This window comes from Pseudomonas sp. B16(2017) (assembly GCF_002113205.1).
Taxonomy (GTDB): Bacteria; Pseudomonadota; Gammaproteobacteria; order Pseudomonadales; family Pseudomonadaceae; genus Aquipseudomonas; species Aquipseudomonas pharyngis.
In genome coordinates this window covers 343,720-400,808 of sequence record NZ_NEKA01000002.1, presented here as the reverse complement: position 1 = coordinate 400,808, position 57,089 = coordinate 343,720, and the positions used below count along the sequence as shown (strand labels likewise).

The window sequence follows — 57,089 nt, the reverse complement described above, 5'->3', positions numbered from 1 at the left end:
TGGCGGTGTCGCTCGCGGCCTCCTGGCAGATCGCTTTCGGCCCTTACGTGGCGGATTACTCGCGTTACCTGCCAAGCAAGGTGTCTTCGGTGAAAACCTTCTTCGCCGCAGGCGCCGGTTCGGTAATCGGTGCGCAGGTGGCGATGATCCTCGGTGTGTTCGCGGCCGCTTCGGCCAACGGGCAATTCGCCGGTCATGAAGTCGCCTACATCGTCGGTCTGGGCGGGACCGGTGCCACCGCCGCGCTGCTGTATTTCAGCATCGCGTTCGGCAAGGTCACCATCTCCACCCTGAACTCCTACGGCAGCTTCATGTGCATCGCGACCATCATCAGCGGCTTCCGTGGTCACCTGATGGTTACCCGGATGCAGCGTCTGGTGTTCGTGCTGGGGATCGTCGGCGCGGCGACCCTGATCGCGCTGCTCGGCCAGCACTCGTTCCTCGGTGCGTTCAAGTCCTTCATCCTGTTCCTGCTGGCGTTCTTCACGCCGTGGAGCGCGATCAATCTGGTGGACTACTACTGCATTACCCGCGAGCGCTACGACGTACCGGCGCTGGCGGATCCGAACGGTCGCTACGGCCGCTGGAACATCCTCGGTATCAGCGTTTACGTGTTCGGGGTGCTGGTGCAACTGCCGTTCATTTCCACCAAGTTCTATACCGGTCCATTGGTAGCGGCCCTGGGGGATGTGGATATTTCCTGGATCATCGGTCTCGTGCTGCCCGCAGCGCTGTATTACGTCTGCGCGAAAAAATGGCACGGCACCGTACCCGATCAACTGATTCTGCCCGTCGAGCAGGACAGCGTTGTACAACCTAAAACAAGCGGGGCCGGTCGCGCTGCGGCGCAGGCCTGATTTGGACGTGGACAGGGCTGGATGCCTCTTGACTGCCGTAAGCCAATTCATGATTAGGAGCGTCACAACAATGAAATCGAACAAGACCCTGCTGACCACATTGCTTTCCATGGGCCTGCTGGCCAGCGCCGGCGCGACCCAGGCCGCCGGCTGGTGCGAGTCCGGCAAACCGGTGAAATTCGCCGGCCTGAACTGGGAAAGCGGCATGCTGCTGACCGACCTTCTGCAAGTGGTGCTGGAAAAAGGTTACGACTGCAAGACCGACAGCCTGCCGGGCAACTCCATCACCATGGAAAACGCCCTGAGCAGCAACGACATCCAGATCTTCGCCGAAGAATGGGTTGGCCGCAGCGAGGTCTGGAACAAAGCCGAGAAGGCCGGCAAGGTCGTCGGTGTCGGCGCGCCGGTGGTCGGTGCGGTGGAAGGCTGGTACGTGCCGCGCTACGTGATCGAAGGCGATGCCAAGCGCAAGATCGAAGCGAAGGCACCGGACCTGAAAAACATCGCCGATCTGGGCAAATACGCCGCCGTCTTCAAGGACGCCGAAGAACCGTCCAAGGGCCGCTTCTACAACTGCCCGGCCGGCTGGACCTGCGAGCTGGACAACAGCGAAATGCTGAAAAGCTACGGCCTGGAAAACAGCTACACCAACTTCCGCCCGGGCACTGGTCCGGCGTTGGATGCGGCCGTGCTGTCGAGCTACAAACGTGGCGAGCCGATCCTGTTCTACTACTGGACGCCAACCCCGCTGATGGGCCAGATCGACGCAGTCAAACTGGAAGAGAAACCGGGCGTCGACAAGACCGTGACCATCAAGGTCGGTCTGTCCAAGACCTTCCACGAACAAGCGCCGGAGCTGGTGGCCGTGCTGGAAAAGGTCAACCTGCCGATCGACCTGCTGAACCAGAACCTGGGCCGCATGGCGAAGGAACGTATCGAGTCGCCAAAACTGGCGAAAATCTTCCTCAAGGAACATCCTGAGGTCTGGCATGCGTGGGTCAGTGAAGACGCTGCCAAGAAAATCGACGCGGCGCTGTAGGTCGAATTCCTCCCGGCCAACCGAGAGGCTGGCCGGGGTGTTCGCCGCAATCGCTTGATTGAGTTTCCTGATTGAGAGCCGCTTATGTTTCCCGAAAGCTTTACCTTTTCCATCGCCGACTGGGTCAACGGTTGGGTCGATGCGCTGGTCACCAACTATGGCGATGTGTTCCGCCACATCTCCGACACCCTGCTGTGGGCCATCGTCAATCTTGAAGGCCTGCTGCGCGCCGCACCGTGGTGGTTGATGCTGGCCATCGTCGGCGTCGTGGCCTGGCACGCAACGCGCAAAGTCGTGACCACCGCCGTGATCGTCGGTCTGTTGTTCCTGGTCGGCGCCGTCGGTCTGTGGGACAAGTTGATGCAGACCCTCGCGCTGATGATGGTGGCGACGGTCATTTCGGTGCTGATCGGCGTACCGCTGGGGATTCTCTCGGCGCGCAGCAATCGCCTGCGTTCGGTGCTGATGCCGCTGCTCGACATCATGCAGACCATGCCGAGCTTCGTGTACCTGATTCCGGTGCTGATGCTGTTCGGCCTGGGCAAGGTGCCGGCGATTTTCGCCACCGTGATCTACGCCGCGCCGCCGCTGATCCGCCTGACCGATCTGGGCATCCGCCAGGTCGACGGCGAAGTGATGGAAGCCATCAACGCCTTCGGCGCCAACCGCCGGCAGCAACTGTTCGGCGTGCAACTGCCGCTGGCCCTGCCGAGCATCATGGCCGGGATCAACCAGACCACCATGATGGCCCTGTCGATGGTGGTAATCGCCTCGATGATCGGCGCCCGTGGCCTGGGTGAAGATGTGCTGGTGGGCATTCAGACCCTCAACGTCGGACGCGGTCTCGAGGCCGGTCTGGCGATCGTGATTCTCGCAGTGGTCATCGACCGCATTACCCAGGCGTATGGTCGGCCACGGCATGAGGTGAGCAAATGAGCAACGCAACCGTGAGCAAGATCGAAGTCAAAAACGTCTTCAAGATTTTCGGCAACCGCGCCAAGGACGCTCTGGCGATGGTCGGCCAGGGCAAGACCAAGGATCAGGTGCTGAACGAAACCGGTTGCGTGGTCGGGGTCAACGACTTGTCCCTGAGCATCGGCACCGGCGAGATCTTCGTGATCATGGGCCTGTCCGGCTCCGGCAAATCGACCCTGGTGCGTCACTTCAACCGCCTGATCGACCCGACCAGCGGCGCGATCCTGGTGGACGGCGTGGACATCCTGCAATACGACATGGAAGCCCTGCGCGAATTTCGCCGGCACAAGATCAGCATGGTGTTCCAGAGCTTCGGTCTGCTGCCGCACAAGACCGTGCTCGACAACGTCGCCTACGGCCTGAAAGTGCGCGGCGAGAGCAAGCAGCTGTGCGCCGAACGCGCGCTGCACTGGATCAACACCGTGGGCCTCAAGGGCTACGAAAACAAATACCCGCACCAGCTCTCCGGCGGCATGCGCCAACGTGTGGGCCTGGCCCGCGCCTTGGCAGCGGACACCGACATCATCCTGATGGACGAAGCGTTCAGCGCGCTGGATCCGCTGATCCGCGCCGAGATGCAGGACCAGTTGCTGGAGCTGCAAAAGACCCTGCACAAGACCATCGTCTTCATCACCCACGACCTCGACGAGGCCGTGCGCATCGGCAACCGCATCGCGATCCTCAAGGACGGCCGCCTGATCCAGGTCGGCACGCCGAAAGAGATCCTGCATTCGCCGGCGGACGAGTATGTCGACCGCTTCGTGCAGCGGCGGGCGGCGGTGGTTTAAACAGATTTGTGTTGGCTGGGCCGGCCCCGAAATCGTCGGCAAAGCTGCATCAATGTTCGGATGAGGTTTTAGATGTCCCAGGCTGAAAAAATCGTTATCGCCGACGCTCCGATGCGTTGGCAGGATGTGGTCGCAGTCGCTCGTCATGGCGCGCAGCTCGAGCTGTCGGCCCAGACCTGGGCGCGCATTGAAAACGCGCAGGGCATCGTCCAGCGCATCGTCGCCAGCGGTGAGCGCGCCTATGGCGTGAACACCGGGCTCGGTGCGCTGTGCAACGTCTCGCTGAAAGACGAACAGCTCAGCCAGCTGTCGCGCAACACCTTGCTCAGCCATGCCTGCGGCGTCGGTCCGGTGCTGGCCGATGAGCAGACCCGCGCCATCCTGTGCGCTGCGATCCGCAACTACAGCCACGGCAAATCCGGCATTCATCGCCGGGTGGTCGAAGCGCTGCTGGCGCTGCTCAATCGCGGTATCACCCCACAAGTGCCGTCCCAGGGTTCGGTGGGTTACCTGACCCACATGGCGCACATCGGCATCGCGCTGTTGGGCGTGGGCAATGTCAGCTATCGCGGGCAGATCGTGTCTGCACAGCAGGCGCTGGCCGAAGAGGGCCTGCAACCGGTGCAGCTCGGGGCGAAGGACGGTCTGTGCCTGGTCAACGGTACGCCGTGCATGACCGGCCTCGGTTGCCTGGCGATTGCCGACGCCACGCGTCTGGTGCAATGGGCCGATGTGATTGGCGCCATGAGTTTCGAAGCCCAGCGCGGCCAGATCGCCGCGTTCGATGCCGAGATCATTGCGCTCAAACCGCATCCGGGCATGCAGCAGGTCGGCGTCAATCTGCGCGCCTTGCTCGATGGCAGCGAAGTGATTGCGTCGAGCAAAGGCATTCGCACCCAGGATGCCTTGAGCATCCGCTCGATCCCGCAGGTGCACGGCGCCGCCCGCGATCAACTGGAACACGCGATCAAACAGATCGAAACCGAACTCAACGGCTGCACCGACAACCCTTTGCTGCTGGGCACGCCGGACGATTTCCGGGTGATGTCCCAGGCCAACCCGCACGGGCAATCAGTGGCGCTGGCGGCGGATCTGCTGGCCATTGCAATGGCCGAAATCGGCTCGATTGCCGAGCGGCGTCTGGATCGCCTGATCAACCCGCACGTCAGCGGCCTGCCGGCGTTTCTGGTGGCCAATCCGGGGGTGAACTCCGGGATGATGATCGTGCAATACGTCGCCGCGTCGCTGTGCGCGGAAAACCGCCAGTTGGCGCAACCGGCGGTGCTCGACAATTACGTCACTTCGGGCCTGCAGGAAGATCACTTGAGCATGGGCACCAACGCCGCGCTGAAGCTGCACCGCGCGCTGGAAAACTGCACGCAGATCCTCGCCATCGAGTACCTGCTGGCGGCCCAGGCGTTTGAATTTCTCAAGGAACAGCGCTTCGGCGCGGGCACCGATACCGCCTGGCGACTGCTGCGCGAAAAAGTCCCGGCCTACGATCAGGACCGCTGGCTGGCGCCGGATATCGCCGCTGCCGCAAGCGTTCTGAAAGATACGGATCTGCTGCACAACGCATTACCGAATTTGCACTGAAAACTACCCACGCCAGCGTGCCAAGGCGCGGCTCCCCAAAAGGGCAGACGCGACGGACAACGGACATCTCCGGAGCGTCTGGCGAGTTAACAATAAACTCTCAAAAGGAGCACAAAATGACTGCGCTGAACCTGATCCCCGGCCAACTGAGCCTGGCCCAACTGCGTGACATTTATCAGAACCCGGTCAAGCTGACCCTCGACAACAGCGCCAGCGCGCAGATCGAAGCCAGCGTGGCCTGCGTCGAGCAGATCCTCGCGGAAAACCGCACCGCCTACGGCATCAACACCGGTTTCGGCCTGCTGGCCTCGACCCGCATCGCCAGCGAAGACCTGGAAAACCTCCAGCGCTCGCTGGTGCTGTCCCACGCCGCCGGTGTCGGCCAGCCGATCAGCGATGAGCTGGTGCGCCTGATCATGGTGCTCAAGGTCAACAGCCTCAGCCGTGGTTTCTCTGGCATCCGTCGCGTGGTGATCGATGCGCTGATCGCGCTGATCAACGCCGAGGTCTATCCGCACATTCCGTTGAAAGGCTCGGTGGGTGCCTCCGGCGACCTGGCACCGCTGGCGCACATGTCGCTGGTGCTGCTGGGCGAGGGCAAGGCGCGCTACAAGGGCGAGTGGATGGAAGCGACCGAAGCGCTGAAAGTCGCCGGTCTGACGCCGCTGACCCTGGCGGCGAAAGAAGGTCTGGCGCTGCTCAACGGTACTCAGGTTTCCACCGCATTCGCGCTGCGCGGCCTGTTCGAAGGTGAAGACCTGTTCGCCGGCGCGCTGGCGCTGGGCGGTCTGACGGTGGAGGCGGTGCTCGGTTCGCGTTCGCCGTTCGACGCACGCATCCACGCTGCCCGTGGCCAGAAAGGCCAGATCGACGCCGCTGCCGCTTACCGCGATCTGCTGGGCGAGCGCAGCGAAGTCTCCGACTCGCACCAGAACTGCGAGAAGGTGCAGGATCCGTACTCGCTGCGTTGCCAGCCGCAAGTCATGGGCGCGTGCCTGACCCAGTTCCGCCAGGCCGCCGAAGTGCTGGCCATCGAAGCCAACGCCGTGTCTGACAACCCGCTGGTGTTCGCGGCCGAAGGCGACGTGATTTCCGGCGGCAACTTCCACGCCGAGCCCGTCGCCATGGCCGCTGACAACATGGCGCTGGCCATTGCCGAAATCGGTTCCCTGAGCGAGCGCCGCATCTCGTTGATGATGGACAAGCACATGTCGCAGCTGCCGCCGTTCCTCGTCGCCAACGGAGGCGTGAACTCCGGCTTCATGATCGCCCAGGTGACCGCTGCGGCCCTGGCCAGCGAAAACAAGGCGCTGTCCCATCCGCATTCGGTGGACAGTCTGCCGACTTCTGCCAACCAGGAAGACCACGTGTCGATGGCCCCGGCTGCCGGCAAGCGCCTGTGGGAAATGGCCGAGAACACGCGCGGGATTCTTGCGGTGGAATGGCTGGCGGCGGTGCAGGGCCTGGACCTGCGCAACGGCCTGAAGACCTCGACCAAACTGGAGCAGGCTCGCGGGATTCTGCGTCGCGAAGTGCCGTTCTACGAGAAGGACCGCTTCTTTGCGCCGGACATCAATGCGGCGACCGAACTGCTGGCTTCGCGGGTGCTGACTGAGCTGGTTCCGGCGAAACTGCTGCCGAGCCTTTAACCACCACTGATCGTTCCCACGCAGAGCGTGGGAACGATCGCAAGACGAGGACTTGGGATGAAAACCCTCTGGCAACACTGCCACGTCGCAACCATGGCGCAAGGCATCTACTCGATCATCGAGGATGCGGCCATCGTGACGTCCGGTGCACTCATCGAGTGGATCGGCCCGCGCAGCCAATTGCCGTCAGGCGAATACCCGGCGGTCAATGACCTGCAAGGCGCGTGGGTCACTCCCGGCCTGATCGACTGCCACACCCACACCGTGTTCGGCGGCAACCGCAGCGGCGAGTTCGAGAAGCGCCTGCAAGGCGTCAGCTATGCCGAAATCGCAGCGGCCGGCGGCGGCATCGCCAGCACTGTGCGGGCCACGCGCGAAGCCTCGGAAGACGAGCTGTTCGCCAGCGCCGTCAAACGCTTGAAAAGCCTGATGCGCGACGGCGTGACCACAATCGAAATGAAGTCCGGCTACGGCCTCGATCTGGCCAGCGAGCGCAAGATTTTGCGGGTCATCCGTCGCCTCGCCGCCGAGCTGCCGATCAGCGTGCGCAGCACCTGCCTGGCCGCCCATGCCTTGCCGCCGGAATACCAGGATCGCGCCGACGATTACATCGATCACATCTGCGCCGAGATGCTGCCCGCGCTGGCCGCCGAAGGCCTGGTCGATGCGGTGGATGCGTTCTGCGAATACCTGGCGTTCTCCCCGGAACAAGTCGAGCGGGTGTTCATCGCCGCGCAAAAACTCGGTCTGCCGGTGAAGCTGCACGCCGAGCAATTGTCGTCGCTGCACGGCTCCAGCCTCGCTGCGCGCTACCACGCACTTTCCGCCGATCACCTGGAGTTCATGGACGAAGCCGACGCCATCGCCATGGCCGAGTCCGACACCGTCGCGGTGTTGTTGCCGGGCGCGTTCTACTTCCTGCGCGAAACCCAGTTGCCGCCGATGGACGCCCTGCGCAAACACAAGGTGAAAATCGCCATCGCCAGCGACCTCAACCCCGGCACCTCGCCGGCGCTGTCGTTGCGCCTGATGCTGAACATGGCCTGCACCTGTTTCCGCATGACCCCGGAGGAAGCCCTGGCCGGCGCCACGATTCACGCGGCGCAAGCCTTGGGCATGGCCGAGACCCACGGTTCGCTGGAAGTCGGCAAGGTCGCCGATTTTGTCGCCTGGCAGATCGACCGCCCTGCGGATCTGGCGTACTGGCTGGGTGGTGAACTGGACAAACGCGTCGTGCGTCACGGCGTTGAATCAAGTCTGTAGGAGAGCGGTTGTGGATAAGGTTCTGAACTTCAAACAAGGTCGCGTGCCGCTGCTGATCAGCATGCCCCACGCCGGTGTGCGCCTGACCCCGGCGGTCGAGGCCGGGTTGATCCCGGACGCGAAAAGCCTGCCGGACACCGACTGGCACATTCCGCAGCTCTACGATTTCGCCGCCGAACTGGGCGCCAGCACCCTGGCGGCCGAGTACTCGCGATTTGTCATCGACCTGAACCGGCCGTCCGACGACAAACCGCTGTACGCCGGCGCCACCACCGGGCTGTACCCGGCGACGCTGTTCGATGGCATTCCGTTGTTCAAGGACGGGCAGGAGCCGTCGAAAGAAGAGCGTGCGACCTATCTGGAGCAGATCTGGACGCCGTATCACCGCACCTTGCGGGAAGAGCTGGCGCGGCTAAAAGCCGAGTTCGGTTACGCACTGCTGTTCGATGCGCATTCGATCCGCTCGATCATCCCGCACCTGTTCGATGGCAAGCTGCCGGACTTCAATCTCGGCACTTTCAACGGCGCCAGTTGCGATCCGCAGTTGGCCACGCAACTGGAAGCGATCTGCGCCCGCCATGGCGATTACAGCCATGTGCTGAACGGACGCTTCAAGGGCGGCCACATCACCCGTCACTACGGCAACCCGGCGGAAAACATCCACGCCGTGCAACTGGAGCTGGGCCAGTGCACCTACATGGAAGAGTTCGAACCGTTCCGCTACCGCGCCGATCTGGCGGAGCCGACGCGGGTGGTGCTGAAGGAATTGCTGCAAGGGCTGCTTGCCTGGGGCAAATCCCGCTATACCGCATAACTTTGTGGGAGCAAGCCCGCTCCCACAAGGGTTTTGGGTTTTCACGGGTTCCGCGTTCCAACGGGGTCGCCACCGTGCAAATCCCGGTCGCCACAGTTCGCTTTTCCCGCTCGTCTGCTGCGTAATGTTTCGGCCACGGTGCAAGAAGACACCGATCCGAACAATAACCCGCTGCCGCACGAGACGATCCCACATGAAAAGACTGTTCACTCGTTGTGCGTTAATCCTGACCGGCAGTGCGCTGCTCAGCGCCGGTGCCATGGCTTCCGATGATGCTTCCTGCAAAACCGTGCGCATGGGCGTGGTCAACTGGACCGACGTGATCGCCACCAGCGGCATGGCCGACGTGCTGCTCAACGGCCTCGGCTACGAAAGCAAGCAGACCAGCGCGGTGCAGCAAATCATCTTCGCCGGCATCCGCGACAAGCGTCTGGATATCTTCCTCGGCTACTGGAAACCGGCGATGGACAAGAACATCGCGCCATTCCTCGCCGCCAATCAGGTCAAGGTCATGGACAGGCCCAGCCTGGCCGACGCCCAGGCGACGTTGGCAGTGCCGGATTACGTAGCGGCGGCGGGGCTGAAAACCTTCGGCGACATCGCGAAATTCAAGGATCAACTCGGCGCCAAGATCTACGGCATCGAGCCCGGCAGCGGCGCCAACACCACGATCAAGACGATGATCGAAACCAATCATTTCGGCCTGAAGGATTTCAAGATCATCGAATCCGGTGAGGCCGGCATGCTCGCCGCCGTGCAGCGGGCGGTGAACCGCAAAGAGTTCGTGGTGTTCGTCGGCTGGACCCCGCACCCGATGAACATCAACATGAAAATCACCTACCTGACCGGCAGTGAAGACGTCTACGGCCCGAACGAAGGCGCCGCCACCGTTTCCACCGTCACCGCGCCGGACTACGCCGAGCGCTGCCCGAACGTCCATCGACTGCTGGAAAACCTGACCTTCACCGCCGCCCAGGAAAGCCAGTTGATGGTGCCGATCATGGAGCGCAAGACCCCTCAGGAAGTGGCGAAGAGCTGGCTGCGTGAGCATCCCGAAGACCTGCAACGCTGGCTGGCGGGTGTCAGCAGTTTCGATGGCAAGGACGGCGTGGCCACGGTTCAGGCCAGCCTGAAAAACTGATGGGCACTTATCCACTTTCACCGGCGATGGCGGCGTTCGTTGCCAGAACCGAAAGCTTCGCCAGCGATGACAGCAGCCTCGGCGGATTGCGCAAATCCTATGACGACATGTGCCGCGCCTTCACGCCCGAACGGCCGGCGGGTCTGGAGGTGGTGGATTTCCAGTTGAGCGGGGTGGCGGTGCGTTCGTATCGCCCGCCCGTCCGGCCATCGGCCAGTGGCTGGCCGTGCGTGTTGTACCTGCACGGCGGCGGTTGGGTGGTCGGCGGGCTGGATTCCCATGACTTCATCTGCTGCGAGCTGGCCATGGCGCTTGGGGCAATGGTGGTGGCGGTGGATTACCGGCTGGCGCCGGAACATCCGTTCCCCGCCGGTTTCGAGGATTGCCTGAGCGTCTGGCGCGCGTTGCGCAGTGGGCCCTTCTGGTTCGACCCCGGACGGATGCTGGTGGCGGGCGACAGCGCCGGCGGCAATCTGGCGGCGGCGCTGTGCCTGGCACTGCGCGATGCCGGCGAGCCGCTGCCGGGTGCGCAGGTCTTGATCTATCCGGGGCTGGGAGGCGACGAGCAGTTAGCGTCACGCAGCGAATGTGCCGATGCGCCGTTGCTCGCCAGCAGCGATCTCGACTGTTATCACGCCTTGTACCTGCGCGGCACCGCCAAGCCGAACGCCTATGCGATGCCGTTGCTGGCCGGGGACTTCAGCGGTTTGCCCCCGGCCTGGATCGCCGTGGCGCAGTTCGACCCGCTGCGTGACGACGGTGTGCGCTGCGCCGAGCGGCTGAACGCGGCGGGCGTCGACGCGGCGCTGTATTACGGCGAAGGGCTGGTTCATGGCTGCCTGCGGGCGCGACATCAGGTCGCCGAGGTCGATCGTCTCTTTGAGAACCTGCTGGGGTTCATGGCTGACAAAATGTGACAGCGTACGGGCATGCTCATTGACGTAAATCGGGTTTATGATGCCGGACGGCAGAATAATAGAAGTCCCCCCAGGGATGACCTCGACCCCTTACGGAGCGCGCAATGCAGACTTTGTTTCCGCAGATCAAACCTCACGCACGGCACGATCTGGCCGTCGATGACACCCATACGCTGTACGTCGACGAAAGCGGTTCACCGGAAGGTTTGCCGGTGGTGTTCATCCACGGAGGTCCCGGCGCCGGATGCGACGCCCAGAGTCGCCGCTATTTTGATCCGAACCTGTATCGCATTGTCACCTTCGATCAGCGCGGCTGTGGTCGTTCCACGCCTCACGCCAGCCTGGAAAACAACACCACCTGGGATCTGGTCGAAGACCTCGAGCGCATCCGTAAACATCTGGGCATCGACAAATGGGTGCTGTTCGGCGGTTCCTGGGGTTCGACCCTGGCGCTGGCCTACGCGCAGACCCACCCGGAGCGCGTGCACGGTCTGATCCTGCGCGGGATCTTTCTCTGCCGTCCGCAGGAAATCGAATGGTTCTACCAGGCCGGCGCCAGCCGTCTGTTTCCCGACTACTGGCAGGACTACCTCGCGCCGATTCCGCTGGACGAGCGCGACGACCTGCTCAGCGCTTTCCACAAACGCCTGACCGGCAACGACCAGATCGCCCAGATGCACGCAGCCAAGGCCTGGTCGACCTGGGAAGGGCGCACCGCGACCCTGCGTCCGAATCCGCTGGTGGTCGACCGTTTCTCCGAGCCGCAGCGCGCCTTGTCGATCGCGCGGATCGAATGCCACTACTTCACCAACAATGCCTTCCTTGAGCCAAACCAGCTGATCCGCGACATGGGCAAGATCGCCCATCTGCCGGGCGTGATCATCCACGGCCGCTACGACGTGATCTGCCCGCTCGACAACGCCTGGGAACTGCATCAGGCCTGGCCGAACAGCGAGCTGCAGGTGATCCGCGATGCCGGCCACGCCGCGTCCGAACCGGGTATCACTGATGCGCTGGTACGCGCCGCCAGCAAAATGGCCCGGCGCCTGCTCGACCTGCCGCCCGAAGAAGCATGAAGGGGCTGTTGCAGCGCGTGAAAGGCGCGCGGGTCGAAGTGGCGGGCGAGGTGGTTGGCAGTGTCGATCAGGGTTTGCTGGTGCTGGTGGCGGTAGAACCCGACGACACGCCGGCCAGCGCCGACAAACTTCTGCATAAGCTGCTTAACTATCGAGTGTTCAGTGACGCCGAGGGCAAGATGAATCTGTCCCTGGCGGATGTGGGCGGCGGGTTGCTGCTGGTCTCTCAGTTCACCCTCGCTGCCGACACCAAAAGCGGGTTGCGCCCGAGTTTCTCGACCGCCGCCCCTCCGGCGCTGGGCGAAGAATTATTCGACTATCTATTAAGCAAAGCGAAACAGATGCATGGCACAGTGGCATCAGGTAGATTCGGCGCGGATATGCAGGTGCACCTGGTCAACGATGGCCCGGTAACCTTCCTGTTACAGACATGAAAGTGCTTGAAACAACTTTTTAAGGGCTTTTCGACTGAAAACAGGGAATTTTCGCGATAAATACTTTGTTACCCCTGATGCGTTGTCACGCGGGCTACTAGATAATCGCGCGCTACGGGGATCAGCGTTCGTTGGTCCATTTTGACTTAGGTAGAGACTTGTCCGGATCCGATTGGGGAATCATTTTGACCCAGCGGAGTCGGAACAATGCTCGCCAACTTGGCAAGGGTGTCCTGCAAGGTCGGTTTTTTTGTACCGAATCCCTCACAGGCACTTCATCTGGCCGTTGGTTTATTGATCTGTTTTCGGCGAGGGTTGCTCGTGATTGTTAGTCCCTGTAATGCAGCAAAATTGTCTGCCAAACGCTTGCGCAGCGCTCTGGTAGCGGGCTCGGCAGTACTCTGCCTGCTCAGCGCCGGCCAGCTTTGGGCATTCAATCTTGACGATGTGTCGGCCAAGGCCAAAGAGCTGGCCGGGCAGAAGTTCGAAGCCCCGCGCAGCAACCTGCCGAACGAATTCCGTGAAATGAAATTCGCGGACTATCAGAAGATTCGTTTCCGCACCGAAAAAGCCGAATGGGCCGACCAGAAGACCCCGTTCAAGCTGTCCTTCTATCATCAGGGCATGCACTTCGATACGCCGGTGAAAATCAACGAAATCACCGCGAACACCGTCGAAGAGATCAAATACGATCCGAGCCGTTTCGATTTCGGCGACCTGCAGTTCGATCCGAAGGCCACCGAACAACTGGGCTACGCCGGTTTCCGTGTGCTGTACCCGATCAACAAGGCTGACAAGCAAGACGAAATCATGACCATGCTGGGCGCGAGCTACTTCCGCGTCGTCGGCAAGGGTCACACCTACGGTCTGTCGGCCCGTGGCCTGGCGATCGATACCGCTCTGCCGTCCGGCGAAGAATTCCCGCGTTTTCGCGAGTTCTGGATTCAGCAGCCGAAGCCGGGCGACAAGCACCTGGTGATCTTCGCCCTGCTGGATTCGCCTCGTGCGACCGGCGCCTACCGTCTGATCCTGCGTCCGGGCAGCGACACCATTGTCGACGTGAAGGGCCAGATGTACCTGCGTGACAAGGTTGGCAAGCTCGGCATCGCGCCGCTGACCAGCATGTTCCTGTTCGGCGCCAACCAGCCGTCGAAGGTGCTCAACTACCGTCGTGAACTGCACGACTCCAGCGGTCTGTCGATCCATGCCGGCAACGGCGAGTGGATCTGGCGTCCGCTGAACAACCCGAAACACTTGGCTGTCAGCCAGTTCAGCGTCGAGAACCCGCGTGGTTTCGGTCTGCTGCAACGTGGCCGTGACTTCAGCCACTACGAAGACCTCGACGACCGCTACGACAAGCGCCCAAGCGCCTGGATCGAGCCGAAGGGCGACTGGGGCAAGGGCACCGTTGATCTGGTCGAGATCCCGACCGCCGACGAAACCAACGACAACATCGTTGCGTTCTGGAACCCGGAAAAACTGCCGGAGCCTGGCCAGCCGCTGGACTTCGCCTACCGTATGCACTGGACCATCGACGAAGCCGCGCTGCACGCGCCGGACAGCGCTTGGGTCAACCAGACCCTGCGTTCGACCGGTGACGTCAAGCAATCGAACCTGATCCGTCAGCCGGATGGCAGCGTTGCCTACCTGGTCGATTTCGAAGGCCCGTCCTTGGCCGCTTTGGCCCCGGATGCGGACGTTCGCAGCCAGGTCAGCGTCGGCGACAACGCCGAGCTGGTCGAAAACAGCGTGCGCTACAACCCGGAAACCAAGGGCTGGCGCCTGACCCTGCGGATGAAGATCAAGGACGCGAGCAAGTCCACCGAGATGCGCGCAGCCCTGGTGCAGCCAGTGGTCACCGCTGATCTGGCCAAGTCTTCGGTACCGACGTCCAATTCGTCGGTAGCCAAGGCCGACAAGGTTGCCGCCAAGCAACAAGAGAAAGCCGACAAGGAAGCCAAGGCCGCCGAGGCCAAACAGGCCGACGCCAAGCCGGTTGCAGATGCCAAGGACAAGGCCAACAAAGACGCCAAGCAGCCAGCCGCTGCGGACGCGGCCCCAGCCACACCGGAATCGGCACCGACTGAAGAAGTCCTGACCGAGACCTGGAGCTATCAGTTGCCTGCCGATGAGTAACTCTCAAGTACAGCCAGAGACTCTGTCCGAGTACCTGGCGCATCTGCCGATGACCGACGAGCAGCGCGCGGAACTCGCGGGCTGCCAGTCCTTCAGCGAATTGCATGAACGCCTGTCGTCCAAGACCTTTGACGCACCGACCGAAGCCGCCCAGGCTTCGGTGGGCAAGCGCCTGATCCTGAGCACCGCCGAAGAGCTGCAAGACGCGGAAATGCTGGTGCTCGACGCCAGCGGCCGGGTCAGCATGAAGGCCACGCCGCCGATCCGTCGGACCAAGGTCGTGCCGGAGCCGTGGCGCACCAACATTCTGGTGCGTGGCTGGCGTCGCCTGACCGGCCGGACCAACCCGCCGCAACCGCCGAAGGACGCCAACGTGCTGCCGGCGGCGCGCTGGCGTACGGTCGGTTCGATCCGTCGCTACATTCTGCTGGTGCTGATGCTGGGCCAGACCATCGTCGCCGGCTGGTACATGAAAGGCATCATGCCGTACCAGGGCTGGTCGTTCGTCGATCTGGAAGAAGTCCTGCATCAACCGCTGCTGCAAACCGCCACGCAAGTGCTGCCGTATGCGCTGCAAACCAGCATTCTGATCATGTTCGGGATTCTGTTCTGCTGGGTGTCGGCCGGTTTCTGGACCGCGCTGATGGGCTTCCTCGAATTGCTCACCGGCCACGATAAATACCGGATCTCCGGTAAAAGTGCCGGCAACGAGCCGATTCCGAAAGACGCGCGCACCGCACTGGTGATGCCGATCTGCAACGAAGACGTGCCTCGGGTGTTCGCCGGTCTGCGCGCGACGTTCGAGTCGGTCGCCGCTACCGGTGACCTGGACCGTTTTGACTTCTTCGTCCTCAGCGACAGTAACGACACCGACATCTGCGTGGCCGAGCAACAGGCCTGGCTGGACGTCTGCCGCGAAGCCAAGGGCTTCGGCAAGATCTTCTATCGCCGCCGTCGCCGTCGCGTCAAACGCAAGAGCGGCAACCTCGACGACTTCTGCCGTCGCTGGGGCGGTGACTACAAGTACATGGTCGTGCTCGACGCCGACTCGGTGATGAGCGGCGAGTGCCTGACCAGTCTGGTGCGCCTGATGGAGGCCACGCCGGACGCCGGCATCATCCAGACCGCGCCGCGCGCTTCGGGCATGGACACGCTGTATGCGCGCATGCAGCAGTTCGCCACTCGCGTGTACGGTCCGCTGTTCACCGCCGGCCTGCACTTCTGGCAGCTGGGTGAATCCCACTACTGGGGTCACAACGCGATCATCCGCATGAAGCCGTTCATCGACCACTGCGCCCTGGCGCCGTTGCCGGGCAAGGGTGCGTTCTCCGGTGCGATTCTCTCTCACGACTTCGTTGAAGCTGCGCTGATGCGCCGTGCCGGCTGGGGCGTGTGGATTGCCTACGATCTGCCGGGCAGCTACGAAGAACTGCCGCCGAACCTGCTCGACGAACTCAAGCGTGACCGTCGCTGGTGCCACGGCAACCTGATGAACTTCCGTCTGTTCCTGGTCAAAGGCATGCACCCGGTGCACCGCGCGGTGTTCCTGACCGGCGTGATGTCTTACCTGTCGGCGCCGCTGTGGTTCTTCTTCCTGGTGCTATCGACCGCGCTGCTGGCGGTGAACACGCTGATGGAGCCGCAGTACTTCCTCGAACCGCGTCAGCTCTATCCGCTGTGGCCGCAATGGCACCCGGACAAGGCGATCGCGCTGTTCTCGACGACCATCGTGCTGCTGTTCCTGCCGAAGCTGTTGAGCATCATCCTGATCTGGGCCAAGGGCGCGAAAGAGTTCGGCGGCAAGTTCAAGGTGACCGTGTCGATGCTGCTGGAGATGCTGTTCTCCATGCTGCTGGCGCCGGTGCGGATGATTTTCCACACCCGTTTCGTTCTGGCCGCGTTCCTCGGCTGGGCCGCGACCTGGAACTCGCCGCAGCGTGACGACGACTCCACGCCGTGGAGCGAAGCGGTCAAGCGTCACGGCCCGCAGACCCTGCTGGGCTTCTTCTGGGCGCTGCTGGTGATCTGGCTGAACCCGAGCTTCCTGTGGTGGCTGGTCCCGATCGTCGGTTCGCTGATGCTGTCGATTCCGGTGTCGGTGATTTCCAGCCGCGTCGGTCTGGGCCTCAAGTCTCGTGACGAGAGCCTGTTCCTCATCCCCGAGGAATACAATCCGCCACAGGCGCTGCTGGCCACCGATCAGTACACCCACGAAAACCGCTGGCACGCACTGAATGACGGCTTCATCCGCGCGGTGGTCGATCCACAGCAGAACGCCCTGGCGTGCTCGCTGGCGACCTCGCGTCACGGTCAGGCCGAGCCGATCGAATGGCTGCGCCAGGAACGTGTGCGTCACGCGATCAAGGTCGGCCCGGCCGGGCTGAACAACCATGATCGCCTGCAATTGCTGAGCGATCCGGTGGCCCTGGCCCGTCTGCACGAGCAGGTGTGGGCCGAAGGTCACGCCGAGTGGCTGGACGCATGGCGGGCCTCGGTGAAAGCCGATCCCCATGCGCCGCTGCTGCCGCTCAAGCCGGTGAGCTTGCAGGCGCAACCGGCCTGATGAAGAAACCCCGCGAAAGCGGGGTTTTTTTTGCCTGCCGATTACCGTCCCGGACTGCGTCCCATCCGGCAGCAACCGATCAAAAAACCTTGTGCAAACGGACGAGTGCGTTAGCATCCGTCCCCGAATTGGCGCACCCGGACAATCTTGTCCATTTCTGTCGGTTTTCGCGCCGCAAACGCAATGTTTTGGGGACTTGAAGATGAAGAAGTATCTGTCGATGCTGCTGGTCGGCGTCACGGCACTGGTTGCAGTCAATGCGGCGCAGGCCGGCGCGATCGACGACGCGGTCAAGCGTGGCTCGTTGAAGGTCGGCATGGATCCGACCTACATGCCATTCGAAATGACCAACAAGCGCGGTGAAATCATCGGTTTCGAAGTCGACATCCTCAAAGCCATGACCAAGGCCATGGGCGTCAAGCTGGAACTGGTCTCCACCGGTTACGACGGGATCATCCCGGCGTTGATGACCGACAAGTTCGACATGATCGGCAGCGGCATGACCCTGACCCAGGAACGCAACCTGCGCCTGAACTTCAGCGAACCGTTCATCGTGGTCGGCCAGACCCTGCTGATCCGCAAGGAGCTGGAAGGCACCATCAAGTCCTATAAAGACCTGAACACCGCCGACTACCGCATCACCTCCAAGCTCGGCACCACCGGCGAGATGGTCGCCAAGAAGCTGATCTCCAAAGCCAAGTACCACGGCTACGACAACGAGCAGGAAGCCGTGCTCGATGTGGTCAACGGCAAGGCTGACGCCTTCATCTACGACGCGCCGTACAACGTGGTCGCGGTGAACAAGGTCGGCGCCGGCAAACTGGTGTTCCTCGACAAGCCGTTCACCTACGAGCCGCTGGCCTTCGGTCTGAAGAAGGGTGACTACGACAGCATCAACTTCATCAACAACTTCCTGCACCAGATCCACGAAGACGGCACCTACGATCGCATCCATGACAAGTGGTTCAAGAGCACCGAGTGGCTCAAGGACATGGAATAACACTGGGTCAGTTAGACCGAGTTACCCCATTCGCGAGCAAGCCCGCTCCCACAGAGATTGTGTGAACACCACAAATCCACTGTGGGAGCGGGCTTGCTCGCGAAGAGGGCCTCCAGAGCAACACAGAATCCGGAACCTGTAATGAAACAGAAAAAAGCCCAATGGCCCTGGCACGTTCTGACCGTGCTGGTGCTGGTCGGCCTGGCCGGCGCGCTGTATTACGCCACGTCGCTGATGTCCTACGAATGGCGCTGGAACCGTGTGCCGCAGTACTTCGCTTATCAGGCCGAGGAAACCCAGCGCGCGACCGATATTTCCACCGTCAGCGAACTGGTGCGCAAGGGCGGCAGCGCGCAGGTCACCCTGCGCAACGATGCCGGTGACGAGCAGCACCTGACCGTCGACGAAAACAGCCTGCAATTCGCTCAGGGCGACGATGTGGCCGAAGGCGACGTCGTGGGCGTGACGCGGCATTGGGCGGCGGGTCCGCTGTTGTGGGGGCTGTGGACCACGCTTTGGCTGTCGGTGGTGTCCGGCGTGCTGGGTCTGCTGATCGGTCTGGCCACCGGGCTGTGCCGGCTGTCGAGCAACCCGACCCTGCGCGACCTGTCGACGATCTATGTCGAACTGGTGCGCGGCACGCCGCTGCTGGTGCAGATCTTCATTTTCTATTTCTTCATCGGCACGGTGATGAACCTGTCCCGGGAGTTCGCCGGGATTGCCGCGCTGTCGCTGTTCACCGGCGCCTACGTGGCGGAAATCATCCGTTCCGGTGTGCAGTCGATTGCCCGCGGCCAGAACGAAGCGGCGCGTTCGCTGGGTCTGAGTGCCGGCCAGTCGATGCGTCATGTGGTGCTGCCGCAGGCATTCAAGCGCGTGCTGCCACCGCTGGCCGGGCAGTTCATCAGTCTGGTCAAAGACACCTCGCTGGTGTCGGTGATCGCCATCACCGAGCTGCTGAAAAGCGGCCGGGAAGTCATCACCACGTCGTTCTCGCCGTTCGAGATCCTGTTCTGCGTCGCCGGCCTGTACCTGTTGATCAACCTGCCGCTGTCGAAAATCGCCAGCCGGCTTGAGCGGAGGCTCGCGCAAAGTGATTGAAGTTCGCGATCTGGTAAAAGTCTTCGACACCCGTGGGCAAGTGGTGCGCGCGGTGGATAACGTCAGCACGTCCGTGGCCAAGGGCGAAGTGCTGGTAGTGATCGGCCCGTCCGGTTCCGGCAAGTCGACCTTCCTGCGTTGCCTCAATGGTCTGGAAGAATTCGATTCGGGTTCGGTGAGCATCGACGGCCTGCAACTGGCTGACCCGAAAACCGACGTCAACGCCTACCGCCGCGAAGTCGGCATGGTGTTCCAGCATTTCAATCTGTTCCCGCACATGACCGTGCTGGAAAACCTGTGCCTGGCACAGAAAGTCGTGCGCAAGCGCGGCCAGAAGGAAAGCGAGGCCAAGGCTTTGGCATTGCTGGAGAAGGTCGGGATTGCCCAGAAGGCCCGCGAATATCCGTCGCGCCTGTCCGGCGGTCAGCAGCAGCGCGTAGCGATTGCCCGGGCGCTGGCGATGGACCCCAAGGTCATGCTGTTCGACGAGCCGACCTCGGCCCTCGACCCGGAAATGGTCGGCGAAGTGCTGGACGTGATGAAAAACCTGGCCGTGGAAGGCATGACCATGGTCTGCGTGACCCACGAAATGGGTTTTGCCCGGGAAGTGGCGGATCGGGTGCTGTTCTTCGATCACGGTAAGTTGCTGGAAGATGCGTCGCCGGCGGCGTTCTTTGATGCGCCGAAGGATCCACGGGCTCAGGCGTTCCTGCGGCAAGTCCTGTAACTGCGGCGTCTCCCGGGACGCCTTCGCGAGCAGGCTCGCTCCCACATTGGACCGCGTCCGCTCGGACAACTCGGTCGACTGTGGGAGCGAGCCTGCTCGCGAATGGCCTCACCTCGGTTCACAGTGAACCGAGGCCAATGAATCACTTCAAACCTTGAACCGGCCCACCAGCGTTTGCAGGTGAGTGCCCAAACGCGCCAGTTCGACGCTGGAGGCCGCCGTCTCTTCACTGGCCGCCGAGGTCTGGTCCGAGACATCCCGCACGTTCAGCACGCTGCGGTTGATCTCTTCAGCCACGGCGCTCTGTTGCTCGGCCGCTGCGGCGATCTGCTGGTTCATCGCCTGAATCGCCGAAACGGTGCGAGTGATGCTCTCCAGCGAGCCACCGGCACGCCGGGTCAGCTCGACACTGCTGTCGGTCAAGGTGCGGCTGTTGTCCATGATCGTCGCCACTTGCTGGGTGCCGTTCTGCAGGCCGACGATCAGCTCTTCGATCTCTTCGGTGGACTTCTGAGTGCGCTGGGCCAGGCTGCGGACTTCGTCGGCAACCACCGCAAAGCCGCGACCGGCTTCACCGGCACGGGCGGCTTCGATGGCGGCGTTGAGGGCCAGCAGGTTGGTTTGCTGGGCCACGGACTTGATCACGTCGAGCACGCTGCCGATCTTGTCGCTTTCGCGCTTGAGCTCGCCCATGGCCTCGGTGGAATGGCCGACTTCGGCGGCCAGACGTTCGATCTGGGCGATGGCCTCGCCAACCACCTTGTCACCTTCACGGGCCTGCTGGTCGGCGGCGACCGCTGCTTCCGAAGCTTCCTCGGCGTTACGCGCGACTTCCTGCACGGTGGCGGCCATTTCGTTCATGGCGGTGGCGACCTGGTCGGTCTCGATTTTCTGATTGTTGACCCCGGCGCTGGTCTGCTCGGTCACCGCGGACAACTCTTCGGCAGCGCTGGCGATCTGGGTCACGCCGTCGCTGATGCCGCCGATCAATTCGCGCAGGCCCTGGGTCATGCTCTGCATCGAGCGCTGCAATTGACCGAGTTCATCACGGCGCAGGGACGCCAGATTGTGGGTCAGGTCACCGGCGGCCACGCGTTCGGCGACTTTCAGGGTCTGCTCCAGCGGAATGATGATCTGCCGGGTGATCGCCCAGGCCGCGAGCAGACCGAAGGCCAGGGCCAGCAGGGTGGCGATCATCAGCATGTTTTTGGCGTGCGCGGCATCGGTGTCGCGGACGATGGTCTGGGATTCGGTGAGTTTCTTGCTGACGTCGAGCAGGATGTCGCCCTGGGCCGACATGCGAGCCAGCGCCTTGGCGTTGTTCACCTGGGAGTCGCGGAACTGGCTGACGGCGGCGCGATAAGCCTTCAGCGATTCGGTGGCCTGTTGCAGGTTGGCGATGTGTTGCTCGGGCAGTTTGCTCGGCAGGCTTTCCAGATTGTTCAGGGCGGCGGCGATGGCATCCAGCGCCGGTTGTTCGGCTTCGGCCTTGCCGCTGTAGGTGTAGCCGCGCACCTGATAGCGCGCCTGCTGCAGCAGTTTGCTCAGCTCGATCACGCTGTTGAATTGCGCGACGCTGTCGCCTTGCAGCAGGGATTTCTCGACTTCGCTGACCTTGGCCACCGCGTTATCGGCGCTGGCGCCGAGTTTGCTGCGAGCGTCTTCACGCTGCACGGTGGCCTGGGTCATGTCGCCAAAGGCGCGTTTGTACTCGGCAACCGCCGCCAGTTGCTGATCGATCATGGCCACGTCGGACGGTTGCTCGATCATGCCGCGGGCGCTTTGCAGGCCGGCGTCGAGTTTGCCGAGCAGGTCGTTGACCGCGCCGGGGCCCTGTTCGCCACGGCGGGCTTCATAGTCCAGACGCGCCAGACGCAGGTCCTTGGTCAGCTCGTTGAGGCTGGAGATGAAGCCGAGCTTGTCGCCCCGGCTGATGATCCCGCTCATTCCGGTCCAGCCGGTGAAGGTGATCAACAGGGTCAGCAGCAGCACCAGGCCGAAACCGATTCCAAGCTTACGTTTGACGCTGACGTTTCCAAGACTCTCGGCTAACCAACGGTACATGCGACGACTCCCTCGGACCACTAATTGGACTTATGGGGAGGGTATCGGCCGCATGATGGCAATCTGTAACGCCTTTTGTCCGGAGAGACTTCAGAACAGCCGGGCGAGCAGCGCGGTGACTGCGGTTTCGACCCGCAGGATTCGCTCGCCCAGTTGCACCGGTTGCAGCCCGGCCTTGGCCAACAGATCGATTTCGTAGGGAATCCAGCCACCCTCGGGGCCGATGGCCAGGGTTACCGGTTCGCTGAGGGCGCGGGGGCAGGGCGGGAAGTTGCCCGGATGACCGACCAGACCGAGGGTGCCGTCGGTGATGGCCGGCAGGCGATCTTCGACGAACGGCTTGAAGCGCTTCTCGATGATGATCTCCGGCAACACCGTATCCCGAGCCTGTTCGAGGCCGAGGATCAGTTGTTCGCGAATCGCTTCCGGCTCCAGGAACGGCGTTTGCCAGAAGCTTTTCTCGACCCGGTAGCTGTTGACCAGAATCACCTTCGACACGCCCATGGTCGCCACGGTCTGGAACACCCGGCGCAGCATCTTCGGGCGGGGCAGGGCGAGTACCAGGGTCAGCGGCAGTTTGGCCGGCGGCGGTTGATCGAGGGTGACCCGCAGCTCGGCTTCGCCCGCGTCAAGGCGCAAAAGCTCGGCCGAGCCCATCAGCCCGCCAGTGCGCCCGACCCGCAGGCTGTCGCCGACTTCCGAGCGGTGGACTTCCTGCATGTGGGTCAGGCGCCGATCACGCAGCACGACGCGGTCGGCCGCAATGAAGTCGGCCTCTTCGAGCAGCAGCAGGTTCATGGCTGAGTCGCTGGCGGCTGGTCGTTGTGATCGTCGGCGGTTTCTTCCGGGCGTTCGCGCTTGCTGACCAGACTGCCGAACAGGATGCCGACTTCGAACAGCATCCACATCGGCACGGCCAGCAGGGTCTGGGAGAAGATGTCCGGCGGGGTCAGGATCATGCCGACCACGAAGCAGCCGATGATCACGTACGGACGGATCTTCTTCAGGTATTTGACGTCGACCACGCCGATCCACACCAGCAGCACCACGGCCACCGGGATTTCGAACGCCACGCCGAAGGCGAAGAACAGCGTCATGACGAAATCGAGGTAACTGGTGATGTCGGTCATCATTTCCACACCGGCCGGGGTGGCCGAGGCGAAGAACTTGAAGATCAGCGGGAACACGAAGAAGTAGGCGAACGCCATGCCGGTGTAGAACAGCAGGATGCTGGAGATCAGCAACGGCACTGCGACACGCTTCTCGTGCTTGTACAGGCCCGGTGCGATGAAGCCCCAGATCTGATGCAGGATCACCGGGATCGCCAGGAACAGCGAGACCATCATCGTCAGCTTCAACGGCGTCAGGAACGGCGACGACACGTCGGTGGCAATCATCGTCGCGCCCACCGGCAGGTATTCGCGCAGCGGCGTCGAAACGAAGGTGTAGATCTGCTGGGTAAAGGCAAACAGCCCGGCGAAGATGATGAAGATCGCCGCCACGCAACGCAGCAGGCGGGTGCGCAACTCGGTGAGGTGCGAAACCAGCGGCATGTGCTGGTCGTTTTCGGGGAGATCGCTCATGGGGCTCGCGGCGGCAATGTTGGGTCGTGAGGGGCCGGCGTTGTTGGCGCGGCAGCTGGAGCAATGGGTTCGACAGGCTTCATGATCGGCGCAGTTTCAGCGGCTGCGGCAGAGACGTGCTCGACGCTCGCCGTCGGCGCATGAATTGTTTGTTCCACAACCGGAGGCACTGGCGTCTGATCTGCCACCGGCTGTACCGGCGTCGGCTCCTGCTGAACCGGCGTGAAAATCTTCCGCGCCTCCTGTTCCAGCGACAGGATGTGCTCGTTGTGCAGTTGCCGACGGATTTCGTCGGCACCGATTTCACGCTCAACTTCCTGTTTGATCGCGTTGAAGCTGCGCTTCAGCCGTCCGACCCACAGGCCGGCGGTGCGTGCAGCGCCCGGCAGACGCTCGGGGCCCAGCACCAGCAGGGCGACGAGGCCGACGAGCAGCAGTTCAGAGAAGCTGATACCAAACATTAGTCAGTGCTCACACGTCTTTGCGGATCGGCTCTTCGACTTTCTGCGCCTGCACGTCGATGGTGTGCGGCGGGTTGGCCTGAGCGGTGGCTTGCGGCTGTACCGGCGGTACCGGTTGCGCAGGCGTGACGGTCGGATCGGCCGGTTTTTCGTCGTCGTTCATGGCTTTACGGAAGCCCTTGATCGACTCGCCAACGTCGGTGCCGAGGTTCTTCAGTTTCTTGGTACCGAACACCAGTACCACGACCACCAGGATGACGATCCAGTGTTTCCAGTCAAAAATGCCCATGTTGCTGTTCCTCTTTTGAAGTTGTTCAGGCGGACGGGCGCGAGGCTTTCTCGACGTGTCCGGACAGGCCGAAACGGCGATCCAGTTCATCCAGCACCGCCTGCGGATGCTGCCCCAGCTGGGCAAGCATGACCATGCTGTGGAACCACAGGTCGGCGGTCTCGTAGATCACGTCGCTGCAGTCGCCGCTGACGGCGGCGTCCTTGGCGGCAATGATCGTTTCGACCGATTCTTCGCCGACCTTTTCCAGAATCTTGTTCAAGCCCTTGTGATACAGACTAGCCACATACGAACTGTCGGCAGCAGCGCCCTTGCGCTCTTCCAGCACCTGAGCGAGGCGGGTCAGGGTGTCACTCATGTTTGTGTCCTGCGGAGTAAATAGCGTGCGGGTCTTTCAGGACCGGGTCGACCGTTTTCCAGTCGCCGTTTTCGAAGACGCGGTAGAAGCAGCTTTGACGGCCGGTATGGCAAGCGATGTCGCCGATCTGTTCGACCATCAGGATGATGACGTCGGCGTCGCAGTCCAGACGCATTTCATGCAGCGTCTGTACGTGGCCGGACTCTTCGCCCTTGCGCCACAGCTTGCCACGGGAACGTGACCAATAGATGGCACGGTTTTCCGCCGCGGTCAGCTCCAGGGCTTCGCGGTTCATCCAGGCCATCATCAATACGCGTCCGGTCTTGTGATCCTGGGCAATCGCCGGCACCAGGCCATCGGCGTCCCACTTGATCTCGTCCAGCCAGTTTTTCATCTTCGACTCCGACAGCGAACCCACACTTCAATAGTCGGGTTCAGGCGTTGAAACAGTGTGCCAGCCGATCACGGAACTGGCTATCGGCGAACGACCAGATACAAGCCGACTGCCACCATGATCCCGGCGGGCCAATGCCCCAGTTCGTGCATCGGGCCCCCGGCGGCGAGGATCGTACCACCCGCCAGATGGGCGCTGCCGAGCAGGCGCAGGAACCAGTCGTCCTTGCGTTTTTTCCACGGTGGCGGCGGGTCGTTGGCGTGGGGCTGGGACATGCGTTCGAGCAGATCGCGGGCCATGTTGGCCAGGTGCGGCAGTTGTTCGAACTGGCTCTGGACGTTGCCGAGCAAGGCTTTCGGGCTGACGCGCTCGCGCATCCAGCGTTCGAGGAACGGCTGCGCGGTGTTCCACAGATCCAGATCCGGGTACAGCTGACGGCCCAGGCCTTCGATGTTCAGCAGGGTCTTTTGCAGCAATACGAGTTGCGGCTGCACTTCCATGTTGAAGCGGCGCGCGGTCTGGAACAGGCGCATCAGCACCTGGCCAAATGAAATATCTTTTAATGGTTTTTCGAAGATCGGCTCGCACACGGTACGGATCGCCGCTTCGAATTCATTCAATTTGGTTTCCGCCGGCACCCAGCCCGAATCGATGTGCAATTGCGCCACGCGGCGGTAGTCGCGCTTGAAGAAGGCGAACAGGTTGCGCGCCAGATAATCCTGGTCTTCCGGGGTCAGGCTGCCGACGATGCCGCAGTCGATCGCGATGTACTGCGGGCTCCACGGGTTGACGGTGCTGACGAAGATGTTGCCCGGGTGCATGTCGGCGTGGAAGAAACTGTCGCGAAACACCTGGGTGAAGAAGATCTCCACGCCGCGTTCGGCGAGCAGCTTCATGTCGGTGCGCTGGTCGGCGAGGGTCGCCAGATCCGTCACCTGAATCCCGTAGATGCGCTCCATCACCAGCACTTTCGGCCGGCACCAGTCCCAATAGACTTGTGGTACATACAACAGCGGCGAGCCTTCGAAGTTGCGCTTCAACTGGCTGGCGTTGGCCGCCTCGCGCAACAGGTCGAGTTCGTCGTAGATGGTTTTTTCGTAGTCGCTGACCACGTCCACCGGGTGCAGCAGACGGGCGTCGGCGGAGACTTTTTCGGCGGCGCGGGCGAGGATGAACAGCCACGCCAGATCCTGGGCGATGATCGGTTTCAGGCCCGGGCGGATCACCTTGACCACCACTTCTTCACCGGTCTTCAGTTGCGCGGCGTGCACCTGCGCCACCGAGGCCGAGGCCAGCGGTTCGACGTCGAAGCGGCTGAACACTTCGCTGATCTTCTTGCCCAGTTGCTCTTCGATCAGTTTGACCGACAGCTGCGAATCGAACGGCGGCACGCGGTCCTGCAACCGCATCAGCTCATCGGCGATGTCTTCCGGCAGCAGGTCGCGGCGGGTCGAAAGGATCTGCCCGAACTTGATGAAGATCGGCCCCAGGTCCTGCAACGCCAGGCGCAGGCGTGCGCCACGGCTCAGGTCCAGCGGCTTGCGCGGGAACCAGCGCCACGGCAGGACGTAGCGCAGCGCCAGCAGGAACCACGGCAAAGGCAGATCGAACAGCAGGTCATCGAGGCGGTAGCGGATCACGACGCGCTGGATGCGCAACAGACGGCGGACGGCGAGCAGCTTCATGCGTTATCGCTTGGGTCGAGGGATCGGGAAAGGCGCTCGAAGCGCGCCTCGAGACGTTCCAGATCGAGTTTGATCCGGTCCAGTTCGCTGAAACGGGCTTCGGCTTCGCGCTGCCCGACGAGGGTGCGCGATTCTTCGGCCAGGTATTCAGCGAGGTTCTGGTTGAGGCTGGCAAATCCTTGTTGATACCAGCGGGCGCGGCTGCGCAGGTGGCCGCCGACCAGTTGCGTGGCGACAGGTCCCAGCCAGCGCGAGAGTTCGTACTCCCAGTCCAGCTCCAGGTCCTGCAGCACGCCCGCCAGCTCCAGCAGCACGCCGCTGTCGCCGTCGAGTTCGACTTCCGGCGCGTGCAGCACCGCCGTCTTGTCCTTGCTCAGGGCCAGTTTCACCAGGCTCGAAGCCGGGGCGCGCAGGGTGCAGTCGACGCCGGTTTCCCAGTGGGACGCCAGCATCAGGCCTTCGTCGCTCGGCAGGATGAACAGTTGCAGCGCCGGGCTGCGGCAATCCACGGCAATCACTTTGCCGGTCAGGTGCGCCAGTCGCGGCAGCGCCGTGCTGTCGAGACGCAGCACGCGGTTCAGGCCGAGTTCGACGCTGGCGAGCAGCCCGGTCAGCAGCATCAGGGCTTGATGCCGCGGTGCAGGGCGACGATGCCTGCGGTCATGTTGTGATAGGTCACGCGGTCGAAACCGGCGTCGACCATCATCGACTTCAGGGTTTCCTGATTCGGGTGCATGCGGATCGATTCGGCCAGGTAACGATAGCTTTCCGAGTCGTTGGTGATCAGCTTGCCCATCAGCGGCATGAAGGCGAACGAGTAGGCGTCGTAGGCCTTGGACATCAGCGCGTTGGTCGGCTTGGAGAATTCCAGCACCAGCAGGCGGCCGCCCGGCTTGAGTACGCGCAGCATCGAACGCAGGGCGTCTTCCTTGTGCGTCACGTTGCGCAGGCCGAAGGCGATGGTCACGCAGTCGAAATGGTTGTCCGGGAACGGCAGCTTTTCAGCGTCGGCCTGGACGAACTCGACGTTGCCCGACACGCCGACATCCAGCAGGCGGTCACGACCGACCTTGAGCATGGATTCGTTGATGTCGGCCAGCACCACCTGACCGGTCGGGCCGACCAGGTGCGAAAATTTCTTGGTCAGGTCGCCCGTGCCGCCGGCGATGTCCAGCACGCGGTTGCCGGCGCGTACGCCAGACAATTCGATCGCGAAACGCTTCCACAGACGGTGCATGCCGCCCGACAGAAGGTCGTTCATCAGGTCGTACTTGGCGGCCACGGAGTGGAACACCTCAGCGACTTTTTCCGCTTTCTGGCTTTCCGGAACGTTTTTGAAGCCGAAGTGAGTGGTGGGTTCGGCATCGCTGCCTTTGCGCTGATCAGTCATATCGCTGTCACCAAAAGAGAATGCGCGACATTCTAATCCCCAAGCCATGCTTTGTCTTGGAATGGCTAAAGGTAAGATGGGCAACCTTCGGGACGATTTGCCGCAGTGGCGGTCAAGATTCGTTGCAGGCATTCATAGCCCCATTCAAAAAGCAGGAGTCATTCAATGGCCCATATCAGTGTTGAGCGTGCCCACAGCCTGGGCAAGGAAGCGGCCCGCGAGAAAGCCGACAAACTGGCGCAGAAACTCTCCGATCAATATGGCCTGGAGCCGCAGTGGTCGGGCGATGTCCTGAACCTCAAGCGTTCGGGCGTGAAGGGCGCGGTGCATGTGGCCGAGGATTCGATCCGGGTCGACGTGGAACTGGGCCTGATGATGTCGGCCATGAGCGGCATGATCAAAGCCGAGATCGAAAAGGCGCTGGATAAAGCGCTGGTCTGATCAGGACAAAACGGGGAGCTTCGGGCTCCCCGTTTTTTTCTCCTGCACCTGCCTTTTATGTCAGTTGTTAGGGTGCCGTTTCTAATTTTTCTCCCTACTTTGTGCCTGAGCCCGACACTCGTCAGGGCAGTTCCTCAAACCTTCTGCGCGTGAGGTGCACCATGGCCAAAGTCATTTTGAAGAAAAAAATCGACGCTTCGACTTCCGCTCTGAGCGACGTCAAATCCTATGCCCGCAAGATCTGGCTGGCAGGCCTGGGTGCCTACACCAAGGTCGGTCAGGAGGGCAGCGAGTACTTTCAGGAGTTGATCAAGGCTGGTCAAACTGTTGAAAAGAAAGGCAAAAAAGCCGTCACCGAAAAACTCGAAGCGGCCAACGCCGAGATTGATGAAGCCAAGAGCGAAGTCAGCTCTTTCAAAGGCCGGGTCGAAGTTCAGCTCGACAAGGTCGAGAAGGCGTTCGACACGCGTGTGGCCAGTGCCTTGAATCGTATCGGCATTCCGTCTAAACATGACGTTGAGACACTCTCTGCTAAGCTCGATGAGCTGACGGCATTGCTCGAACGCGTCGCGCGTAAATCTTAAGGAGAACGGGATGGCTGGTAAAAAGAACACCGATAAAGAAGGCAGCTCGTGGATCGGAAAAGTCGAAGACTATTCCCGCAAGATCTGGCTGGCTGGTTTAGGCGTGTACTCGAAGATCGACACTGACGGCAGCAAGCTCTTCGATACATTGGTCAAAGACGGCGAGAAAGCCGAGAAGCTCACCAAGGCTGCAGTCGGCAAGAAAGTCGATGCTGCCAAGGATTCTGCAAGCTCGGCAAAATCGCGCATCAGCGGCGTGAAAGATCGCGCACTGGGCACCTGGGATCAGCTGGAAGGGGCTTTCGACAAGCGCCTGAACAGTGCGATTTCGCGCCTGGGCGTACCGAGCCGCAACGAGGTGAAGGATCTGCACAAGAAGGTCGATACCCTGACCAGGCAGATCGAAAAACTCACCGGCCTGAAAGCTCAGCCTGTCGCGGCGAAAACCGCAGCAGCCAAGCCTGCGGCCAAAACCGCTGCCAAGCCACTGGCTAAAGCCGCCGCCAAACCGGCCGCAAAACCAGCAGCCAAAACTGCTGCCGCCAAGCCTGCAGCGAAAGCCGCGGCCAAACCGGTTGCTGCCAAGGCCGCCGCCAAGCCGGCTGCAAAATCAGCCGCTAAACCTGCGGCCAAGCCAGCAGCCAAACCAGCAGCGAAAACCGCAGCAGCCAAACCCGCCGCCAAGCCTGCCGCCAAACCGGCTGCGGCGAAAAAGCCTGCAGTGAAAAAACCGGCCGCGCCGAAAGCCGCTGCGCCGAAAGCTGCTGCACCCAAACCGGTGACCACACCGCAAGCACTGGCAAGCACGTCGAACTCCGCCTCGGCTCCAACCCCGGCGCCTGCTCCGACTGCTGCATCGACGCCGTCGACGCCAACCAGTCAGTCCTGATTTTTCAGGGCTCAAAAAAACGCCCGGCCTGTGAAGGTCGGGCGTTTTTGTTTGGGTAAAAGCCGTCGGATTACTCGTGATCTTCGAGGTACTGCAAAGCCATCCTCTCCGTCGCCACCTTCACCGGCGGCAACAGATGCGGCGCCACCAGCATCATGATCTGGTACACCACCAGCCGCACTTCTCCTTCGCGATCAAGAATCCGTTGATAGTCCAGCGAGAACAGCAGCGTCATGGTGATCTGCTCCACCAGTTGCCCCAGCGCCTGGGTGTCGCTGACCAACTGCCCCGACGCCTTCAGCCGCGCCAGCAATGACGCCAGCGTGCGCTTGAGCACGTTGAGAAACTGGCGAATACCCTTGGCCAGTTTCGGCAGGCGGCCGGCCAGGTTCGACAGGTCCTGGAACAGGAAGCGGTACTGCGCCAGCCGTTCGACGATCAGGTGCAGGAACAGCCAGTAATCCTCCGGCGCCAGTTCGACATCGGCGGGCGGGTCGAGCAGCGGGGCGAGGTCGTTCTGGAAGCGCTCGAACAGTCCGAGAATCAGCGGTTCCTTGCCGTGGAAGTGGTAGTAAAGGTTGCCGGGGCTGATCCCCATTTCATTGGCAACCTCCATGGTGGAGACGTTCGGCTCGCCCTTTTCATTGAACAACTGCAGGGCACATTCGAGGATCCGTTCGCTTGTTTTCATCCAGTCTTCTTAAAAGGGCTTGAGTCAGTCAGCGCACACGCACATAGGTGCCGGGTGCCGCTTCCATCGGTGGATAATTGGCGTTGCCGAGGGTCATCTGGGTTTCGTGCAGGGTGCCGGAGCGCTGCTGCACCCACTCCAGCCATTGTGGCCACCAACTGCCGTCGACTTTCTTGGCGTCGTAGTACCAGGCGCGCGGATCGCCGCTGAGCTTTCCGTTCTCGACGTAATGGGCTTTCGGGTTGCCCGGCGGGTTGAGGATGCTCTGCACGTGGCCGCTGTTGGACAGCACGAAGCGCCGCTCGCCGCCCAGCAACAGCGTCGAGCGATACACCGCGTCCCACGGCGTGATGTGGTCATTCATGCCGGCCACGCTGAAGCTGTCGACCGTGACCTTCTGCAGATCGATCGGCGTGCCGCACACCTCCAGGCCACCCGGATGGGTCAGCGGGTTGTGCTTGAAGAAGTCCAGAATGTCGCCGTGAAACGCGGCGGGCAGGCGGGTGCTGTCGTTGTTCCAGTAGAGGATGTCGAACGCCGGCGGCTCCTTGCCCAGCAGGTAGTTGTTGACGAAATAACTCCAGATCAGATCGTTGGGGCGCATCCAGGCGAACACCTTGGCCATGTCGCGACCGTCCAGCACGCCTTTCTGATAGGAGCGCCGCTTGGCCGCTTCGAGCGTTTGCTCATCGGCGAACAGGGTGGCCGGGGTGTTCATTTCACTGTCGAGCAGGCTCACCAGATAGGTGGCGCTGGAGACCCGCCGCAACTGCCGCTTGGCCTGCAGATGCCCTTGCAGCGCGGCGATGGTCAGCCCGCCGGCGCAGGCGCCCATCAGGTTGACCTCACGGGCGCCGGTGATCGCCCGGCAGATGTTCATCGCTTCTTCCACGGCTTCGACGTAGGTCGACAGGCCCCATTCGCGATGCCGCACATCCGGGTTGCGCCAGCTGATCATGAAGGTCTGCAAGCCGTTCTTCAGGGCGAACTGGACGAAGCTGTTGCTCGGGCTGAGGTCGAAAATGTAGTACTTGTTGATTTGCGGCGGCACCACCAGCAGCGGTTTCGAATACTGTTTTTCGCTCATCGGCCGGTACTGGATCAGCTCGAGCATTTCGTTGCGAAACACCACTGACCCTGTGGTGGTGGCGACGGTCTTGCCGACTTCGAAAGCCTGTTTGGTGACCTGGCGTGGCAGGCCGTCGTTGTGCAGCAGGTCGTCGATCAGATGGCTGAGACCGCGCACCAGACTATGGCCGCCGGAGTTGAACAGCTCCTTCACAGCCAGCGGATTAAGCAGTGTGTTGGAAGGCGCCACGGCGTCGTTGAGCAGGGTGAAGGCGAAGTGTGCGCGGGCGCGGTCATCGTCGCTCATGCTGCTCTCGTCGATCCAGCTCTTGACCTGTTTCTGCCAGGCCAGATAAGCCTGCAGGCTGCGCCGATAGAACGGGTTCAGGCTCCACGCCGGATCGGCGAAGCGGCTGTCCTGCGGATTGGTCGGGTGCAGAGTTTCGCCGAGCAGCACGCGTCCGAGCGCGCCCCCCAGCTTCAAGGCGTGTTTTGCACTGTGGATCGGATTGCGCAGGCCGTGGGCCGCGACGCTGCGCAAGGTCGAGATCAGGTCCCGGCCGCGCAGACCGGTCATGGCACTCTGTGCATTGATGAACACGGCGGGGCTGGGCACGACGCCCGTCGCTGGTTTGTCACGCATGACTCAACACTCCTTCGTCTTCAGGCCAAAAACAAACACACCGAACCAGAACACCATAGACGCTGTTGCGGGTTGTTGCCTGCGTGGCTTCCTGCCACGCACCTGTGCGGACACGTTGCAAGACGCTGTCCAGAAATCCGTGCCAGGACGGTTATCCGCCCAGCGGTGTCGGGTGCGGATGCATCACCGCACGCTGACGTTCCTCCTGGAGGAATTTCATGATGATCGGCGCCACCGCCTCGGCCCGGGTAATCAGGAACAGATGCCCGTCGTCGATGATGTGCAGCTGCGCGTTGGGGATTCGCCAGGCGAGCATGCGCATGTTGATCAGCGGGATCAGCGGATCGTCATCACCGGCCAGCACCAGCGTCGGCTGATGGATCTTGTGCAGCCAGTGAATGCTGGTCCAGCCCAGGCCCGCGAACAGTTGCCAGTAGTAGCCGAGTTTGCCCGCCGAACGCACCTTGGCCGCATGGCTGGCGGCGAGTGTCGGGTCGCGGCGGAACGAGCCGCCGTAGATCATCGGGGCGATGCGGATCACATGGGACGGCTGGATGTAGCGCCGTGGGCTGGCCATCATCCACAGCACCTTCGGCTTGCCCGGCACCATCACCGCACCGGCGGCGGTCGCCGCCAGCACCAGCTTCTTGCAGCGCTCGGGATAGTCGTAGGCGAACTGCTGCGCCAGCGCGCCACCCCAGGACACGCCGATCACGTTGACCTGTCCGTAGTCGAGGTAATCGAGCATCCGCGCGGTGAGCTTCGCCAGCCCGGGAAAGCGATACGGACGGCTCGGCGTCGAGGAACCACCGACACCGGGCACGTCGAAGGCGATCACTTCCAGGTCCGGATCCAGCGCCGCGACAAAAGGAAACACCAGCTCCAGGTTGGCGCCGATGCCGTTGAATATCAGCAAGGGCGTCAAGTGAGGCTTGCCGGGGCGGACCGCCGTGCGGATGGTCTGGCCATCCAGCTCGACGGTTCGAAAGATGAACGGGTGCGGCATGCTTCAAGGCCCTGTGGGTCAATCTCAATGTCACCTCGTACCCTTTGTGGGAGCGGGCTTGCTCGCGAAGGCGTCGTGTCAGTCGCCATTGATGTTGGCTGATCAACCGCTTTCGCGAGCAAGCCCGCTCCCACAGGGGGAATGAGGTGTGTCGGTTACCGCTCGTGAACGTAAGTGCCCGGTGAAGCTTCGCCTGCCGGATACGCTTTGTTGCCCAGCTTGGTCGGCGCCTTTTTCAGCTCGCCCGACCGCGCGGCCTGCCACGCCTGCCAGTACAGCCACCAGGAGTCGGCGTGCTTGGTCGAATTTTCCTGCCAGTCATCGGCATTGGCGGTCATTTCGTCGCTGGTCATGTAGCGCGACTTCGGGTTGCCCGGCGGGTTCAGGATGCTCTGGATATGCCCGCTGCTGGACAGCACGAATTCGACCTTGCCACCGAACAGCTGCGCCGACTTGTAGCAGGACTTCCACGGCGTGATGTGGTCGTTGGTGCCGGCCAGCGAGAAGATGTCGGCGGTCACCTGCTTGAGGTCGATCGGCGTGCCGCACACTTCCAGTGCATTGGGGCGGATCAGTGGGTTGTTTTTGAACATCTCGATCAGGTCGCCGTGGAACGCGGCCGGCAGTCGAGTCGTATCGTTGTTCCAGAACAGGATGTCGAACACCGGCGGTTCGTTGCCGAGCAGGTAGTTGTTGACCCAGTAGTTCCAGATCAGGTCATTCGGGCGCATCCAGGCGAAGACCTTGGCCATGTCTTTGCCTTCGAGCACGCCGGCCTGATACGAATGGCGCTTGGCGGTCTCCAGTGTCTGCTCGTCGACGAACAGGGCGACGTCGCTGTCCAGCGTTGTATCGAGCACGCTGACCAGCAGGGTCAGGGCGTTGACCTTGTTCTCGCCGATCGCCGCGTAGTGGCCGAGCAGGGCGGTGCAGGTGATGCCGCCGGAGCAGGCGCCGAGCATGTTGACGTCCTTGCTGCCGGTGATCGCAGTGACCACGTCGACCGCTTCCTTCAGGGCTTCGATGTAGGTCGAGAGTCCCCACTCGCGCTGTTCCTTGGTCGGGTTGCGCCAGCTGACGATGAAGGTCTGCACATTGTTGCGCAGGCAAAAACGCGCCAGGCTCTTGTCCGGGCTCAGGTCGAATACATAGAACTTGTTGATCTGCGGCGGCACCACCAGCAGCGGGCGCTCGTGCACTTGCTCGGTGATCGGCTTGTACTGGATCAGCTCCAGCACGTCGTTGCGAAACACCACCGCGCCTTCGGTCACGCCCAGGCTCTTGCCGACCTCGAACGCGCCCATGTTGACCTGGCTCGGCATGCCGCCGTTGTGCACCAGATCCTTGGCCAGGTGCGAGAGGCCGTCGAGCAGGCTCTTGCCACCGGTCTCGAAGAAGCGTTTGACCGCCGCCGGGTTGGCCGCCGTGTTGGTCGGCGCCATGGCCTCGGTCATCAGGTTGATCACGAAGTGGCCGCGCGCGATGTCCTTGGGCGAGAGGCTGCTGTCGTCGATCCAGGCATGGAGTTCCTTGCGCCATGCCAGGTAGGTTTGCAGATAACGTTTGTACAGCGGGTTCTGACTCCACGCCGGATCGACGAAGCGACGGTCATCGCCAGCCGGTTGCAGATCGGATTTGCCGAACAGCACGTTCTTCAGTTCAAGGCCGAACTGGGTGACGTGTTTGACACTATGGATCGGTTGTTTGATGGCCTGGGTCAGCACCATTCGAGCAGAGGCCAGCAGATCCTTTCCGCGTAGCCCAACGACAGGATTCAGCCCCAGGGTGTTCTCCGAGGCCTGGTACTTCAAATCATCGTTATTCTTGTTACTCATCTACGACGCTCCATTGTCCTGAGACGAGTACCCGGTTTTCTGCTGTGCAGTTCCACAGCCAATGCCAGGTACTACTGCTCGGGTGACCGTTGATTCTGCATAGCTGCTTTACAGTCGTAGAGCATTGCAGGGAACTTGCCAGTTCCATTGGTTACCCGAGAATGATTTTTTTCGCAAGCAGCCGATCCCGGGCCGCTTTAGCGGAGCATTCAAACAGATGAATCTAGAAAATGCCCTCTAAACAGTCCGAGGTGCGGACTAGAGCATCAGCTTGACGACGGACTGGTCCGGGTCGCGGGTTTTGCCGGCGGCTTTGAGTTCGGCCAGATAATCCGCCCAGAGTGCGTCATGACGTCGCCCCAGCTCGTAGAGGTAATCCCAGGTGAACAGACCGCTGTCGTGACCGTCGTCGAAGGTCAGTTTCAGTGCGTACTGACCGGCCGGTTCTACCTTGGTCAGGCCGACGTGCAGCTTGCCGAATTGCAGGATCGGTTTGCCGTGGCCCTGGACCTCGGCGGAGGGGGAATGCACGCGCAGGAATTCGGCGGGCAGGGTGTATTCCTCGCCGGTCGCGTATTTGAGCGACAGGGTTTTCGAGGCTTTGTGCAACTTGATGTCGGTGGGGAGTTGGGTCATCGCCGGCGTTCCGTCAGGTGGAAAAAATTGTGGGAGCCGACGGCTCCCACAGTTTCACGACCACTGTAAGTATGGCTTACAGGATATAACGGGACAGGTCTTCGTTCTGCGCCAATTCGCCCAAGTGGCTGTTGACGTATTCGGCGTCGATCTCGATCGCCTTGTCGTCGTGGGCGCTGGCCAGATCGCCGGCACTGAACGACACCTCTTCCAGCAGACGCTCGAGCAGCGTGTGCAGGCGACGGGCACCGATGTTCTCGGTCTTCTCGTTGACCTGCCAGGCGATCTCCGCCAGACGCTTGATGCCTTCCGGCTGGAACTGGATGTTCAGGCCCTCGGTTTTCAGCAGTGCGCAGTACTGCTCGGTGAGCGAGGCGTGCGGTTCGCTGAGGATGCGTTCGAAGTCCTGCGGGCTCAGGGCCTTGAGTTCCACACGGATCGGCAGACGGCCTTGCAGCTCCGGCACCAGATCGCTCGGCTTGCTCAGGTGGAACGCACCGGAGGCGATGAACAGGATGTGGTCGGTCTTGACCATGCCCAGCTTGGTGTTGACGGTGCAGCCTTCGATCAGCGGCAGCAGGTCACGTTGCACGCCTTCGCGGGACACATCAGCGCCGCCGACATTGCCGCGCTTGGCGACCTTGTCGATCTCATCGATGAACACGATGCCGTGCTGCTCGACGGCTTCCAGGGCCTTGGCCTTCAACTCTTCTTCGTTGACCAGGCGACCGGCTTCTTCGTCGCGTACCAGTTTCAGCGCTTCCTTGACCTTGAGCTTGCGGGCCTTCTTCTTGCCCTTGCCCATGTTGGCGAACAGGTTCTGCAACTGGTTGGTCATTTCTTCCATGCCCGGAGGCGTGGCGATTTCGATGCCGGCCATTTCGGCGACCTCGATCTCGATTTCCTTGTCGTCCAACTGACCTTCGCGCAGGCGTTTGCGGAACAGTTGGCGGGTGTTGGAATCCTGGGTCGGCGCTTCTTCGTTGCTGAAGCCCATGCGTGCCGGCGGCAGCAGGGCGTCGAGGATACGGTCCTCGGCGGCGTCTTCGGCGCGGTGGCGAACGCGGGTCATTTCCTGCTCGCGCAGCATCTTGATCGCAGCATCGGCCAGATCACGGATGATCGATTCGACGTCACGGCCGACGTAGCCGACTTCGGTGAACTTGGTCGCTTCGACCTTGATGAACGGCGCGTTGGCCAGTTTGGCCAGGCGACGGGCGATCTCGGTTTTACCGACGCCGGTTGGGCCAATCATCAGAATGTTCTTCGGGGTCACTTCAACGCGCAGCTCTTCAGGCAGCTGCATGCGGCGCCAGCGGTTGCGCAGGGCAATCGCGACAGCGCGCTTGGCATCGTCCTGGCCGATGATGTGGCGGTTGAGTTCGTGGACGATTTCGCGGGGAGTCATGGACATAATAATTGACGGTCCTCAAGCAGAAACAAGCCGTGGCACAGGGGCCGCGTCAGGCTCATTCAGCGAGATCCTGCTCCTCAATGGTCTGGGTGTGGTTGGTGAATACACAGATGTCGCCGGCGATGCCGAGAGCGGTCTCGACGATTTCGCGGGCCGACAGGTCGGTCTTCTTCAGCAGGGCGCTGGCGGCGGCTTGCGCATAGGCGCCACCGGAACCCATGGCGATCAGGCCGTCTTCGGGTTCGACCACGTCACCGTTGCCGGTGATGATCAAGGATGCGTCCTTGTTGGCGACCGCAAGCATCGCTTCGAGGCGGCTCAGGGAGCGGTCGGTGCGCCATTCTTTGGCGAGTTCGACGGCGGCGCGAACCAGGTGACCCTGGTGTTTTTCAAGCTGGCCTTCGAAACGTTCGAACAGGGTAAAGGCGTCGGCGGTGGCACCGGCGAAACCGGCGATGACTTCGCCGTGGTACAGGCGACGAACTTTCTTCGCGTTGCCTTTCATCACGGTGTTGCCGAGAGAAACCTGGCCGTCGCCGCCCATGACGACTTTGCCGTGGCGGCGGACTGAAACGATGGTGGTCAAGGGAAGAGTCTCCACACTGCGGGGCGAAAATGCCTTATGCCCATTCATATGGGGGTGGTGGAGAGGATTTCAACTGCGGGGCGGGAGAGGGGACGAGCGGTGATTTGTGCATGATCGTTCCCACGCAGAACGACATGATCGTTCCCACGCTCCGCGTGGGAACGCCTCAATGGATGCTCCGCGTCCCCGCGGCAAGGGACGCGGAGCGTCCCGGGCTGCATTCCCACGCAGAGCGTGGGAACGATCGGTGAGGAGGATCAACGGCTCTGGCGTTGTTGTAACAGCAGGTTGCTGAAGCCCGCGCCCGCCAGTTGTTTCTGGGCAGTGGTCAGTTGTTCGCGGTTGCTGAACGGGCCGACCAGTACGCGATACCAGGTTTCGTCCTTGACCGTCCCGGATTCAACCGCGACTGCCTGGCCGAGCAGAATGATCTGCGCGCGGACCTTGTCGGCATCCGTCTCTTTGCGGAACGAGCCGGCCTGCAGGAAGAACTTGGTCACCGGTGCAGCCTTGGTCACCGGTGGCGCTGGCGGCGGGGTGATTCCGGCCAGCGCAGCCTGCGCCCGTGCGGTGTCGATCTTCGCCGCTTCGGCCGGGGTCACCGGCGTGGTCGGGATTGCCGGCACCTGTGGCGTCGGCAGGGTTTTCTCCGGCACGGCATCAGGCGGCACGATCACTTCCGATTCCGGCAGCAGGGTGTAGAAGTCGTACTTCGGCTTCACCGGTTGCGTCGGGCTCGGCGGGGTCTTGTTGGCCTCGGCGATCTTGGAGGCTTTCTGTTGCTGCTGTTGCTCGACCTTCTCGCGCTTGACCGTGTCGCTGCCCTTGCCCGGCTCCAGTTTCATCAGGAACACGATGAACGCGCCGACCGTCAGGCCGATGGCCATCCACAGCCAGCCCGGAATCGGCTGCTTCGCTGGAGCTTGGTAACGGCTGGCGCCACGCTTGGGTGCAGGTTTTTTCTTGGCAGCCAACTTACATGCGCTCCAGGGTTTCCAGGCCGAGCAGTTCCAGGCCTTGCTTGAGGGTACGGCCGGTCAGCGCGGCAAGGCGCAGACGGCTTTGCATTTGTGCCGGGGTGTCGGCGGCGAGGATCGGGCAGTTCTCGTAAAAGCTGGAGAACAGGCCGGCCACGTCGTACAGGTAGGTGCAGAGAGTGTGTGGCGTGCCCTTTTCCGCAACGTTGTTCAGCACTTCACCGAACTGCGCCAGTTTCGCCGCCAGTTCCTGTTCGTGCGCCGCTTCGAGGACGATCTGGCCGTCGACTTCGCTGAAATCCTTGCCCAGTTTGCGGAACACGCCGGCCACGCGGGTGTAGGCGTACAGCAGGTACGGCGCGGTGTTGCCTTCGAAGTTGAGCATCAGGTCGAAGTTGAAGCTGTAGTCGCTGGTGCGGTGTTTCGACAGGTCGGCGTATTTCACCGCGCCGATGCCGACTACTTTGGCGATGGCGCGCAGTTCGTCTTCGGCCAGTGTCGGGTTCTTTTCCTTCACCAGGCTGTAGGCACGTTCCTGCGCTTCGGTCAGCAGGTCGATCAGCTTCACGGTGCCGCCGTCACGGGTCTTGAACGGACGGCCGTCGGCGCCGTTCATGGTGCCGAAGCCCATGTGCTCCATTTCCATCGGATGGGTCACGAAACCGGCCTTGCGTGCCACGGCAAACACTTGCTGGAAGTGCAGGGCCTGACGCTGGTCGACGAAGTACAACGCGCGGTCGGCCTTCAGTTTGCCGCTGCGATAGCGCACGGCCGCCAGGTCGGTGGTGGCGTACAGGTAGCCGCCGTCAGCCTTGACGATGATCACCGGCAGCGGCTCGCCTTCGGCGTTCTTGAATTCGTCGAGGAACACGCACTGGGCGCCGTTGCTTTCAACCAGCATGCCGGCGGCTTTCAGGTCGTTGACCACGTTGATCAGGTCGTCGTTGTAGGCGCTTTCGCCCATCACGTCGGCCATGGTCAGTTTGACGTTGAGCAGTTCATAGATCTTCTGGCAGTGCGACAGCGAGATGTCCTTGAACTTGGTCCACAGCGCCAGACATTCAGCGTCGCCGGCCTGCAACTTGACCACCAGACCACGGGCGCGGTCGGCGAATTCCGGGGATTCGTCGAAGCGTTGCTTGGCGGCGCGGTAGAAGTTTTCCAGGTCCGACAGCTCGTCGCTGGTGATCGGGTTTTCCTGCAGGTACGCCATCAGCATGCCGAACTGGGTGCCCCAGTCACCCACATGGTTCTGGCGGATGACATCGTCGCCGAGGAATTCGAGGACTCGGGCCACACCGTCGCCAATGATGGTCGAGCGCAGGTGGCCGACGTGCATCTCTTTGGCCAGGTTCGGCGCCGACAGATCGACCACGGTGCGTTGCGCCGGGCCGGCCTTGCGCACGCCAATGTGATCGTCGGCCAGGGCGGCGTCGAGGCGCGAGGCCAGCGCTTGAGTGTTCTGGAAGAAGTTGATGAAACCGGGGCCGGCGATTTCGGCCTTGGTGACGTTTTCGTCAGCCGGCAGGGCGGCGATGATTTTTTCCGCCAGATCGCGCGGCTTCATGCCCGCAGGCTTGGCCAGCATCATGGCGATGTTGCTGGCAAAGTCGCCGTGGGTCTTGTCCCGGGCGTTTTCCACCTGGATCGCCGGCGTCAGGCCTTCAGGCAACACACCTTCGTTGACGAGTTGGGTGAGGGCTTGTTGGATCAGCTGGCGAATGGTGTCTTTCATGGTCTTCTCTTTCGACCGCAAGCGCGGCGGCGCATCGATGCGCGGGTGGAAAAACTGGGCATTATCCGTTGCGAAGACGGGCTTGCCAACCTTAGCAGGCAGGATGTGGATGTGTGGTGACAATTCGGCCGGTTTTGCCCGGTCAGTACAGATCCACCGGGTCGACATCCAGCGACCAGCGCACCGCCCGGCCGCTTGGCATCTGTTCTAGCACCAGCAGCCAGCTCGCCAGCAATCGGTGCAGCGGCGCCCGGGCCGTGGCCTGCAACAGCAGCTGCGCGCGGAAGCGCCCGGCCCGGCGTTCCATCGGCGCCGGCACCGGCCCCAGCAGTTCAATGCCGGTCAGATTCTGTTCGGCCAGCAAGCGCTCGGCCTCGCTGCAGGCTTCATCAAGAAAGCCTTCGGCCTGCCCCGGCTTGTGCGCTTCGGCGCGCAGCAGGGCGAGATGGGCGAACGGCGGCAGGCCGGCGGCGCGGCGTTCGCTCAGGGCCTGTTCGGCGAAGGCGAAGTAACCCTGCTCGGTCAGTTGCACCAATAAAGGATGGTCGGCCAGATGCGTCTGGATGATCACCTTGCCCGGTTCCTCCGCACGCCCGGCACGCCCGGCAACCTGCACGATCAGCTGCGCCATGCGCTCGCTGGCGCGGAAGTCGCCGGAGAACAGACCGCCGTCGGCATCGAGGATCGACACCAGCGTCACCCGAGGGAAGTGGTGACCCTTGGCCAACATCTGCGTGCCGACCAGAATGCACGGCTGGCCTTTCTGGATCGTGGCGAACAACTGGTTCATCGCGTCCTTGCGCGACGTGCTGTCACGGTCGACGCGCAACACCGGATAGTCCGGGAACAGAATCGCCAGCCTTTCCTCGGCCCGCTCGGTGCCGGCGCCCACGGGGCGCAGATCGACCTTGTTGCACTTCGGGCACTGGCGCGGCACGCGCTCGACGTAACCGCAGTGGTGGCAGCGCAATTCGCCATAGCGCTGGTGCACGGTCATCCGCGCATCGCAGCGCTGGCACTCGGACATCCAGCCGCAGTCATGGCACAGCAGCGTCGGGGCAAACCCCCGGCGGTTGAGGAACACCAATACCTGCTGGCCGGCGGCTAGGGTCTGGCCGATGGCTTGCTGCATCGGCCCGGAAATGCCGCTGTCCAGTGGACGGCTTTTCACATCCAGGCGCAGGAAACGTGGCTGCTTGGCGCCTCCGGCGCGTTCGTTCAGGCGCAGGAGTCCGTAGCGACCGGTGTAGGCGTTGTGCAGGCTTTCCAGGGATGGCGTCGCGGAGCCGAGCACGATCGGGATGTTTTCCTGCCGCGCCCGCACCAGCGCCAGATCCCGCGCGTGGTAGCGCAGACCTTCCTGCTGTTTATAGGAGCCGTCGTGTTCTTCGTCGATGATGATCAGCCCCGGATTCTTCATCGGGGTGAACAGCGCCGAGCGGGTGCCGATAATAATGTCGGCCTCGCCGTCACGGGCGGCGAGCCAGGCGTCCAGACGATCGCGGTCATTGACCGCCGAGTGCAGCAGGGCGATCCGGGCGTTGAAGCGTTGTTCGAAACGGGCCAGGGTCTGCGGGCCGAGGTTGATCTCCGGGATCAGCACCAGCGCCTGTTTGCCGGCCTCAAGGGTTTCGCGGATCAACTGCAAATAGACTTCGGTCTTGCCGCTGCCGGTGACCCCGGCCAGCAAGAACGCATGATAACTGTCGAACCCGGCGCGAATTGCCTCATACGCGGCGCGCTGTTCGCTGTTGAGCGGCAGTTCGGGCTGGGCCAGCCAGTGTTCATGGCGCGCGCCGGGGGCGTGACGGCGCACTTCGACCTGCACCAGATCCTTGGCCAGCAACAGGTCGAGGCTGTCCTTGCTCAGCATCAGTTTGCTCAGCAACTGATGGGCGACGCCGTGGGGGTGCTGGGCTAAAGTCGCCAGGGCTTCACGCTGGCGCGGGGCGCGGGCGATGCGCGGGTCGTCGAGGCTGGCGCCGGGAGCCGCCGACCAGAACCGTTCCTGACGGGCTTCGGCCAGTTCGCCCTGACGCAGCAGCACTGGCAACGCCCAGCTCAGAGTGTCGCCGAGGCTGTGCTGATAATACTGAGCCGTCCACAGGCATAGCTTGAACAGCGCCGGCGGTAGCGGAGCGGTGGCGTCGAGCAGGGCCAGCGCCGGTTTGAGCTTTTCCACCGGCACTTCGCTGGTGTCGGTGACCTCCACCAGAATCCCGATCATCTCCCGTCGGCCGAACGGCACTCGCAGGCGCATGCCCGGTTGCAACTGCGAACGCAGCACGCCGGCCGGGGCCCGATAGTCGAACAGGCGGCGCAGGGGCGAAGGCAGGGCGAGGCGCAGAATGGCGTCGGGCACGCGGGGGATTCTCATAGGCGGGGCGGTGGAGAAGGGCGGGAGCCTAGCAGACGGTCGGTTCTGTGTCCTCCATCAGGAAAGCGTTCAAATGTTGACGAGTGGATTTTGGCGTCAGGCAAGGCGCTACGACGACTCATAGCTTGCTATGGGGAGGAGTAGCAACGCAGCCTGACGTCAAAAGACGCCGTCAACATTGAACAGTCTTTTCTGATGGAGGGCACCCCTGACAGCTTGCGTGATCGGGATTGTCTGGTAGAATCCGCGGCCTAATTACGTGCGGTATTCAACAATCGTGTTGGATGGCGGCACGCCAGCTGAGGAAAACACCATGAAAGCCGATATCCACCCGAATTACCCAGAAGTTGCAGTAACTTGCAGCTGCGGCAACAAGTTCGAAACCCGTTCGACCTTCGGCAAAGCCTTGTCGATCGACGTTTGCAACGAGTGCCACCCGTTCTACACCGGTAAGCAGAAGACTCTGGACACCGGTGGTCGCGTTCAGAAGTTCGCCGACCGTTTCGGTGCTTTCGGCGCGAAAAAGGCCTAAGGCCCTTCATTCTGGAAAACCTCAGCGGCTTTTCCGGTCTGATGAAAAAGGCGTCCCTTGCGGGCGCCTTTTTTGTGTCCGCGATTTGGTTCTCCTCCGCTCAGGCCTTTTGCCCGGCACCTGTAGGGCTGGACAGCGCCACGGTGCAGCGGGTGGTCGATGGCGACACCCTGCGCCTGAGCGACGGGCGCAATGTGCGGATGATCGGCCTCAATACGCCCGAGCTCGGCAAGCAGGGCCGCAGCGACGAACCGTTTGCAGTGGCCGCGCGCAAGCGTCTCGAAGCCCTGGTCGCCGAAAGCGACGGGCGGGTTGGCCTGCGCCTCGGCGCCCAGCCCAAGGACCACTACGGCCGGACCCTCGCCCATGTTTTCAGCGCCAAGGGTGAGAATCTCGAAGCGCAAATGCTCGCCGATGGCCTCGGTTTCCAGGTCGCGGTGGCGCCGAATGTCGATCTGGTCGATTGCCAGCAAGCTGCCGAACGCCGCGCACGACAGTCCGGGCTGGGCCTGTGGAAGCGCTCGCCTGTACTGAAAGCGGAGCAGATCGAGCGCTCGGGTTTCGCGCTGGTCAGCGGTCGTGTGAGCAAGATTCAACGCAATCGCGGCGGAATCTGGATCGAGTTGCAGGACAAGCTTGTACTGCGCGTTGCACCCAATCTGCTGGAAAGCTTCGATAGCGCCGCTCTGCAGGCGTTGAAGGGCAAGCAGATCGAGGCTCGTGGCTGGGTGGTCGACCGTTCCCGGCGCGGTGGACTGAAATCAGGTCAGGCGCGTTGGCTGTTGCCGCTGACCGATCCTTCGATGCTCCAGCCGTCCCGTTGAATAAAAAATTGTAGACATTTTTTCTTTCGATTGTGAACAGTCTAGCCCTTGTGCGCCGTGGCTCTTGGCCCAAAGTCTTAGGGCAGGGCGCTTGACAGGGGTGACCGGGCAGTCTTGTGGGGACTTTGCGAGGCGCGTATCCTCGCTGACCAGTCTGTCCAACAGTAAAAAGCGGAATGCCAAAATGTCTGATCTGAAAACTGCCGCTCTCGAATATCATGCCAATCCTCGCCCAGGAAAGCTGAGTGTCGAGCTCACCAAGGCCACTGCTACCGCCCGCGACCTGTCGCTGGCCTACAGCCCCGGCGTAGCTGAACCAGTGCGCGAGATCGCCCGCGATCCTGAACTGGCCTACAAGTACACCGGCAAGGGCAACCTGGTTGCAGTCATTTCCGATGGCACCGCGATTCTGGGCCTGGGTAACCTCGGCCCACTGGCCTCCAAGCCAGTGATGGAAGGTAAAGGCGTGCTGTTCAAGCGCTTCGCCGGTATCGACGTCTTCGACATCGAAGTCGACTCCGAAAGCCCGCAAGCCTTCATCGACACCGTAAAACGCATTTCCATCACCTTCGGTGGCATCAACCTGGAAGACATCAAGGCGCCCGAGTGCTTTGAGATCGAACGCGCTCTGATCGAGCAGTGCGACATTCCGGTATTCCACGATGACCAGCACGGCACCGCGATCGTGACCGCTGCGGGCATGATCAACGCCCTGGAAATCGCTGGCAAAACCCTGGCCGACGCCAAGATCGTCTGCCTGGGCGCCGGCGCAGCCGCCATCTCCTGCATGAAGTTGCTGGTGAGCATGGGCGCCAAGGTCGAGAACATCTTCATGGTTGACCGTACTGGCGTGATCCACGCTGGCCGTGACGACCTGAACCAGTACAAGGCTGTGTTCGCTCACCCTACCGAGAAGCGCACTCTGGACGACGCCATCGAAGGCGCTGACGTATTCGTCGGCCTGTCGGGCCCGAACCTGCTGAGCGCCGAGCAACTCAAGCGCATGGCGGCCAACCCGATCGTCTTCGCCTGCTCCAACCCTGATCCGGAAATCTCCCCGGAACTGGCTCACGCCACCCGTAACGACGTGATCATGGCCACCGGCCGTTCGGACTACCCGAACCAGGTCAACAACGTGTTGGGCTTCCCGTTCATCTTCCGTGGTGCCCTGGACGTTCGCGCCAAGCGCATCAACGAAGAAATGAAGATCGCTGCCGCCAACGCCCTGCGCGAACTGGCCAAGCTGCCGGTTCCTCAGGAAGTCTGCGACGCCTACGGCGGTATCTCGCTGGAATTCGGCCGTGAGTACATCATTCCGAAGCCAATGGACAAGCGCCTGATCACCGTGATCTCCGACGCCGTGGCCAAGGCCGCGATCGAGACTGGTGTGGCGACCCTGCCGTATCCGAAGAACTACCCGCTGAAAAGCGTGGATGACGTGTTCAACGGCTAAGTCGTTGTAGCGCTTCAGCCGAAAGCCCCGGTTCGCGAGAGTCGGGGCTTTTTTGTGCCTGTTGATTTTGGGGTGATCTTAAGGGCCTCTTCGCGGGCAAGCCCGCGCCCACAGGGTTTTGTGGCGTTCACAAATGGAGCGTACACCCGGTTACTGTGGGAGCGGGCTTGCCCGCGAAGAGGCCGGCCCAGACAACACAAAAATGAACAGGTAATAAAAAGCCCCGCACTTCAATCGAAGGCGGGGCTTTTTAGCGGTTCAGGATCGGGATCAGAACAAATCGATCGGCGCCTGCTCATCCGCCGGCAGCGGACTGCCCGGCACGGTGCCATTGCCGATCTCGTTGACCGACGGAGGCGTGTCTTCGGCCTTGAACAGCTCGAAATAGGCGCCCGGCGTGCTCGGCGATGCCGCGCGACCGCTGACCGGATCCACCCGCAGGCTGAGAATGCCTTCCGGCTCCGGCTGGACATGCGGTGGCTTGTCCTTGAGCGCGGCGGCCATGTAGTTCATCCAGATCGGCAGTGCCACGGTGCCGCCGAACTCCCGGCGACCGAGGCTTTCCGGCTGGTCGAAACCGGTCCACACGGTGGTCACGTAGTCGGCGTTGTAGCCGGAGAACCACGCATCCTTGGATTCGTTGGTGGTACCGGTCTTGCCGGCGATGTCGCTGCGGCCCAGGGCCAGTGCGCGACGGCCGGTGCCGAGCTTGATCACGTCCTGCAACATGCTGTTGAGGATGTAGGTGGTACGGCCATCGACGATGCGCTCGGCAACTGCGGGGGCTTGCGGTACAGCGGCGTTGCCTGGCGCTTCCCCTGGAACCGGCGCTGCGTCGACGGTGATCGATTGCGTTGCCGGTGCCGCGATACCGTCGGTGGCCGCGCCGCCCTGCGGTACGGTCGGCGGGTTGGCGACGAACAGCGTGTCGCCATTGCGGCTTTCGATCTTGTCGATGATGTACGGAGTGATCTTGTAGCCGCCGTTGGCGAAGGTGCTCCAGCCGGTGGCGATCTCCATCGGCGTCAGGGTCGCGGTGCCCAGCGCCAGAGACAGGTTTGGCGGCAGGTCCTGCTTGTTGAAGCCGAAGCGGGTGATGTAATCGATGGTCTTGCCCACGCCCATCGCCTGCAACAGGCGGATCGACACCAGGTTGCGCGACTTGTACAGCGCCTCACGCAGACGGATCGGGCCGAGGAAGGTGTTGGTGTCGTTCTTCGGACGCCAGACCTTGTCCAGGTACTCGTCGACGAACACGATCGGCGCGTCGTTGACCAGGCTCGCGGCGGTGTAGCCGTTATCCAGTGCGGCGCTGTAGACGAACGGCTTGAAGCTCGAGCCCGGCTGACGCTTGGCCTGCATCGCACGGTTGTAGTTGCTCTGCTCGAAGGCGAAACCGCCGACCAGCGAACGGATTGCACCGTTCTGCGGATCCAGCGACACCAGCGCGCCTTGCGCCTGCGGAATCTGGCTGAACTTCAGCGAATTGTTCGGCTGGCGCTGCACGCGAATCAGATCGCCGACCTGTGCCACATCCGACGGCTGACGCGGGTTGGCGCCCATGCTGTTGGTATTGAGGAACGGGCGCGCCCATTTCATGGTGTCCCACGCCACATGTTCTTCGCCGGTGCGGGTCAGTACTTGCAGGCCGTTCTTGTCGACCTGGGTGACGATGGCCGGTTCGAGGCTGCTGATGGTGCGCTGCTTGGTCAATTCAGTGGCCCAGGCTTCGCGGGTCTTGCCCGGCAGACGTGATTCAGGGCCACGGTAGCCGTGGCGCTGATCGTAGGTCATCAGGCCTTCATGCAGCGCGGTATTTGCCATTTCCTGGAGGTTGCTCGGCACCGTGGTGGTGACGCGGAAACCTTCGGTGTAGGCGTCGCTGCCGTAGCGACCGACCATTTCGGCACGGGCCATTTCGGCGATGTACGGCGCGTTCACTTCCGGGGTCGGCACGTGATAGCTGGCGTTCAGCGGCTCGTTGATCGCAGCGGTGTAGTCGGCCTCGGTGATCTTGCCGAGCTTGTACATGCGCCCGAGGATCCAGTCGCGACGCTCCTTGCTGCGCGCCGGGTTGGCCAGCGGGTTGAAGCGCGACGGGGCTTTCGGCAGGCCGGCGATCATCGCCATCTGCGCCAGGCTGACTTCGCGGATCGACTTGCCGTAATACACCTGCGCCGCCGCCTCGATGCCGTAGGCGCGGTTGCCCAGATAGATCTTGTTCACGTACAGCTCAAGGATCTCGTCCTTGGTCAGTTGGCGTTCGATCTGCAGGGCCAGAAGGATTTCCGTGGTTTTGCGCGAGAAGCTGCGTTCGCTGGTCAGGAAGAAGTTCTTCGCCACCTGCATGGTGATGGTGCTGCCGCCGGACTGGATGTGCCCGCTCTTGACCAGTTGAGTCGCGGCACGCATCAGGCTGCTCGGATCGACGCCATAGTGATTGGCGAAGTTGTCGTCTTCAGCACTTAGTAACGCATTGATGAAATTGGGGGGAATGTCGGCGAAACGGATCGGTGTGCGGCGCATTTCGCCAAATTCTGCGATCAACTTGTTGTCGCTGCTGTACACCCGCAGTGGAATCTGCAACTGAATGCTTCTCAGCGCCTCCACAGATGGCAAACCCGGACTAAGGTAAAGAAACGCGCCGCTGAGACCTAAAAGCAGTCCGCAGAAAACGGCGACGATGGACCAACCGAAAAATTTCAGCAGACGAATCAAGGCTTTTGGACATCCACGGCAAAGAATGAATTGGGCGACAGGGTTCCGGGTAACACAGAACAACCCGCGCCGGCAGTAAAAGGCGGAAAAAATCGCTGGGCATTATAAGCACTTTTCCGCAGGGGGCGTCATTTGCGCTTCTGTCAAGACGGGGCGAGGGAACGCAATGCGCATTACAGAGTCCGTAACTCACGGAAAGTCATAGGGAATTGGTAGTGCTAGGACTCTTCAATAAAAAGGCCAATACGTTACTGGGGATCGACATCAGCTCCACGTCGGTGAAGCTGCTGGAGCTGAGCCGTCAGGGTGAACGCTACCGGGTCGAGGCGTATGCGGTGGAGCCGTTGCCGGCGAGTGCCGTGGTCGAAAAGAACATCGCCGAACTCGAGGGCGTCGGCCAGGCCCTGTCCCGGGTGCTGGTCAAGGCGCGTACCGGGTTGAAAACCGTGGCGGTGGCCGTGGCCGGCTCGGCGGTGATCACCAAGGTCATCGAGATGGACGCCGGGCTGTCCGACGATGAACTGGAAAACCAGCTCAAGATCGAGGCCGATCAATACATTCCCTACCCGCTGGACGAGGTCGCCATCGACTTCGAAGTCCAGGGCGTTTCGCCGCGCAACCCCGAGCGGGTCAACGTACTGCTGGCCGCCTGTCGCAAGGAAAACGTCGAAGTCCGCGAAGCGGCGCTCGCACTGGCCGGGCTGACGGCGCGGGTGGTGGATGTCGAGGCGTATGCGCTGGAGCGCTCGTTCGGCCTGCTGGCCACGCAACTGGCCGCGTCCCAGGATCGGTTGACGGTGGCGGTGGTCGACATCGGCGCCACCATGACCACCCTCAGCGTCCTGCACAACGGCCGGATCATCTATACCCGCGAACAGCTGTTCGGCGGTCGACAGCTGACCGAGGAAATCCAGCGCCGTTATGGCCTGACCCTTGAACAGGCGGGACTTGCCAAGAAGCAGGGCGGCCTGCCGGACGATTACGTCAGCGAGGTGCTGCAGCCATTTCGTGAGGCGCTGGTGCAGCAGGTGTCGCGCTCCCTGCAGTTCTTTTTTGCCTCCGGCCAGTACAACGCTGTCGACCACATTCTGCTGGCCGGCGGCACGGCGTCGGTGCCCGGCCTCGACCGGCTGATCGAAGAGCGCCTGAACACCCCGACCCAGGTTGCCAACCCGTTTTCCGACATGGCCTTGAGCAGCAAGGTCAACGCCGGGGCTTTGGCGAGCGATGCGCCGGCCCTGATGATTGCCTGCGGGCTCGCGCTCAGGAGTTTCGACTGATGGCGCGGATCAACCTTTTACCCTGGCGCGAGGAGCGTCGCGAGGAGCGGCGCAAACGCTTCCTGCTGGTCTTGATCGGTGTGGTGGTCGGTTCGGTGGGGGCGGTGCTCATCGCTGATCAGATCATCAGCGGCGCCATCGCGCGGCAGGTTGCGCGCAATGACTACATCGGCAAACAGATCTCCGTGGTCGACGAGAGGATCAAGCAGATCAGCGACCTCAAGGCCCATCGCCAGCAACTGGTAGAGCGCATGCGCATCATCCAGGACTTGCAGGGCAACCGGCAGATCAGCGGGCGGATCTTCGATCAGCTGGCGCGCACCTTGCCCGACGGGGTGTATTTCACCGACGTGAAAATGGTCGGCAAGACCCTTTCGATCAGCGGCGCGGCGGAATCGAACAATCGAGTGTCCGACCTGATGCGCAATCTCGACGCCTCCGACTGGTTCGATGCGCCCAACCTCAATGAAGTGAAAGCCACCACTGCCGGACAAGTGGATCAGGCCAACGTCTTTCAGTTGACCGTTCGCCAGACTCGACCCCGGCTCGAGGAGGACGACCAATGAAGCCGTCCGAGTGGCTGGAAAGCCTGCGCAATGTCGATTTCAACGACCTCGACACCAGCAACATCGGCTCCTGGCCGCCAGTGGTCAAAAGCCTGGCCGGCGGGCTGTTGATGGTGCTGGTCCTGGCGCTTGGCTATAACTTTTTCATCAGTGACCTGGAGAACCAGCTCGAACTCAAACGTGAGGAGGAAATCACCCTCAAGGAGCAGTTCGCGAGCAAGGCGCGCATGGCGGCCAATCTGGAGCTGTACACCCAGCAGATGAAAGAGATGGAAAACTCGTTCGGCGTGCTGTTGCGACAACTGCCCAGTGACACCGAAGTGCCGGGGTTGCTGGAAGACATCACCCGCACCGGACTGGGCAGCGGCCTTGAGTTCGAAGAGATCAAACTGCTGCCGGAGGTTACCCAGCAGTTCTACATCGAGTTGCCCATCCAGATCACCGTGACCGGGGCCTATCACGACCTCGCGACCTTCGTCAGTGGCGTGGCCGGGCTGCCCCGCATCGTCACCCTGCACGATTTCGAGCTGGCGCCAGCCAATCCTGAAGGCGGGCCGAAGCTGCGCATGAGCATCCTCGCCAAGACCTACCGCTATAACGACAAGGGGCTGCAGAAATGAGCCCGATCCGTTTTATCGCCCTGTCGGCATTGTTATTGGTGCTCGGTGGCTGTGGCGGCGATGACTTCAGCGACCTCGACGCCTACATGAATGAAGTGCGCCTGCGTCCGCCGGGCAAGATCGAGCCGACTCCGACCTTCCGCTCCTACCCGACGTTCACCTACAGCGCCGCCAACCTGCGCAGTCCGTTTTCGCGCCAGCTGCGGGTCGATCTGGCCGGGCAGAAACATGGCTCGCGCGACGTGAAACCCGATCCCAACCGGGTCAAGCAATACCTCGAAGGCTTCAACATCGAGCAGTTTGAAATGGTCGGCACGATTGCCAACGCCTCCGGTTCCTTCGCCCTGCTGCGAGGCGCGGGCGGCGTCCATCGGCTCAAGGTCGGCGACTATCTGGGGCGCAACGACGGGCGCATCGTCGCCATCAGCGCTTCACAGGTCGAAGTGGTGGAAATCGTTCCCGATGGCCAGGGCGCCTGGCTTGAGCGGCCGCGCACCATTCCTTTGAAAGAGCATTCATAAGTGGAAGTCGAACAATGAACAGGATTTTCTCCACCCTCGGTTTTTCGCTATGGATAGCGCTGCTTTCGCCGATGGTACAGGCAGCCAATCTAAAGGCGCTGGACGTCGCGGCACTGCCGGGCGACCGGGTCGAGCTGAAGCTGTCGTTCGACGGCCCGCCCCCGCAGCCCAAGGGCTACACCACCGACTCGCCGGCACGGATCGCACTCGATCTGCCGGGTGTTGCCAGTCAGTTGGCAAGCAAGACCCGTGACCTGGGCAGTGGCAATGCCCGCACGGCCACGGTGGTCGAGGCCAATAACCGGACGCGGCTGATCATCAGCCTGACGCAACTGGCACCGTACGACACCCGGGTCGAGGGCAATACGGTGTTCGTGGTGGTCGGGCAAGGCACTAAAGCCGCTGCCCCACGTACGGCCGCTCGTGCACCGCGCGCAGCACCTGCGGCAGCGCCGGTCCGCACGTTTGCTCCGACCGCCAGAGTCATTCGCGGCGTGGATTTCCAGCGTGGCACGGCGGGCGAGGGCAACGTGGTCATCGACTTGTCCGACCCGGCTATCGCCCCGGACATCCAGGAGCACGACGGCAAGATCATCCTCAATTTCGCCCGTACCCAATTGCCAGAACCGCTGCGGGTACGCCTCGACGTCAAGGACTTCGCCACCCCGGTGCAGTTCGTCAATGCCGGGGTCAGCGGTGATCGGGCGACGATCACCGTCGAACCCAGCGGTACTTTCGACTATTCCACTTACCAGACCGACAACAAGCTGACCGTCAGCATCCGGCCGTTGACCGTCGATGACCTGCAAAAACGCAACGCCGATCGCAACAGCTATAACGGCGAAAAGCTCTCGCTGAATTTCCAGGACATCGATGTCCGTTCGGTGCTGCAACTGATCGCCGACTTCACCAACCTCAATCTGGTGGCCAGCGATACGGTGCAGGGCGGGATCACCTTGCGCCTGCAGAACGTGCCGTGGGATCAGGCGCTGGATCTGGTGCTCAAGACCAAAGGCCTGGACAAGCGCAAGGTCGGCAACGTGTTGCTGGTGGCGCCGGCGGATGAAATTGCTGCGCGCGAGCGGCAGGAACTGGAATCGCAGAAACAGATCGCCGAACTGGCGCCGCTGCGTCGTGAGCTATTGCAGGTGAACTACGCCAAAGCCGCCGACATCGCCAAGCTGTTCCAGTCTGTCACCAGCGCCGAGGCGAAGGTCGACGAGCGGGGTTCTATCACCGTCGATGAGCGCACCAACAACATCATTGCCTACCAGACCCAGGATCGCCTCGACGAGCTGCGGCGGATTGTGGCGCAGCTGGATATTCCGGTGCGTCAGGTGATGATCGAGGCACGGATCGTCGAGGCCAACGTCGACTACGACAAGAGTCTGGGCGTGCGCTGGGGCGGTTCGATTCAGAACAAGGGCAACTGGAACACTTCCGGGGTCAGCAACGGTTCGTCGACCACCGTTGGCACGCCGGGCAGCACCAGCACCAACTCGCCGTTCGTCGACATGGGCACGGTCAACAACACGTCCGGGATCGGCATCGCGTTCATCACCGATAACGTCTTGCTCGACCTTGAGCTGACCGCGATGGAGAAGACCGGCAACGGCGAAATCGTCTCGCAGCCCAAGGTGGTCACCTCCGACAAGGAAACCGCGAAGATCCTCAAGGGCACCGAGATTCCGTATCAGGAAGCCAGCTCCAGCGGCGCTACGTCGGTGTCCTTCAAGGAGGCGTCGCTGTCGCTGGAAGTGACGCCGCAGATCACCCCGGACAACCGCATCATCATGGAGGTGAAGGTCACCAAGGACGAACCGGACTACCTGAACAAAGTGCAGGATGTACCGCCGATCAAGAAAAACGAGGTCAACGCCAAGGTGCTGGTGAACGACGGCGAGACCATCGTGATCGGGGGCGTTTTCTCAAATACTCAAAGCAAGGTCGTAGATAAGGTGCCATTTCTTGGCGATGTGCCGTATCTTGGCCGCCTTTTCCGGCGTGATGTGGTTTCGGAGAAAAAATCCGAGCTGCTGGTATTTCTCACTCCGCGTATCATGAATAACCAGGCGATTGCTGTGAGTCGTTGATTCTGTGCGAAATTTGATTCTTGTAGGACCGATGGGGGCTGGAAAAAGCACCATCGGCCGATTACTGGCCAAAGAGCTGCGCCTGCCGTTCAAGGATTCCGACAAGGAAATTGAACTGCGTACGGGCGCCAATATTCCGTGGATCTTCGACAAGGAAGGCGAGCCCGGCTTTCGTGACCGTGAGCAGGCGATGATCGCCGAGCTGTGCGCGTTCGACGGCGTGGTGCTGGCGACCGGCGGCGGCGCGGTGATGCGCGATGCCAACCGCAAGGCCCTGCACGAGGGCGGGCGGGTGGTGTATCTGCACGCCTCCGTCGAACAGCAAGTCGGCCGCACCTCTCGCGATCGCAACCGGCCGTTGTTGCGCACTGCCAATCCGGAGAAAACCTTGCGCGATCTGCTGGCGATCCGTGATCCGCTCTATCGGGAAATCGCCGATCTGGTGGTGGAAACCGACGAGCGGCCACCGCGCATGGTCGTACTCGATATTCTCGACCGCCTGGCGCAGCTTCCGCCCCGTTAAAGCATCGCTCGAAATGCGCTATCCTCGGCGTCCTGTCACAGCCCGCCGAGGTTGTGGCGGATGGCGTGCGAGCGGCGTCATACCCGCTACAGGCTGCAGACAACCAATAATTCAGGGCAGGACGCCTGCTTCCATCTTCACTGTGGGGACACATGCAGACACTCAAGGTCGACCTAGGCGAGCGCAGCTACCCGATTCACATTGGCGAGGGACTGCTGGACCAGCCTGAGCTGCTGGCCCCGCATATCCACGGGCGGCAGGTGGCAATCATCTCCAACGAGACCGTTGCGCCGCTCTATCTCGAGCGTCTGACCCGCAGCCTGGCGCAGTTTTCAGTGGTTTCCGTGGTGTTGCCCGACGGCGAAGCCTTCAAGAACTGGGAAACCCTGCAGTTGATTTTCGACGGACTGCTGACCGCCCGTCATGACCGCCGCACCACAGTGATCGCCCTCGGTGGCGGCGTGATCGGCGACATGGCCGGTTTCGCGGCCGCCTGCTACCAGCGCGGCGTCGATTTCATCCAGATCCCTACCACGCTGCTGTCCCAGGTCGATTCGTCGGTGGGCGGCAAGACCGGGATCAACCATCCGCTGGGCAAGAACATGGTCGGCGCGTTCTATCAGCCGAATGTGGTGCTGATCGATACCGCGTCCCTGAAAACCCTGCCGGCGCGCGAGCTGTCGGCCGGTCTGGCGGAAGTCATCAAGTACGGTCTGATCTGTGACGAGCCGTTCCTGACCTGGCTCGAAGACAACGTCGATGCCCTGCGTGCGCTGGATCAAACGGCCCTGACCTATGCCATCGAACGTTCCTGCGCCGCCAAGGCGGCGGTGGTCGGAGCCGACGAGAAGGAAACCGGCGTACGGGCCACCCTCAATCTTGGCCACACCTTTGGCCACGCCATCGAAACCCACATGGGCTATGGTGTCTGGTTGCATGGCGAAGCGGTCGCCGCCGGCACCGTGATGGCGCTGGAAATGTCCGCGCGCCTGGGCTGGATCAGCGAGCAGGAGCGTGATCGCGGCATCCGGCTGTTCCAGCGTGCCGGTCTGCCGGTGATCCCGCCGGAAGAGATGACCGAAGCCGATTTTCTTGAACACATGGCAATTGACAAAAAAGTGATCGACGGTCGCTTGCGCCTGGTGCTGCTGCGCCGGATGGGCGAAGCGGTGGTGACCGACGATTATCCGAAAGAGGTTCTACAGGCCACGCTGGGAGCGGATTACCGCGCTCTGGCTCAGCTTAAAGGTTAATAAGATTCCGATGACTAGTTTGCATGCCGACGAGGCGTTCCTCGGCCATTTCCAGTTAAGTCACGACCCTTTCGCGCCGCGGGTGCCGGGCTTCAAATTCTTCCCGGCCCAGCGCAAGCCGGTGCTGGGTCAGTTGCATCATCTGGCGCGCTACAGCCAGTTGCTGCTGGTGGTCACCGGCCCGCAGGGCAGCGGCAAGACCCTGCTGCGTCAGGCGCTGGTTGCCAGCACCAACAAGCAGTCGGTGCAGAGCGTCGTCGTTTCCGCCCGTGGCGCCGGCGATGCCGCCGGTGTGCTGCGCCAGATCGCCCAGGCGCTGGACGTGGCCCAGGCCGAAGTCGGGGCGATCCTCGATCAGGTCGTACAACTGGCCCTGACCGGTCAGGAAGTCTATCTGCTGGTGGACGATGCCGAGCAGCTCGACGAGTCCGCCCTTGAAGCCCTGATGGCGCTGGGCGCCGGCGCGCCGGAAGGTCGCCCGCATGTGTTCCTGTTCGGCGAGTCGTCGCTGATCGCGCAGCTCGAGGCTTTGCACCTTGAGGAAGAGCGCTTTCACGTCATCGAACTGCAGCCGTACACCGAAGAAGAAACCCGCGAGTATCTTGACCAGCGGCTCGAAGGTGCCGGCCGGGGTGTCGAACTTTTCACCGCGGATCAGATCTCTGATATTCACGAAAGCTCCGAGGGTTGGCCGGGCAACATCAACCAGGTCGCTCGCGATGCTCTGATCGAAGTCATGATTGCCAGCCGCTCTGCGGTCAAGCGTCCAAGTATGGGGTTCAACATGCCGAAGAAACACGTATTGGCGATTTCCGCCGTCGTTGTGGTCGCGGTCGCTGCCGCCTGGCTGATGCCGGGTCGCAACAAGGCACCGACCACCGGTGCGCCGGCCAACGAGCAGGCGCAACTGCCATTGGGCCAGGGCACGCCGCAGGCGGGTGGCGCGCCGTCCGTCGAATTCAACGGCAATACCCAGCCGATGCCGCTGCCGCTGGTCGGCAACTCGCAGCCGGTAATGCGCGGTCCGTTGGCTGAAGCGGCGGGTGGCATCACCGAAGGCGACGACGGCGTGCCGGTCGAAGGCTCCAGCAACACGCCACCGACCGTGACCACTACCGCGCCACCCGCGGGCGTTCAGGCCGGCCCTGCGCCGACCCCGGTTCCGGTTCCGGCCCCGGCGGCCAAACCGACCCCGGCACCGACCCAGGTCGCTACCGCCAAGCCTGCTCCGGCCGCTCCAGTGGCCAAACCGGCTCCGGCGCCTGCCAAGCCTGTTGCCGCCGCGAAACCTGCCGAGAAGCCGGTCACCGTCGCCAAGGCTGCCGGTGGCAGCTGGTACGCCGGTCAGCCGACCAGCAACTACGTGGTGCAGATCCTCGGCACCAGCTCCGAAGCGACCGCGCAAAACTTCGTCAAGGAGCAGGGCGGCGAGTACCGTTATTTCAAGAAAGTCCTCAACGGCAAGCCTCTCTACGTGATCACCTACGGCAACTTCGCCAATCGTGATGCAGCCGTTTCTGCCAT

The 57,089-nt window shown here is 62.1% G+C and carries 52 protein-coding genes and 1 pseudogene (2 of these 53 only partly in view); 31 read left to right on the top strand and 22 right to left on the bottom strand.

Annotation, left to right across the window (positions count from 1 at the left end; translation table 11 throughout):
* The 17 genes from CAG25_RS04465 to CAG25_RS04385 all read left to right on the top strand — a co-directional run.
* A protein-coding gene (locus CAG25_RS04465) for a cytosine permease (RefSeq protein WP_085611156.1) crosses the window boundary here: on the top strand, nt 1-857 show its 3' portion. Its footprint begins 616 nt before the window's first position; the window shows 857 of its 1,473 coding nt (coding positions 617-1,473); the start codon falls outside the window, past its left edge; it ends in the stop codon at nt 855-857.
* 70 nt (nt 858-927) lie between these two features.
* Entirely contained in the window at nt 928-1,896 is a 969-nt protein-coding gene (locus CAG25_RS04460) for an ABC transporter substrate-binding protein (RefSeq protein ID WP_085611155.1), read from the top strand.
* A gap of 84 nt (nt 1,897-1,980) precedes the next feature.
* Entirely contained in the window at nt 1,981-2,832 is an 852-nt protein-coding gene (locus CAG25_RS04455) for a proline/glycine betaine ABC transporter permease (protein WP_085611154.1), read from the top strand.
* The gene (locus CAG25_RS04450; RefSeq protein WP_052266509.1) at nt 2,829-3,659 is read left to right on the top strand and encodes a glycine betaine/L-proline ABC transporter ATP-binding protein; all 831 of its coding nucleotides are present in this window, start codon (nt 2,829-2,831) and stop codon (nt 3,657-3,659) included. Before CAG25_RS04455 ends, CAG25_RS04450 begins: the two co-directional genes overlap by 4 nt.
* Nucleotides 3,660-3,731: 72 nt before the next feature.
* Nucleotides 3,732-5,255 (top strand): histidine ammonia-lyase, encoded by a 1,524-nt coding sequence (gene hutH / locus CAG25_RS04445; RefSeq protein ID WP_085611153.1) that lies wholly within the window; start codon nt 3,732-3,734, stop codon nt 5,253-5,255.
* 116 nt (nt 5,256-5,371) lie between these two features.
* Nucleotides 5,372-6,904 carry a histidine ammonia-lyase gene (gene hutH, locus CAG25_RS04440; RefSeq protein ID WP_085611152.1) on the top strand — a complete coding sequence of 511 codons (1,533 nt, stop codon included), beginning with the start codon at nt 5,372-5,374 and terminating at the stop codon, nt 6,902-6,904.
* A 57-nt stretch (nt 6,905-6,961) separates the two neighbouring features.
* Nucleotides 6,962-8,167: an imidazolonepropionase gene (gene hutI / locus CAG25_RS04435; RefSeq protein WP_085611151.1), complete on the top strand. Its 1,206-nt coding sequence runs from the start codon at nt 6,962-6,964 to the stop codon at nt 8,165-8,167.
* Nucleotides 8,168-8,177: 10 nt separating this feature from the next.
* On the top strand, nt 8,178-8,981 hold the full coding sequence (gene hutG / locus CAG25_RS04430; protein WP_085611150.1) for an N-formylglutamate deformylase: 804 nt from the start codon (nt 8,178-8,180) through the stop codon (nt 8,979-8,981).
* Nucleotides 8,982-9,174: 193 nt separating this feature from the next.
* On the top strand, nt 9,175-10,122 hold the full coding sequence (locus CAG25_RS04425) for a choline ABC transporter substrate-binding protein (RefSeq protein WP_085611149.1): 948 nt from the start codon (nt 9,175-9,177) through the stop codon (nt 10,120-10,122).
* The gene (locus tag CAG25_RS04420; RefSeq protein WP_085611148.1) at nt 10,122-11,039 is read left to right on the top strand and encodes an alpha/beta hydrolase; all 918 of its coding nucleotides are present in this window, start codon (nt 10,122-10,124) and stop codon (nt 11,037-11,039) included. Before CAG25_RS04425 ends, CAG25_RS04420 begins: the two co-directional genes overlap by 1 nt.
* Nucleotides 11,040-11,143: 104 nt before the next feature.
* Nucleotides 11,144-12,115, top strand: a complete 972-nt coding sequence (gene pip, locus CAG25_RS04415) for a prolyl aminopeptidase (RefSeq protein ID WP_007952436.1) — start codon at nt 11,144-11,146, stop codon at nt 12,113-12,115.
* Nucleotides 12,112-12,549: a D-aminoacyl-tRNA deacylase gene (gene dtd / locus CAG25_RS04410; protein WP_064592873.1), complete on the top strand. Its 438-nt coding sequence runs from the start codon at nt 12,112-12,114 to the stop codon at nt 12,547-12,549. The genes pip and dtd overlap by 4 nt, the downstream gene beginning before the upstream one ends.
* Nucleotides 12,550-12,870: 321 nt before the next feature.
* On the top strand, nt 12,871-14,685 hold the full coding sequence (locus CAG25_RS04405) for a glucan biosynthesis protein G (RefSeq protein ID WP_085611241.1): 1,815 nt from the start codon (nt 12,871-12,873) through the stop codon (nt 14,683-14,685).
* Nucleotides 14,678-17,248 carry a glucans biosynthesis glucosyltransferase MdoH gene (gene mdoH, locus CAG25_RS04400; RefSeq protein WP_064592875.1) on the top strand — a complete coding sequence of 857 codons (2,571 nt, stop codon included), beginning with the start codon at nt 14,678-14,680 and terminating at the stop codon, nt 17,246-17,248. The genes CAG25_RS04405 and mdoH overlap by 8 nt, the downstream gene beginning before the upstream one ends.
* Before the next feature lie 202 nt (nt 17,249-17,450).
* Entirely contained in the window at nt 17,451-18,248 is a 798-nt protein-coding gene (locus CAG25_RS04395) for a transporter substrate-binding domain-containing protein (RefSeq protein ID WP_039772466.1), read from the top strand.
* A 141-nt stretch (nt 18,249-18,389) separates the two neighbouring features.
* The gene (locus CAG25_RS04390; protein WP_007952431.1) at nt 18,390-19,349 is read left to right on the top strand and encodes an amino acid ABC transporter permease; all 960 of its coding nucleotides are present in this window, start codon (nt 18,390-18,392) and stop codon (nt 19,347-19,349) included.
* Complete coding sequence (locus tag CAG25_RS04385; RefSeq protein ID WP_085611147.1) at nt 19,342-20,076, top strand: amino acid ABC transporter ATP-binding protein; 735 nt, start codon at nt 19,342-19,344, stop codon at nt 20,074-20,076. The genes CAG25_RS04390 and CAG25_RS04385 overlap by 8 nt, the downstream gene beginning before the upstream one ends.
* A 147-nt stretch (nt 20,077-20,223) precedes the next feature.
* Here CAG25_RS04385 and CAG25_RS29035 read toward each other — a convergent pair whose 3' ends face one another.
* From CAG25_RS29035 to ubiE, 11 genes and pseudogenes are all read right to left on the bottom strand, one after another.
* The gene (locus CAG25_RS29035) at nt 20,224-20,937 is read right to left on the bottom strand and encodes a methyl-accepting chemotaxis protein (protein WP_371857706.1); all 714 of its coding nucleotides are present in this window, start codon (nt 20,935-20,937) and stop codon (nt 20,224-20,226) included.
* Nucleotides 20,938-21,078: 141 nt separating this feature from the next.
* Nucleotides 21,079-22,023, bottom strand: a pseudogene (locus CAG25_RS29030) (methyl-accepting chemotaxis protein); the annotation flags it as partial.
* A 207-nt stretch (nt 22,024-22,230) separates the two neighbouring features.
* Nucleotides 22,231-22,938 (bottom strand): 16S rRNA (uracil(1498)-N(3))-methyltransferase, encoded by a 708-nt coding sequence (locus tag CAG25_RS04375; RefSeq protein ID WP_085611145.1) that lies wholly within the window; start codon nt 22,936-22,938, stop codon nt 22,231-22,233.
* Nucleotides 22,935-23,723 carry a twin-arginine translocase subunit TatC gene (gene tatC / locus CAG25_RS04370; protein WP_085611144.1) on the bottom strand — a complete coding sequence of 263 codons (789 nt, stop codon included), beginning with the start codon at nt 23,721-23,723 and terminating at the stop codon, nt 22,935-22,937. Before tatC ends, CAG25_RS04375 begins: the two co-directional genes overlap by 4 nt.
* Nucleotides 23,720-24,184, bottom strand: coding sequence for a Sec-independent protein translocase protein TatB (gene tatB, locus CAG25_RS04365; RefSeq protein WP_085611143.1), 465 nt, complete (start codon nt 24,182-24,184; stop codon nt 23,720-23,722). Before tatB ends, tatC begins: the two co-directional genes overlap by 4 nt.
* Nucleotides 24,185-24,194: 10 nt before the next feature.
* Complete coding sequence (locus tag CAG25_RS04360) at nt 24,195-24,473, bottom strand: twin-arginine translocase TatA/TatE family subunit (RefSeq protein ID WP_007952423.1); 279 nt, start codon at nt 24,471-24,473, stop codon at nt 24,195-24,197.
* A 25-nt stretch (nt 24,474-24,498) separates the two neighbouring features.
* On the bottom strand, nt 24,499-24,831 hold the full coding sequence (locus tag CAG25_RS04355; protein ID WP_007952422.1) for a phosphoribosyl-ATP diphosphatase: 333 nt from the start codon (nt 24,829-24,831) through the stop codon (nt 24,499-24,501).
* Nucleotides 24,824-25,225 carry a phosphoribosyl-AMP cyclohydrolase gene (gene hisI / locus CAG25_RS04350; protein WP_007909357.1) on the bottom strand — a complete coding sequence of 134 codons (402 nt, stop codon included), beginning with the start codon at nt 25,223-25,225 and terminating at the stop codon, nt 24,824-24,826. The genes CAG25_RS04355 and hisI overlap by 8 nt, the downstream gene beginning before the upstream one ends.
* Before the next feature lie 80 nt (nt 25,226-25,305).
* A complete protein-coding gene (ubiB, locus tag CAG25_RS04345; protein WP_085611142.1) occupies nt 25,306-26,910 on the bottom strand; it encodes a ubiquinone biosynthesis regulatory protein kinase UbiB in 1,605 nt (534 codons plus the stop codon).
* On the bottom strand, nt 26,907-27,530 hold the full coding sequence (locus CAG25_RS04340; protein ID WP_007952419.1) for an SCP2 domain-containing protein: 624 nt from the start codon (nt 27,528-27,530) through the stop codon (nt 26,907-26,909). Before CAG25_RS04340 ends, ubiB begins: the two co-directional genes overlap by 4 nt.
* On the bottom strand, nt 27,530-28,300 hold the full coding sequence (gene ubiE / locus CAG25_RS04335; RefSeq protein ID WP_007952418.1) for a bifunctional demethylmenaquinone methyltransferase/2-methoxy-6-polyprenyl-1,4-benzoquinol methylase UbiE: 771 nt from the start codon (nt 28,298-28,300) through the stop codon (nt 27,530-27,532). The genes CAG25_RS04340 and ubiE overlap by 1 nt, the downstream gene beginning before the upstream one ends.
* A 165-nt stretch (nt 28,301-28,465) precedes the next feature.
* Here ubiE and CAG25_RS04330 point away from each other — a divergent pair, with 165 nt between their 5' ends.
* The 3 genes from CAG25_RS04330 (at nt 28,466) to CAG25_RS04320 (ending at nt 30,214) form a co-directional block, all read left to right on the top strand.
* Entirely contained in the window at nt 28,466-28,741 is a 276-nt protein-coding gene (locus tag CAG25_RS04330; protein WP_007952417.1) for a polyhydroxyalkanoic acid system family protein, read from the top strand.
* 161 nt (nt 28,742-28,902) lie between these two features.
* A complete protein-coding gene (locus tag CAG25_RS04325) occupies nt 28,903-29,325 on the top strand; it encodes a phasin family protein (RefSeq protein WP_039772451.1) in 423 nt (140 codons plus the stop codon).
* A gap of 10 nt (nt 29,326-29,335) precedes the next feature.
* Nucleotides 29,336-30,214, top strand: coding sequence for a phasin family protein (locus CAG25_RS04320; RefSeq protein ID WP_085611141.1), 879 nt, complete (start codon nt 29,336-29,338; stop codon nt 30,212-30,214).
* Between the two features lie 70 nt (nt 30,215-30,284).
* On the opposite strand, the gene CAG25_RS04315 is transcribed toward CAG25_RS04320, so the two are convergent.
* The 10 genes from CAG25_RS04315 to CAG25_RS04265 all read right to left on the bottom strand — a co-directional run bounded on the left by CAG25_RS04315 (nt 30,285) and on the right by CAG25_RS04265 (nt 43,167).
* Nucleotides 30,285-30,905, bottom strand: coding sequence for a TetR/AcrR family transcriptional regulator (locus tag CAG25_RS04315; protein WP_007952414.1), 621 nt, complete (start codon nt 30,903-30,905; stop codon nt 30,285-30,287).
* 28 nt (nt 30,906-30,933) lie between these two features.
* A complete protein-coding gene (gene phaC, locus CAG25_RS04310) occupies nt 30,934-32,616 on the bottom strand; it encodes a class II poly(R)-hydroxyalkanoic acid synthase (protein ID WP_064592889.1) in 1,683 nt (560 codons plus the stop codon).
* A 151-nt stretch (nt 32,617-32,767) separates the two neighbouring features.
* Nucleotides 32,768-33,622, bottom strand: a complete 855-nt coding sequence (phaZ, locus tag CAG25_RS04305) for a poly(3-hydroxyalkanoate) depolymerase (RefSeq protein ID WP_007952412.1) — start codon at nt 33,620-33,622, stop codon at nt 32,768-32,770.
* Nucleotides 33,623-33,777: 155 nt separating this feature from the next.
* Nucleotides 33,778-35,457 carry a class II poly(R)-hydroxyalkanoic acid synthase gene (gene phaC / locus CAG25_RS04300; RefSeq protein WP_039772445.1) on the bottom strand — a complete coding sequence of 560 codons (1,680 nt, stop codon included), beginning with the start codon at nt 35,455-35,457 and terminating at the stop codon, nt 33,778-33,780.
* A 258-nt stretch (nt 35,458-35,715) separates the two neighbouring features.
* Entirely contained in the window at nt 35,716-36,093 is a 378-nt protein-coding gene (locus CAG25_RS04295) for a gamma-butyrobetaine hydroxylase-like domain-containing protein (RefSeq protein ID WP_085611140.1), read from the bottom strand.
* A 76-nt stretch (nt 36,094-36,169) separates the two neighbouring features.
* Nucleotides 36,170-37,507, bottom strand: a complete 1,338-nt coding sequence (gene hslU / locus CAG25_RS04290; protein WP_039772441.1) for an ATP-dependent protease ATPase subunit HslU — start codon at nt 37,505-37,507, stop codon at nt 36,170-36,172.
* A 55-nt stretch (nt 37,508-37,562) separates the two neighbouring features.
* Complete coding sequence (gene hslV, locus CAG25_RS04285; RefSeq protein WP_003196958.1) at nt 37,563-38,093, bottom strand: ATP-dependent protease subunit HslV; 531 nt, start codon at nt 38,091-38,093, stop codon at nt 37,563-37,565.
* A gap of 257 nt (nt 38,094-38,350) precedes the next feature.
* Nucleotides 38,351-39,067 (bottom strand): SPOR domain-containing protein, encoded by a 717-nt coding sequence (locus tag CAG25_RS04275; protein ID WP_039772438.1) that lies wholly within the window; start codon nt 39,065-39,067, stop codon nt 38,351-38,353.
* A gap of 1 nt (nt 39,068) precedes the next feature.
* A complete protein-coding gene (argS, locus tag CAG25_RS04270) occupies nt 39,069-40,805 on the bottom strand; it encodes an arginine--tRNA ligase (protein ID WP_085611138.1) in 1,737 nt (578 codons plus the stop codon).
* Nucleotides 40,806-40,947: 142 nt separating this feature from the next.
* Nucleotides 40,948-43,167 (bottom strand): primosomal protein N', encoded by a 2,220-nt coding sequence (locus CAG25_RS04265; RefSeq protein WP_007952400.1) that lies wholly within the window; start codon nt 43,165-43,167, stop codon nt 40,948-40,950.
* Nucleotides 43,168-43,495: 328 nt separating this feature from the next.
* Here CAG25_RS04265 and rpmE point away from each other — a divergent pair, with 328 nt between their 5' ends.
* The 3 genes from rpmE to CAG25_RS04250 all read left to right on the top strand — a co-directional run bounded on the left by rpmE (nt 43,496) and on the right by CAG25_RS04250 (nt 45,991).
* A complete protein-coding gene (rpmE, locus tag CAG25_RS04260; protein WP_064592895.1) occupies nt 43,496-43,714 on the top strand; it encodes a 50S ribosomal protein L31 in 219 nt (72 codons plus the stop codon).
* A 41-nt stretch (nt 43,715-43,755) separates the two neighbouring features.
* Entirely contained in the window at nt 43,756-44,538 is a 783-nt protein-coding gene (locus CAG25_RS04255) for a thermonuclease family protein (RefSeq protein ID WP_085611137.1), read from the top strand.
* Between the two features lie 184 nt (nt 44,539-44,722).
* A complete protein-coding gene (locus CAG25_RS04250; protein ID WP_007952395.1) occupies nt 44,723-45,991 on the top strand; it encodes a malic enzyme-like NAD(P)-binding protein in 1,269 nt (422 codons plus the stop codon).
* Nucleotides 45,992-46,261: 270 nt separating this feature from the next.
* Here CAG25_RS04250 and CAG25_RS04245 read toward each other — a convergent pair whose 3' ends face one another.
* The gene (locus tag CAG25_RS04245; RefSeq protein WP_371857705.1) at nt 46,262-48,706 is read right to left on the bottom strand and encodes a penicillin-binding protein 1A; all 2,445 of its coding nucleotides are present in this window, start codon (nt 48,704-48,706) and stop codon (nt 46,262-46,264) included.
* Between the two features lie 218 nt (nt 48,707-48,924).
* Here CAG25_RS04245 and CAG25_RS04240 point away from each other — a divergent pair, with 218 nt between their 5' ends.
* From CAG25_RS04240 to CAG25_RS04205, 8 genes are all read left to right on the top strand, one after another.
* Complete coding sequence (locus tag CAG25_RS04240; RefSeq protein ID WP_007952389.1) at nt 48,925-49,989, top strand: pilus assembly protein PilM; 1,065 nt, start codon at nt 48,925-48,927, stop codon at nt 49,987-49,989.
* Entirely contained in the window at nt 49,989-50,555 is a 567-nt protein-coding gene (locus CAG25_RS04235) for a PilN domain-containing protein (protein ID WP_074689559.1), read from the top strand. The genes CAG25_RS04240 and CAG25_RS04235 overlap by 1 nt, the downstream gene beginning before the upstream one ends.
* Nucleotides 50,552-51,175, top strand: coding sequence for a type 4a pilus biogenesis protein PilO (gene pilO, locus CAG25_RS04230; RefSeq protein WP_085611135.1), 624 nt, complete (start codon nt 50,552-50,554; stop codon nt 51,173-51,175). Before CAG25_RS04235 ends, pilO begins: the two co-directional genes overlap by 4 nt.
* The gene (locus CAG25_RS04225; RefSeq protein ID WP_039766425.1) at nt 51,172-51,696 is read left to right on the top strand and encodes a pilus assembly protein PilP; all 525 of its coding nucleotides are present in this window, start codon (nt 51,172-51,174) and stop codon (nt 51,694-51,696) included. The genes pilO and CAG25_RS04225 overlap by 4 nt, the downstream gene beginning before the upstream one ends.
* Before the next feature lie 14 nt (nt 51,697-51,710).
* Nucleotides 51,711-53,789, top strand: coding sequence for a type IV pilus secretin PilQ family protein (gene pilQ / locus CAG25_RS04220; RefSeq protein ID WP_085611134.1), 2,079 nt, complete (start codon nt 51,711-51,713; stop codon nt 53,787-53,789).
* A gap of 4 nt (nt 53,790-53,793) precedes the next feature.
* A complete protein-coding gene (gene aroK / locus CAG25_RS04215; protein WP_011332081.1) occupies nt 53,794-54,312 on the top strand; it encodes a shikimate kinase AroK in 519 nt (172 codons plus the stop codon).
* Nucleotides 54,313-54,464: 152 nt separating this feature from the next.
* On the top strand, nt 54,465-55,565 hold the full coding sequence (gene aroB / locus CAG25_RS04210) for a 3-dehydroquinate synthase (protein ID WP_011332082.1): 1,101 nt from the start codon (nt 54,465-54,467) through the stop codon (nt 55,563-55,565).
* A 10-nt stretch (nt 55,566-55,575) separates the two neighbouring features.
* Nucleotides 55,576-57,089, top strand: the 5' portion of a protein-coding gene (locus CAG25_RS04205) for an AAA family ATPase (RefSeq protein ID WP_085611133.1). The gene runs 88 nt beyond the window's last position; 1,514 of the gene's 1,602 nt are visible here — the first part of the coding sequence; its start codon is at nt 55,576-55,578; its stop codon lies off the right edge, out of view.

What these genes read in the sequence shown, in the direction of transcription:
- CAG25_RS04460 (WP_085611155.1), top strand. Translation starts at nt 928, where the DNA reads ATGAAATCGAACAAGACCCTGCTGACCACATTGCTTTCCATGGGCCTG.
- CAG25_RS04455 (WP_085611154.1), top strand. Translation starts at nt 1,981, where the DNA reads ATGTTTCCCGAAAGCTTTACCTTTTCCATCGCCGACTGGGTCAACGGT.
- CAG25_RS04450 (WP_052266509.1), top strand. Translation starts at nt 2,829, where the DNA reads ATGAGCAACGCAACCGTGAGCAAGATCGAAGTCAAAAACGTCTTCAAG.
- hutH (WP_085611153.1), top strand. Translation starts at nt 3,732, where the DNA reads ATGTCCCAGGCTGAAAAAATCGTTATCGCCGACGCTCCGATGCGTTGG.
- hutH (WP_085611152.1), top strand. Translation starts at nt 5,372, where the DNA reads ATGACTGCGCTGAACCTGATCCCCGGCCAACTGAGCCTGGCCCAACTG.
- hutI (WP_085611151.1), top strand. Translation starts at nt 6,962, where the DNA reads ATGAAAACCCTCTGGCAACACTGCCACGTCGCAACCATGGCGCAAGGC.
- CAG25_RS04425 (WP_085611149.1), top strand. Translation starts at nt 9,175, where the DNA reads ATGAAAAGACTGTTCACTCGTTGTGCGTTAATCCTGACCGGCAGTGCG.
- CAG25_RS04420 (WP_085611148.1), top strand. Translation starts at nt 10,122, where the DNA reads ATGGGCACTTATCCACTTTCACCGGCGATGGCGGCGTTCGTTGCCAGA.
- pip (WP_007952436.1), top strand. Translation starts at nt 11,144, where the DNA reads ATGCAGACTTTGTTTCCGCAGATCAAACCTCACGCACGGCACGATCTG.
- dtd (WP_064592873.1), top strand. Translation starts at nt 12,112, where the DNA reads ATGAAGGGGCTGTTGCAGCGCGTGAAAGGCGCGCGGGTCGAAGTGGCG.
- mdoH (WP_064592875.1), top strand. Translation starts at nt 14,678, where the DNA reads ATGAGTAACTCTCAAGTACAGCCAGAGACTCTGTCCGAGTACCTGGCG.
- CAG25_RS04395 (WP_039772466.1), top strand. Translation starts at nt 17,451, where the DNA reads ATGAAGAAGTATCTGTCGATGCTGCTGGTCGGCGTCACGGCACTGGTT.
- CAG25_RS04390 (WP_007952431.1), top strand. Translation starts at nt 18,390, where the DNA reads ATGAAACAGAAAAAAGCCCAATGGCCCTGGCACGTTCTGACCGTGCTG.
- CAG25_RS29035 (WP_371857706.1), bottom strand. Translation starts at nt 20,937, where the DNA reads ATGAACGAAATGGCCGCCACCGTGCAGGAAGTCGCGCGTAACGCCGAG.
- CAG25_RS04375 (WP_085611145.1), bottom strand. Translation starts at nt 22,938, where the DNA reads ATGAACCTGCTGCTGCTCGAAGAGGCCGACTTCATTGCGGCCGACCGC.
- tatC (WP_085611144.1), bottom strand. Translation starts at nt 23,723, where the DNA reads ATGAGCGATCTCCCCGAAAACGACCAGCACATGCCGCTGGTTTCGCAC.
- tatB (WP_085611143.1), bottom strand. Translation starts at nt 24,184, where the DNA reads ATGTTTGGTATCAGCTTCTCTGAACTGCTGCTCGTCGGCCTCGTCGCC.
- CAG25_RS04360 (WP_007952423.1), bottom strand. Translation starts at nt 24,473, where the DNA reads ATGGGCATTTTTGACTGGAAACACTGGATCGTCATCCTGGTGGTCGTG.
- CAG25_RS04355 (WP_007952422.1), bottom strand. Translation starts at nt 24,831, where the DNA reads ATGAGTGACACCCTGACCCGCCTCGCTCAGGTGCTGGAAGAGCGCAAG.
- hisI (WP_007909357.1), bottom strand. Translation starts at nt 25,225, where the DNA reads ATGAAAAACTGGCTGGACGAGATCAAGTGGGACGCCGATGGCCTGGTG.
- ubiB (WP_085611142.1), bottom strand. Translation starts at nt 26,910, where the DNA reads ATGAAGCTGCTCGCCGTCCGCCGTCTGTTGCGCATCCAGCGCGTCGTG.
- CAG25_RS04340 (WP_007952419.1), bottom strand. Translation starts at nt 27,530, where the DNA reads ATGCTGCTGACCGGGCTGCTCGCCAGCGTCGAACTCGGCCTGAACCGC.
- ubiE (WP_007952418.1), bottom strand. Translation starts at nt 28,300, where the DNA reads ATGACTGATCAGCGCAAAGGCAGCGATGCCGAACCCACCACTCACTTC.
- CAG25_RS04330 (WP_007952417.1), top strand. Translation starts at nt 28,466, where the DNA reads ATGGCCCATATCAGTGTTGAGCGTGCCCACAGCCTGGGCAAGGAAGCG.
- CAG25_RS04325 (WP_039772451.1), top strand. Translation starts at nt 28,903, where the DNA reads ATGGCCAAAGTCATTTTGAAGAAAAAAATCGACGCTTCGACTTCCGCT.
- CAG25_RS04320 (WP_085611141.1), top strand. Translation starts at nt 29,336, where the DNA reads ATGGCTGGTAAAAAGAACACCGATAAAGAAGGCAGCTCGTGGATCGGA.
- CAG25_RS04315 (WP_007952414.1), bottom strand. Translation starts at nt 30,905, where the DNA reads ATGAAAACAAGCGAACGGATCCTCGAATGTGCCCTGCAGTTGTTCAAT.
- phaC (WP_064592889.1), bottom strand. Translation starts at nt 32,616, where the DNA reads ATGCGTGACAAACCAGCGACGGGCGTCGTGCCCAGCCCCGCCGTGTTC.
- phaZ (WP_007952412.1), bottom strand. Translation starts at nt 33,622, where the DNA reads ATGCCGCACCCGTTCATCTTTCGAACCGTCGAGCTGGATGGCCAGACC.
- phaC (WP_039772445.1), bottom strand. Translation starts at nt 35,457, where the DNA reads ATGAGTAACAAGAATAACGATGATTTGAAGTACCAGGCCTCGGAGAAC.
- CAG25_RS04295 (WP_085611140.1), bottom strand. Translation starts at nt 36,093, where the DNA reads ATGACCCAACTCCCCACCGACATCAAGTTGCACAAAGCCTCGAAAACC.
- hslU (WP_039772441.1), bottom strand. Translation starts at nt 37,507, where the DNA reads ATGTCCATGACTCCCCGCGAAATCGTCCACGAACTCAACCGCCACATC.
- argS (WP_085611138.1), bottom strand. Translation starts at nt 40,805, where the DNA reads ATGAAAGACACCATTCGCCAGCTGATCCAACAAGCCCTCACCCAACTC.
- rpmE (WP_064592895.1), top strand. Translation starts at nt 43,496, where the DNA reads ATGAAAGCCGATATCCACCCGAATTACCCAGAAGTTGCAGTAACTTGC.
- CAG25_RS04255 (WP_085611137.1), top strand. Translation starts at nt 43,756, where the DNA reads ATGAAAAAGGCGTCCCTTGCGGGCGCCTTTTTTGTGTCCGCGATTTGG.
- CAG25_RS04250 (WP_007952395.1), top strand. Translation starts at nt 44,723, where the DNA reads ATGTCTGATCTGAAAACTGCCGCTCTCGAATATCATGCCAATCCTCGC.
- CAG25_RS04235 (WP_074689559.1), top strand. Translation starts at nt 49,989, where the DNA reads ATGGCGCGGATCAACCTTTTACCCTGGCGCGAGGAGCGTCGCGAGGAG.
- pilO (WP_085611135.1), top strand. Translation starts at nt 50,552, where the DNA reads ATGAAGCCGTCCGAGTGGCTGGAAAGCCTGCGCAATGTCGATTTCAAC.
- CAG25_RS04225 (WP_039766425.1), top strand. Translation starts at nt 51,172, where the DNA reads ATGAGCCCGATCCGTTTTATCGCCCTGTCGGCATTGTTATTGGTGCTC.
- pilQ (WP_085611134.1), top strand. Translation starts at nt 51,711, where the DNA reads ATGAACAGGATTTTCTCCACCCTCGGTTTTTCGCTATGGATAGCGCTG.
- aroB (WP_011332082.1), top strand. Translation starts at nt 54,465, where the DNA reads ATGCAGACACTCAAGGTCGACCTAGGCGAGCGCAGCTACCCGATTCAC.